General features: G+C 31.3%; 48 protein-coding genes and 1 tRNA gene (2 of these 49 only partly in view). 31 read left to right on the top strand and 18 right to left on the bottom strand.

The genetic code is table 11. The features are described 5' to 3' along the window. A protein-coding gene (locus OS191_RS10520; protein WP_267155643.1) for a M28 family peptidase crosses the window boundary here: on the bottom strand, positions 1-1,122 show its 5' portion. It extends 102 nt beyond the left edge of the window; 1,122 of the gene's 1,224 nt are visible here — the first part of the coding sequence; its start codon is at positions 1,120-1,122; its stop codon lies off the left edge, out of view. A gap of 61 nt (positions 1,123-1,183) precedes the next feature. Here OS191_RS10520 and OS191_RS10525 point away from each other — a divergent pair, with 61 nt between their 5' ends. Continuing rightward, positions 1,184-2,293 carry a hypothetical protein gene (locus OS191_RS10525; protein WP_267155644.1) on the top strand — a complete coding sequence of 370 codons (1,110 nt, stop codon included), beginning with the start codon at positions 1,184-1,186 and terminating at the stop codon, positions 2,291-2,293. 133 nt (positions 2,294-2,426) lie between these two features. Here OS191_RS10525 and OS191_RS10530 read toward each other — a convergent pair whose 3' ends face one another. Then, positions 2,427-4,850: a TonB-dependent receptor domain-containing protein gene (locus tag OS191_RS10530; RefSeq protein WP_267155645.1), complete on the bottom strand. Its 2,424-nt coding sequence runs from the start codon at positions 4,848-4,850 to the stop codon at positions 2,427-2,429. Positions 4,851-5,005: 155 nt separating this feature from the next. Here OS191_RS10530 and lepA point away from each other — a divergent pair, with 155 nt between their 5' ends. Next, positions 5,006-6,802 (top strand): translation elongation factor 4, encoded by a 1,797-nt coding sequence (lepA, locus tag OS191_RS10535; protein WP_267155646.1) that lies wholly within the window; start codon positions 5,006-5,008, stop codon positions 6,800-6,802. A gap of 101 nt (positions 6,803-6,903) precedes the next feature. Here lepA and OS191_RS10540 read toward each other — a convergent pair whose 3' ends face one another. Together OS191_RS10540 and OS191_RS10545 are read right to left on the bottom strand one after the other, a co-directional pair. After that, on the bottom strand, positions 6,904-8,784 hold the full coding sequence (locus tag OS191_RS10540) for a cation:proton antiporter (RefSeq protein WP_267155647.1): 1,881 nt from the start codon (positions 8,782-8,784) through the stop codon (positions 6,904-6,906). Between the two features lie 180 nt (positions 8,785-8,964). After that, complete coding sequence (locus OS191_RS10545) at positions 8,965-9,315, bottom strand: DUF202 domain-containing protein (RefSeq protein WP_323370110.1); 351 nt, start codon at positions 9,313-9,315, stop codon at positions 8,965-8,967. Between the two features lie 145 nt (positions 9,316-9,460). Between OS191_RS10545 and OS191_RS10550 the strand changes: the two genes are divergently transcribed. From OS191_RS10550 to OS191_RS10560, 3 genes are read left to right on the top strand one after another with little or no spacing between them, the layout of a single operon-like run. Beyond that, positions 9,461-10,321: an MBL fold metallo-hydrolase gene (locus tag OS191_RS10550; RefSeq protein WP_267155648.1), complete on the top strand. Its 861-nt coding sequence runs from the start codon at positions 9,461-9,463 to the stop codon at positions 10,319-10,321. 15 nt (positions 10,322-10,336) lie between these two features. Next, positions 10,337-11,947: a S8 family peptidase gene (locus OS191_RS10555; protein WP_267155649.1), complete on the top strand. Its 1,611-nt coding sequence runs from the start codon at positions 10,337-10,339 to the stop codon at positions 11,945-11,947. 58 nt (positions 11,948-12,005) lie between these two features. Continuing rightward, positions 12,006-13,832 (top strand): M1 family metallopeptidase, encoded by a 1,827-nt coding sequence (locus tag OS191_RS10560; protein WP_267155650.1) that lies wholly within the window; start codon positions 12,006-12,008, stop codon positions 13,830-13,832. A 62-nt stretch (positions 13,833-13,894) separates the two neighbouring features. Here OS191_RS10560 and OS191_RS10565 read toward each other — a convergent pair whose 3' ends face one another. Both OS191_RS10565 and OS191_RS10570 read right to left on the bottom strand, forming a co-directional pair. Then, a complete protein-coding gene (locus OS191_RS10565) occupies positions 13,895-15,094 on the bottom strand; it encodes a succinylglutamate desuccinylase/aspartoacylase domain-containing protein (RefSeq protein ID WP_267155651.1) in 1,200 nt (399 codons plus the stop codon). After that, positions 15,091-16,947, bottom strand: a complete 1,857-nt coding sequence (locus OS191_RS10570) for a CBS domain-containing protein (protein WP_267155652.1) — start codon at positions 16,945-16,947, stop codon at positions 15,091-15,093. Before OS191_RS10570 ends, OS191_RS10565 begins: the two co-directional genes overlap by 4 nt. A 131-nt stretch (positions 16,948-17,078) precedes the next feature. Between OS191_RS10570 and rnpA the strand changes: the two genes are divergently transcribed. From rnpA to OS191_RS10585, 3 genes are all read left to right on the top strand, one after another. Next, positions 17,079-17,456: a ribonuclease P protein component gene (rnpA, locus tag OS191_RS10575; RefSeq protein WP_267155653.1), complete on the top strand. Its 378-nt coding sequence runs from the start codon at positions 17,079-17,081 to the stop codon at positions 17,454-17,456. A 7-nt stretch (positions 17,457-17,463) separates the two neighbouring features. Beyond that, the gene (locus tag OS191_RS10580) at positions 17,464-19,101 is read left to right on the top strand and encodes a S41 family peptidase (RefSeq protein ID WP_267155654.1); all 1,638 of its coding nucleotides are present in this window, start codon (positions 17,464-17,466) and stop codon (positions 19,099-19,101) included. A 64-nt stretch (positions 19,102-19,165) separates the two neighbouring features. Then, entirely contained in the window at positions 19,166-20,014 is an 849-nt protein-coding gene (locus tag OS191_RS10585; protein ID WP_267155655.1) for an OmpA family protein, read from the top strand. On the opposite strand, the gene OS191_RS10590 is transcribed toward OS191_RS10585, so the two are convergent. From OS191_RS10590 to rpiB, 4 genes are read right to left on the bottom strand one after another with little or no spacing between them, the layout of a single operon-like run. Continuing rightward, the gene (locus tag OS191_RS10590) at positions 20,011-20,454 is read right to left on the bottom strand and encodes a GNAT family N-acetyltransferase (protein WP_267155656.1); all 444 of its coding nucleotides are present in this window, start codon (positions 20,452-20,454) and stop codon (positions 20,011-20,013) included. The two genes, OS191_RS10585 and OS191_RS10590, sit on opposite strands and share 4 nt — an antisense overlap. A gap of 1 nt (position 20,455) precedes the next feature. Then, positions 20,456-20,848: a hypothetical protein gene (locus OS191_RS10595; protein ID WP_267155657.1), complete on the bottom strand. Its 393-nt coding sequence runs from the start codon at positions 20,846-20,848 to the stop codon at positions 20,456-20,458. Positions 20,849-20,857: 9 nt separating this feature from the next. After that, a complete protein-coding gene (locus OS191_RS10600; protein WP_267155658.1) occupies positions 20,858-21,772 on the bottom strand; it encodes a cation diffusion facilitator family transporter in 915 nt (304 codons plus the stop codon). Continuing rightward, on the bottom strand, positions 21,773-22,207 hold the full coding sequence (gene rpiB / locus OS191_RS10605; RefSeq protein ID WP_267155659.1) for a ribose 5-phosphate isomerase B: 435 nt from the start codon (positions 22,205-22,207) through the stop codon (positions 21,773-21,775). Positions 22,208-22,978: 771 nt separating this feature from the next. On the opposite strand from rpiB, the gene OS191_RS10610 reads away from it, so the two are divergent. From OS191_RS10610 to OS191_RS10630, 5 genes are all read left to right on the top strand, one after another. After that, positions 22,979-24,454, top strand: a complete 1,476-nt coding sequence (locus tag OS191_RS10610; protein WP_267155660.1) for a T9SS type A sorting domain-containing protein — start codon at positions 22,979-22,981, stop codon at positions 24,452-24,454. A 203-nt stretch (positions 24,455-24,657) separates the two neighbouring features. Next, entirely contained in the window at positions 24,658-26,892 is a 2,235-nt protein-coding gene (gene rnr / locus OS191_RS10615) for a ribonuclease R (protein WP_267155661.1), read from the top strand. A gap of 59 nt (positions 26,893-26,951) precedes the next feature. Further along, complete coding sequence (locus OS191_RS10620; protein WP_267155662.1) at positions 26,952-27,623, top strand: head GIN domain-containing protein; 672 nt, start codon at positions 26,952-26,954, stop codon at positions 27,621-27,623. 106 nt (positions 27,624-27,729) lie between these two features. After that, positions 27,730-28,416: a LysE family translocator gene (locus OS191_RS10625; RefSeq protein ID WP_267155663.1), complete on the top strand. Its 687-nt coding sequence runs from the start codon at positions 27,730-27,732 to the stop codon at positions 28,414-28,416. A gap of 69 nt (positions 28,417-28,485) precedes the next feature. Next, positions 28,486-28,836, top strand: a complete 351-nt coding sequence (locus OS191_RS10630) for a GIY-YIG nuclease family protein (RefSeq protein WP_267155664.1) — start codon at positions 28,486-28,488, stop codon at positions 28,834-28,836. Between the two features lie 195 nt (positions 28,837-29,031). Here OS191_RS10630 and OS191_RS10635 read toward each other — a convergent pair. The 3 genes from OS191_RS10635 to OS191_RS10645 form a co-directional block, all read right to left on the bottom strand. Next, positions 29,032-29,102, bottom strand: a tRNA-Cys gene (locus tag OS191_RS10635). Between the two features lie 105 nt (positions 29,103-29,207). After that, positions 29,208-29,570, bottom strand: coding sequence for a dihydroneopterin aldolase (gene folB / locus OS191_RS10640; protein ID WP_267155665.1), 363 nt, complete (start codon positions 29,568-29,570; stop codon positions 29,208-29,210). Positions 29,571-29,635: 65 nt separating this feature from the next. Then, positions 29,636-29,845, bottom strand: coding sequence for a zinc ribbon domain-containing protein (locus OS191_RS10645; protein ID WP_267155666.1), 210 nt, complete (start codon positions 29,843-29,845; stop codon positions 29,636-29,638). 99 nt (positions 29,846-29,944) lie between these two features. On the opposite strand from OS191_RS10645, the gene OS191_RS10650 reads away from it, so the two are divergent. From OS191_RS10650 to OS191_RS10665, 4 genes are all read left to right on the top strand, one after another. Then, positions 29,945-31,948 (top strand): glutamine--tRNA ligase/YqeY domain fusion protein, encoded by a 2,004-nt coding sequence (locus OS191_RS10650; RefSeq protein WP_267155793.1) that lies wholly within the window; start codon positions 29,945-29,947, stop codon positions 31,946-31,948. 112 nt (positions 31,949-32,060) lie between these two features. Beyond that, on the top strand, positions 32,061-32,543 hold the full coding sequence (locus OS191_RS10655; protein ID WP_267155667.1) for a DUF1761 domain-containing protein: 483 nt from the start codon (positions 32,061-32,063) through the stop codon (positions 32,541-32,543). 66 nt (positions 32,544-32,609) lie between these two features. After that, on the top strand, positions 32,610-33,767 hold the full coding sequence (locus OS191_RS10660; RefSeq protein ID WP_267155668.1) for a GNAT family N-acetyltransferase: 1,158 nt from the start codon (positions 32,610-32,612) through the stop codon (positions 33,765-33,767). A gap of 82 nt (positions 33,768-33,849) precedes the next feature. Continuing rightward, positions 33,850-34,047 (top strand): hypothetical protein, encoded by a 198-nt coding sequence (locus OS191_RS10665; protein WP_267155669.1) that lies wholly within the window; start codon positions 33,850-33,852, stop codon positions 34,045-34,047. A gap of 67 nt (positions 34,048-34,114) precedes the next feature. Here OS191_RS10665 and OS191_RS10670 read toward each other — a convergent pair whose 3' ends face one another. Further along, entirely contained in the window at positions 34,115-35,038 is a 924-nt protein-coding gene (locus tag OS191_RS10670; RefSeq protein ID WP_267155670.1) for an SPFH domain-containing protein, read from the bottom strand. Positions 35,039-35,116: 78 nt separating this feature from the next. Between OS191_RS10670 and OS191_RS10675 the strand changes: the two genes are divergently transcribed. Continuing rightward, entirely contained in the window at positions 35,117-35,800 is a 684-nt protein-coding gene (locus tag OS191_RS10675) for a hypothetical protein (protein WP_267155671.1), read from the top strand. A 294-nt stretch (positions 35,801-36,094) separates the two neighbouring features. Here the strand turns inward: OS191_RS10675 and gltX are convergent, their stop codons facing one another. Continuing rightward, on the bottom strand, positions 36,095-37,612 hold the full coding sequence (gene gltX / locus OS191_RS10680) for a glutamate--tRNA ligase (RefSeq protein ID WP_267155672.1): 1,518 nt from the start codon (positions 37,610-37,612) through the stop codon (positions 36,095-36,097). A 214-nt stretch (positions 37,613-37,826) separates the two neighbouring features. On the opposite strand from gltX, the gene OS191_RS10685 reads away from it, so the two are divergent. The 5 genes from OS191_RS10685 to OS191_RS10705 all read left to right on the top strand — a co-directional run bounded on the left by OS191_RS10685 (position 37,827) and on the right by OS191_RS10705 (position 45,331). Beyond that, a complete protein-coding gene (locus OS191_RS10685) occupies positions 37,827-41,252 on the top strand; it encodes a DUF4175 family protein (RefSeq protein WP_267155673.1) in 3,426 nt (1,141 codons plus the stop codon). Further along, complete coding sequence (gene ybeY, locus OS191_RS10690; protein WP_267155674.1) at positions 41,245-41,664, top strand: rRNA maturation RNase YbeY; 420 nt, start codon at positions 41,245-41,247, stop codon at positions 41,662-41,664. Before OS191_RS10685 ends, ybeY begins: the two co-directional genes overlap by 8 nt. 123 nt (positions 41,665-41,787) lie before the next feature. Further along, complete coding sequence (mnmG, locus tag OS191_RS10695) at positions 41,788-43,659, top strand: tRNA uridine-5-carboxymethylaminomethyl(34) synthesis enzyme MnmG (RefSeq protein ID WP_267155675.1); 1,872 nt, start codon at positions 41,788-41,790, stop codon at positions 43,657-43,659. A gap of 77 nt (positions 43,660-43,736) precedes the next feature. After that, positions 43,737-44,588, top strand: a complete 852-nt coding sequence (locus OS191_RS10700; protein ID WP_267155676.1) for a class I SAM-dependent methyltransferase — start codon at positions 43,737-43,739, stop codon at positions 44,586-44,588. A gap of 227 nt (positions 44,589-44,815) precedes the next feature. After that, on the top strand, positions 44,816-45,331 hold the full coding sequence (locus OS191_RS10705) for an OmpH/Skp family outer membrane protein (RefSeq protein ID WP_267155677.1): 516 nt from the start codon (positions 44,816-44,818) through the stop codon (positions 45,329-45,331). Between the two features lie 49 nt (positions 45,332-45,380). On the opposite strand, the gene OS191_RS10710 is transcribed toward OS191_RS10705, so the two are convergent. Together OS191_RS10710 and OS191_RS10715 are read right to left on the bottom strand one after the other, a co-directional pair. After that, complete coding sequence (locus OS191_RS10710) at positions 45,381-46,301, bottom strand: diacylglycerol/lipid kinase family protein (protein WP_267155678.1); 921 nt, start codon at positions 46,299-46,301, stop codon at positions 45,381-45,383. Then, positions 46,302-47,456, bottom strand: a complete 1,155-nt coding sequence (locus tag OS191_RS10715) for a DNA polymerase III subunit (protein WP_267155679.1) — start codon at positions 47,454-47,456, stop codon at positions 46,302-46,304. It lies immediately after the preceding gene. Positions 47,457-47,530: 74 nt separating this feature from the next. Here OS191_RS10715 and OS191_RS10720 point away from each other — a divergent pair, with 74 nt between their 5' ends. From OS191_RS10720 to OS191_RS10730, 3 genes are all read left to right on the top strand, one after another. Further along, entirely contained in the window at positions 47,531-48,718 is a 1,188-nt protein-coding gene (locus tag OS191_RS10720) for a phosphoglycerate kinase (protein WP_267155680.1), read from the top strand. Positions 48,719-48,805: 87 nt separating this feature from the next. Then, a complete protein-coding gene (locus OS191_RS10725; protein WP_267155681.1) occupies positions 48,806-50,398 on the top strand; it encodes a lytic transglycosylase domain-containing protein in 1,593 nt (530 codons plus the stop codon). A gap of 88 nt (positions 50,399-50,486) precedes the next feature. Beyond that, a complete protein-coding gene (locus tag OS191_RS10730) occupies positions 50,487-51,464 on the top strand; it encodes a DUF4837 family protein (protein ID WP_267155682.1) in 978 nt (325 codons plus the stop codon). Positions 51,465-51,543: 79 nt separating this feature from the next. On the opposite strand, the gene OS191_RS10735 is transcribed toward OS191_RS10730, so the two are convergent. After that, positions 51,544-51,726, bottom strand: coding sequence for a Sec-independent protein translocase subunit TatA/TatB (locus OS191_RS10735; RefSeq protein ID WP_267155683.1), 183 nt, complete (start codon positions 51,724-51,726; stop codon positions 51,544-51,546). Between the two features lie 118 nt (positions 51,727-51,844). Here OS191_RS10735 and OS191_RS10740 point away from each other — a divergent pair, with 118 nt between their 5' ends. The 5 genes in view from OS191_RS10740 to rfbB are tightly spaced (at most 28 nt apart) and all read left to right on the top strand, a layout consistent with a single transcriptional unit that may run on beyond the window. Then, positions 51,845-52,714 (top strand): M23 family metallopeptidase, encoded by an 870-nt coding sequence (locus OS191_RS10740; RefSeq protein ID WP_267155684.1) that lies wholly within the window; start codon positions 51,845-51,847, stop codon positions 52,712-52,714. Then, positions 52,714-54,216: a GH3 auxin-responsive promoter family protein gene (locus OS191_RS10745; RefSeq protein ID WP_267155685.1), complete on the top strand. Its 1,503-nt coding sequence runs from the start codon at positions 52,714-52,716 to the stop codon at positions 54,214-54,216. The genes OS191_RS10740 and OS191_RS10745 overlap by 1 nt, the downstream gene beginning before the upstream one ends. A gap of 28 nt (positions 54,217-54,244) precedes the next feature. Then, on the top strand, positions 54,245-55,933 hold the full coding sequence (locus OS191_RS10750; RefSeq protein WP_267155686.1) for a DUF6909 family protein: 1,689 nt from the start codon (positions 54,245-54,247) through the stop codon (positions 55,931-55,933). A 9-nt stretch (positions 55,934-55,942) separates the two neighbouring features. Then, positions 55,943-57,010 carry a hypothetical protein gene (locus OS191_RS10755; RefSeq protein ID WP_267155687.1) on the top strand — a complete coding sequence of 356 codons (1,068 nt, stop codon included), beginning with the start codon at positions 55,943-55,945 and terminating at the stop codon, positions 57,008-57,010. Beyond that, positions 57,000-57,671, top strand: partial view of a dTDP-glucose 4,6-dehydratase gene (gene rfbB / locus OS191_RS10760; protein ID WP_267155688.1) — the 5' portion only. Its footprint extends 384 nt past the window's final position; the window shows 672 of its 1,056 coding nt (coding positions 1-672); the start codon lies at positions 57,000-57,002; the stop codon falls past the right edge of the window. Before OS191_RS10755 ends, rfbB begins: the two co-directional genes overlap by 11 nt.

Genomic DNA, 57,671 nt, shown 5'->3' on the forward strand with positions numbered 1-57,671 from the left:
CATATCGACAATAGTACTATCGCCAAGTTTTACAACAACATCACCCTTTTGTAAACCTGCTTTTTGTGCTGGTTTATCTTCACTTATACCATCTACTCGCATACCTTCACCATCATATAAATAATCTGGAACTACACCTAAACCAACTTTAAAACGAGGCGTTTCTTCACTTTCATTTTTTGTTTTTCTAAAGGCTAGTTTTCCACTTTTATCCAATTCAGTAATGATATCAAAAATATAGTTTGAGATGGCATCCATCCCTTCATAATTTAGCTTTTCAGCATCGTCTCCAGGTTTGTGGTAATCGTCATGCTGCCCAGTAAAAAAATGTAACACAGGAATATCTTGTAAATAAAAAGAGGTATGGTCACTTGGTCCTACCCCAGATTCATTTTCAATAAGTTTAAATCCAGGATTGGTTGCAGATAAAGTTTGTTTCCAACGAGGAGAGGTGCCTACCCCATAAACTGCCAAGGTGCTATCTTGTTTTAAGCGACCAACCATATCCATGTTTATCATGTAATTGGCTTTGCTTAAATCTAACGTGGAATTTTTAGTAAAATAGTTGGAGCCTAGTAAGCCCATTTCTTCACCAGAAAAAGCCATAAACAAGTAGTTATTTGAGGTGTTTGCTTGTTTTAACTTTGCTGCTAAATCTATCATAACTGCAACACCACTAGCATTATCGTCTGCGCCATTATGGATTTCTCTTTCTCCTCTATGAAGGGAACCATCACTGCCATAGCCTAAATGATCGTAATGCGCGCCAATAATGATTGTGTTTTCTGCTTGATTGTCTATATACCCTAAAACATTTGTACCTGTGACTGTAGAATCTTCAGGATTTACCGTATAACTTACTTCGCTATGTGGATCTGTTTTTGGCTTAAAAGTAAAGGCTTGGTAAAACCCATCTGTTCCTTTGCCTTCAAGGCCTAATTGATTAAATCTTTCAACAATATAAGCAGCTGCTTCTTGCTCTCCCTTAGTACCAGTTTCTCTACCTTCTAGCTTATCGTCTGATAGAAATATAACATCTTCTTTTATTTTATTTTCATATTTGTATTCTTGTTTACAACCTAAAAGCGTTATAAAAAAAACGAGTAACGATATTTTCTTCATATTATAAATCTTATTTTTGACAAAATTATGGAATAATTGCCATTTATTTAAACTTTAATCAATGTCTATGTATTTAAGATTTTTTTATTGTATTTTATTTTTAGCCTTAATAACTTCATGTAAAAATGATAAATCTCAATCTGCTGATGCCAAATCTGGTGCCACAAAATGGGTTGACACTCTAATTTATGCAGATGAAGTTCATTTTAAGTCTCTAAAACAAATTACTTTTGGCGGTGATAATGCTGAAGCTTATTGGAGTTTCGACGATAAACAATTAGTGTTTCAGTCCAACCACAAAGGGTGGAATGTAAACTGCGATCAAATGTTTTTGATGAATGTGGACGAAACGTTTGAAGATAACATACCCCCTATGGTTAGTACAGGAAGAGGAAGGACTACATGTGCTTATTTCTTACCAGATAACAAACATATTATTTATGCATCCACACATTTAGGAGGGGAAGATTGTCCAGAAGCTCCTTTACGTAAAAATGGTAAATACATTTGGCCAATATATGATACCTATGATATTTTTGTGGCTGATTTAAATGGCAACATTATTAAGCAACTTACTAACGAACCTGGTTATGATGCTGAACCAACAGTGTCTCCAAAAGGGGATAAAATTGTATTTACTTCGGATAGAAGTGGCGATTTAGAGCTATATACAATGAATATTGATGGAACCGACGTGAAGCAAATTACCTTCGAATTAGGTTATGATGGTGGTGCTTTCTTTTCACCAGATGGAACACAACTAATATTCCGTTCTTCAAGACCTAAAACTGAAGAAGACATTAAAGAATATAAAGATTTATTAGCTGAAGGCTTGGTACAACCAACCGAAATGGAGTTATACATCTGTAATGCAGATGGAAGCGAATTACGCCAATTAACCAACCTAGGAAATGCCAATTGGAGTCCGTTTTTCCATCCTTCTGGAGAAAAGATTTTATTCTCTTCGAATTTTGAATCTGAACGTGGATTTCCTTTTAATCTATATATGATAGACTTAGATGGTAAAAATCTAGAACGTATTACACATAGCGATACGTTTGATGCCTTTCCAGTGTTTTCAAACGATGGGAAAAAACTAATTTTCTCTTCCAATAGAAATAATGGAGGTGGACATGATACCAATTTGTTTATTGCAGAATGGCAAGACTAATACTCTTTATCTTTTAAGATTTTACACCAAAAGTTTAGCCACGAATACACGAATTATTTCTAAAATATTTGTGTATTCGTGGCTTGTTTTTAAGCAAGAATTTTGCTTTTTATAAACCGTTTAAAAAGCTTGATTAATCACGTTCCTTAATACGTTCTCTTTCCTTAACTTCTTTCTGGCGTTCGTTAGTTTGTAATTTAGTATTTCCAAACTTGTACCTAAATCCAAGTTTTACATATCTATTATCCATATTGGTATTATAATAGTTACGCTGATTTAAATACTGTGTTGTTGTATCATAATCTCCTGAATTAAATAAATCTGCAGCACTTAAGGAAATAACAGCTCTTTTCTTTAAAATCGTTTTAGAGATGGATAGCTCGGAATCTAAAACGCCTGCAACCTCCATAAAACCATGTAAATTGGGGGATAAATATATTAACGTAAAATTCACAGATAAACTATGGTCTTCCAAAAACGTAAAATCATTACTTAACACACTATAATTAGTCCATTTATCAGCTTTTATAAAACCATTAGGCGTGTTGGTTTCTTCTTTGGAATTATAAAAAGATGTAACCGCATAAACAAACCAACGATCTGTAATATTAAAATAAGAAATAAAATCGAAGCCAAACTCTACAGATTTATCAACATTAAATGGAGAATAAACGATTTGTTCATTTATATTATCCTGAAATGGTAGCTCTAAGATATTGTCTTTTTTATAAATATAATAAGCCTCTAAAGTTAAAAATGACGTGACGGTAGACCCTATAACATAATGATCCTTATAGGTTGGATTTAAATTGGGGTTACCAACCACTAAAGTATTATCGCTTAAGAAAAAGGTAAACGGATTTAAATCTGTATAACTAGGTCTTTCAATACTTCGTTTAAAGTTAGTATAAAAGCTTAGAACGTCTCCTGCTTGATATTTAATACTTGCTGTTGGAAACCAATCCAAATAGTTTCGTTTATCTGTCTGATTATTGGTTATAGATACACCTTTAACATTTGTTTGCTCCATTCTTAAACCTGCATTTATACTCCATTTATCCCATACCTTATCATAGTTTGCATAGGCAGCAAAAACATTTTCTTTATAATGGAATGCACTAGAATTTGCTGTATTTAATATTTGCTGGTTGGTATTAAAATCATAATCATAACGAGTGATATCACTTTCAGTGGTAATATTTGAATATTTTGAACCAACATCAAAGTTTGACGTTTCATTAATTGAATGCTTATAATCCAATTGAGCTGTAAAAATCTGTGTTTCTTGATTAGAATCAGTATTAAAAGCTGTTGGTTCAACAAAGTTATTGTTTTGGTCGTAATAATTACTAGAAGATTCTTGAAATCTATTGTAATCATAAATGGTAAAATGACTATTAAAAGCTAAACTACTGTTGGAAAATTTATGGACATAATCTAAGTCGAATCCTAAATTATACTTATCATCGTTAGACAAATTATCAGCTTCAAATCTGGATTGGAACACATTATTAGCATCAAAAACACTGGTATTATTATCTATTTTATATTTAAAATATGGTGTCCATAACATGTTTGAAGATACACTTAAGGTATTTTTTTCATCTAATAGGAAATCTAAATTAAAGTTAAGATTATGAGATTTAGTCCAAGTGTTTCTGTTTACAGAAGATCTCCAAATATTTTCAATTTGATTATTAGAATCTAAGTAAAATACGCCATCATCATTATCTCTATTAATTTTCTCATCAGTATAACTATAATTAGCAAATAAATTAATCTTATCGGTTTTAAAATAATTAGTCATCCCAAAGTTATACCTTGGAAAAACACCTTGAGTATAATTGGCAAACACACTACCTCTATAACCTATTACCAAGTTTTTACTCATAATAATATTTAAAACAACTCCACTTTCAGCATCGTAACTTGCTGATGGGTTAGTAATAACCTCAACAGATTTTATGGCATTTGCAGGAGACCCCTCTAGAAGTTGGAATAATTCATCGGATGATAATTGTACTTTTCTGTTATTAATATAAACTGTTGGAGAAGAACCTTTAACCATTATTTGTCCATCCATGACCAAAACTCCAGGTGTGCTTTTAACTACTTGAAGCAGACTTCCTTCAGATAAAGCTGTATTTTCAACACCAAAAACCAATCTATCAGCCTCTTTTTTAATAGTTGGTTTGTTTACCACAATATTAACTTCGTCTAAAGCTTCGTTATTTTCATGCAATGTAATCTCACCAAGATTGATATCTTTAGAAGACACTTGAATAGATTTATCAAAATCTTTAAAACCAATAAAACTTATTTTAATAAAATAATTACCTTCCTTAATATTTTTTAATTCAAAAAAACCTTGTTCGTTGGTAGAAGTTCCTTTAATTGCTGAAGAATCTTTAGCAGAAAATAAAACCATATTTGCGAAATAAACTGGGTTTTTATCTATATCTTTAACAGTCCCCATTATAGATATATCCTGACTTAATACTGAAAAAGGCAGTAAAAAGACAAGAAAAATACAACAGAAATTTCGTTTAAAATTCATAAACAAGTTTGGGGCTACAATATAAAGATTGTTTTGAATATATTTTTACGGAAATCCTTAAATAAATTATTTTCATTTAGTTAGTCTTTAATATTTAAAGCTATTTTAAAACAATTATATTTGCAAATTAGTTTTTTAGCTAGGATTTAGATTTTATGAAGCACATTAGAAACTTTTGTATTATAGCACATATTGACCATGGTAAAAGCACCTTGGCAGATAGATTATTGGATTATACTGGTACTGTTACAGAACGTGAGAAAAAAGAACAGCTATTGGACAGTATGGATTTAGAGCGTGAACGTGGTATAACTATTAAATCTCATGCTATACAAATGGAATATACTTATAAAGGTGAAGAGTATATTTTAAATTTAATTGATACGCCTGGCCACGTAGATTTTAGCTACGAAGTATCTCGCTCTATTGCTGCATGTGAAGGGGCTTTATTAATTGTTGATGCTGCGCAAAGTATTCAAGCACAAACTATTTCTAACCTATATCTTGCTTTAGAAAACGATTTAGAGATTATTCCAATACTTAATAAAGTAGATTTACCAAGTGCTAACCCAGAAGAAGTTACTGATGATATTGTCGATTTGTTGGGTTGTGAACCAGAAGAAGTTATTCATGCAAGTGGGAAAACAGGATTTGGTGTAGATAATATTTTAGCAGCCATTATAGAGCGTGTACCAGCTCCAATAGGTGATCCAAACGAGCCTTTACAAGCTTTAATTTTCGATTCGGTTTACAACCCGTTTCGTGGAGTAGAAACCTATTTTAGAGTTCTAAATGGTACTATAAAAAAAGGGCAAAATATTAAGTTTATAGCTACTGGTAAAAGTTATTTCGCTGATGAAATAGGAACTTTAAAGCTCAAGCAATACCCTAGAAAAGAAATAAAAGCAGGAGATGTAGGATATGTGATTACTGGAATAAAAGAAGCAAAAGAAGTAAAAGTTGGAGATACATTAACAGATGCTAAAAATCCAACAACCAATATTATTGAAGGTTTTGAAGATGTAAAACCAATGGTTTTTGCAGGTATTTATCCTGTAGATACAGAAGATTACGAAGAGTTAAGAAACTCCATGGAAAAACTACAACTTAATGATGCTTCCTTAGTGTTTGCTCCAGAGAGTTCTGCCGCTTTAGGTTTTGGGTTTAGATGTGGTTTCCTTGGAATGCTTCATATGGAAATTATACAAGAACGTTTAGAGCGTGAATTTGATATGACTGTTATTACAACAGTTCCTAACGTTAGCTACCATGCGTATACTAGAAAACATCCAGATGTTCCTGTTATTGTTAATAATCCAACCGATTTACCAGATCCTTCAGGTTTAGATCGTGTTGAAGAACCATATATTAAGGCTACCATTATTACTAAGTCAGATTTTGTTGGAAACGTCATGTCTTTATGTATTGAAAAAAGAGGTATGGTTCTCAATCAAACCTATTTAACTACAGAACGAGTTGAAATGACTTTTGATATGCCTTTAGCTGAAATTGTTTTCGATTTCTACGATAGATTAAAAACAGTTTCAAAAGGATATGCGTCTTTTGACTACCATCCAATTGGTATGAAAACATCCAAACTAGTTCGTGTAGATATATTATTAAATGCACAACCTGTTGATGCTCTTTCCGCATTAATTCATGCAGATAACGCGCATAATATTGGGAAGAAAATGTGTGAAAAGTTAAAAGAATTAATTCCAAGACAGCAGTTTGATATTCCAATTCAAGCAGCCATTGGAGCAAAAATTATTGCTAGAGAAACTATAAAAGCTTTACGTAAAGATGTAACGGCTAAATGTTATGGTGGTGATATATCTAGAAAACGTAAACTTCTTGAAAAACAGAAAAAAGGTAAAAAACGTATGAGACAGGTAGGAAATGTTGAAATACCTCAGCAAGCATTTATGGCTGTTTTAAAACTGAACGATTAGGTACTAGCTTGTACTTAAAACATAAACTAAGAAGCTTAAAAATCATAAAACAACTAGGTTTGTTTTATGATTTTTTGCTTCTTTTTATTTAATTATAATAACTAATTACTTTCGCGATTTTTCACGCCATTGGTTTCTTTCTTTACATCTTCTACATCAAAAGGCTTACCAATATAAACCAGTTTCCAACCAGGCTCTAAATTCTCAAGAGTTTCTTCTTTATCTGCTTTTACCACAAACAAATCGTTTTCATGATCTTTTATAAACAGAGGAATTATGTCTTCGTCTTTACTTGTAATTTCAATTAAATCATAATAATGTTCTTTATCTTTCAATTCAATCTCTTGAATGGAAGGATATTTATTTATAACATTAGTTAGAGAATTAAAATCGTCTGTATAAGAGAAAATACCTTCTGAAGGAATATTATCTTTTGATTCTAACATTTCTGTAGATGTTAACAACCTATAAGAACCATTTTCACCAAATTTATCTCCAAACTGTTTAATAGCATACTTATTAATATCTGTATTTCCTGTTAAGGCCATTAAAAAGCCCATATCGTTAAGTTCAATATTATCTAATAATTTATCTGAATAAATATTGGTGTTCATGGCCTCTAAACCAAGCTCATCAGCTTTGGCGATATTGTTCTGATTGCTATCAATCAAGACTACATGCCTGCCATTTTTCTCCAAATAATGTGCTAATAACCTTGGGAGTTTAGAAGCACCTACAATTAAAATTCCTCTAGATTCTGTTAAAAATACGCCAACTATCTTAGCAAACATTCTAGCCGTTGTAGCATTGAGGATAACGGTTCCTAATACTATCATAAATACTAAAGGGGTAATATATTCGGCTCCAGGAACACCTTCTTCAGCCAGCTTTAATCCAAATAAAGAAGCAATACCAGCCGCAACAATCCCTCGAGGACCTACCCAGCTAATAAATAATTTTTCTTTTAGTTTTAAACTAGAACCTTGAGTACTTAAAAATACACCTATTGGTCTTAAAACAAATACAACTACGGCAAATAAGATGACTGTGTTCCAATTGTAGATTAACATTAAATCTTCAAAATTAATATCTGCTGCCAGAAGAATAAACAGAATGGATATTAACAAAACACTTAAAGATTCCTTGAAATACAATAATTCTTTTAAGTAAGGCGACTTGGAGTTTCCTAAAACCATTCCCATAACCACTACGGCAAGTAAACCAGATTCGTGGGCAAACTCATCGGCAAGAATAAAAACTCCTAATACAGCTGCTAAAGAAAACACATTCATTAAATAATGTGGTACCCATTTCTTGTTGAGAATTAAATTTAACCCATGAGCGAAAGTAAATCCAAACGTGGTACCAAATAACACAATTTTTCCAAACTCTATAAAGGCTGTTTTGGTAAATTCTCCTCCAGCATCCACACTAATAAATTCGAATACTAATACAGCAACTAAGGCTCCTATAGGATCTATAAGAATACCTTCCCATTTTAAAACGGCCGAGACATCTTTTTTAAGAGGAATATTCCTTAAAATAGGCGTAATTACCGTAGGTCCGGTTACAATAATCAAAGCTGAAAATAAAAAAGAAATCTCCCAACTTAAGTAAAAGATGTAATGTGCTGCAATGGCAGCCCCAAAAAAGGTTACAATAGATCCCACTGTAATTAACTTGGTAATAACTGGACCTACATTTTTTATTTCACCTTTTTTAAGAGTTAAACCGCCTTCAAATAAAATAATACTAATTGCTAAAGACACAAAGTAAAACAAGCTTCCACCTGGGAAAAGTCCTTCTTCCCCATTCCATCTAGGTTCAATCCACTTGGTGCCATCTTCACTTAAAAACTCTGCCGCAATAGGTCCAACAAACAAACCTATAAGGATTAAAGGTAAAATAGCTGGTATTTTAAGTTTCCATGCTACCCATTGTGCTAATATGCCAAGTATAATAATGCCTGCTAATTCAATCATATATAAGTTCTAAGGTGACACCTTTTTTATAAAGTTCTTAAAAGAGATGTTCATTTTAAATAAAAAAACCATGGCAAAATAATGTTTTTTTATTTTAAAGCTATAAATTTCATACTATTAATACGTAAAAAAGCTTCAATAAATAAGTTTAAAAAGGATGTAAGGAAAAATATGAAAATTTTAATCCTCATTTTTGGATTCAGACATATAATACAAGCGTTTTAAGCTCTTTTTAAGTAAAACAAACCTGTATAAGCCAATAATAAAAAAGAGAGCTGAAAATACTAAGGACAATAGTCCTAAAAACTTGAAATTAGGAAAATCTTTAAGCTGAAAAAATGCAATACCTCCAAGCAATAAATATAAAGACGACCTAATATAAGACAGCAAAGTACGTTCGTTAGCTAGTCTAGTACGCTCAATGGCTAAGTAGTCTCTTAAAATCACTTCTTCATCTGGTTTAAAATCTCTCCCAAACCGAAGTAATTTCATTTTCTTAATTTTTAAAGGTCCTGGGGTTAGTGTTTTCATAAATGATTTTTTATAAAATTAGGACTAATATTTAATAGCAACAAATTAATTATTCTTTAGAGAACCTAATTCAAATGTTAAAAAACAACTAATATCCATGTATAATTTTCACTTATATAAGGTGTTTTAGTAATTTGCAGACATTATGAAATTATATCCAATTGAATCCGGAAATTTTAAATTAGATGGTGGCGCCATGTTTGGAGTTGTTCCTAAATCTTTATGGCAAAGAACCAATCCTGCCGACAGCAATAATATGATTGATATTGCTGCACGTTGCTTGTTAATTGAGAATGGTAATAAACTTATTTTAGTTGACACAGGGATGGGTAACAAACAAAGCGATAAGTTTTTTGGCTACTATTATCTTTGGGGGAATAACAACATTGATAATTCCTTAAAACAATTTGGCTTTCATAGAGACGATATTACAGATGTTTTTATGACACATCTTCATTTTGATCATTGTGGTGGCTCTGTTCAATGGAATAAAAATAAGACAGGTTACGAACCAGCTTTTAAAAATGCTCATTTTTGGAGCAATAAAGACCATTGGAAATGGGCAACTCAACCTAATAATAGGGAAAAAGCCTCTTTTCTGAAAGAAAACATTCTACCTATGGAAGAAAGTGGTCAATTAAAATTTACCTCGCTACCAGATACAGATATCCTAAAAAACTCAGAACTAGGTTTCGATCTATTTTTCGCAAACGGACATACAGACAAACAAATGATCCCAATGATTAACTACAAAGGAAAAACCATTTGTTTTATGGCAGATTTATTACCTACTGCTGGACATATACCTTTGCCTTTTGTAATGGGCTATGATACAAGGCCTTTGTTAACTCTAGACGAAAAAGAAAAATTCCTGAATTTAGCGGCAAATAATAATTATTACTTATTTTTGGAGCACGATGCACATAACGAGATTATTACAGTAAAACATACAGATAAAGGCGTGCGACTTAATAATGTTTATACTTGTGATGAAATATTTAACTAATACACATAAATTAAAATGAAATTAATGAAACCTTTTATGCTTTCAGTACTTGTTGCTGCCACATTATCTAGTTGTGGTGGAGGTGCTGATATTGTATCAACACCTGTTGAAAACATAGATTCTGTTGCTTTAAAAGTATCAGAATTAACTGAAAACGAAAAACAAACTTGGGGGCATTTAGATCTTGTAAAAGATACTATTCCAGGTATGAGCGTTGAAAAAACTTATGCTGAAATTATAAAGAATAAAAAAGGTCAATCAGTTATTGTTGCAGTTATAGATTCTGGTATTGATATTGAACATGAAGACCTAAATGGTGTTTTGTGGACTAACAAAAAAGAAATACCTGGAAACGGTATTGACGATGATAAAAATGGTTATGTAGACGATATTTATGGATGGAACTTTTTAGGAGATGCCTACGATGAACAATTAGAATATGTACGTATTCTTGCAAAAGGTGACACTACAGATCCTCAATATGCTGAAGCTCAAGCTGAATACGACAAGGAATACCAAGAAACTGTTGGAAGAAAAGCACAGTACGATCAAATTTATGAACAAGTAAAAAGTGCTGATGATGTGATTGCAAAATTCATAGGTAAAGAAGATTACACTAAAGAAGATGTTCAAGCTATTGAAACAGAAGACGAGAGTGTAACCAAGGCTATGGGAGTATTAAACTTTATGTACGGAAATGGTTTTGATGACACGAAAGTAGCGTTAAAATCAATTAAAGAAGGTGTAGATTATTTTACAGACAAATTAAACTACAACCTAAATAAAGACTTTAATGGAAGAACAACTGGAGATAATCCAGACGATTTATCTGATGTTGGATACGGTAACAATAACGTGATGCCTTCTGAAAAAGGAGAAAGTCATGGAACTCATGTTGCTGGTATTATTGCTGCAGAACGTGGGAATGGAAAAGGTGCAGATGGTGTTGCAAATAATGTGCAAATTATGAGCTTAAGAGCTGTTCCAAATGGCGATGAGTACGATAAAGATATTGCTTTAGCCATTAGATATGCTGTAGATAATGGAGCTAGTATTATCAATGGAAGTTTTGGTAAATATTATTCTACCCATAGCGACTGGGTAAGAGATGCCATTAAATACGCTAGTGATAATGATGTTATATTTGTAAATGCTGCAGGAAACGAGGGGATTGATTTAGACCAAAAAGAATGCTATCCTAACGATCAAGTAAACAATGGTCCAGAAGTATCAACCACCTTTATTACAGTTGGTGCCTTAGAACCTAAGTATGGAGCTAATATGGTTGCAGGTTTTTCTAATTACGGAAAAATTAATGTAGATGTTTTAGCTCCAGGAGCTAAAATATACTCAACAACTCCAGAAAATGAATACGACACTAAAGGAGGAACTTCTATGGCTGCCCCTGCTGTTGCTGGGGTAGCTGCTTTAATTCGTTCTTACTATCCAAAATTATCTGGAGCTCAAGTAAAACAAATTATTATGGATTCTGGATTAGCTTTATCTACTAAAGTAGTGGTTGGAGGAGATACAGAAGATGTTAGACCTATTGGAGAATTATCTAAATCTAGCAAAATAGTAAATGCATATAACGCATTAATTATGGCAGATCAATTATCTAAATAATATTATATTAAACCAAAACCTCACCTTTTAAAAGGTGAGGTTTTTTAATTCATTTAAAATGAAAAATTCCTTTTTATTACTTTTTAGTTTAGGCTTTCTTATTTCAACTGCAAATACCAAAGAAATAGAGCCAAATAAAAAAGCAAACAATACTGGATATTGGCAACAGCATGTAGATTACAAAATGGATATTACCATGGATGTAACCAATTACAGATACACTGGAACCCAACAGTTGGTTTATACCAATAACTCTCCTGATGTATTAACTAAAGTATATTATCATTTATATTTTAATGCTTTCCAACCAGGAAGTGAAATGGATATAAGATCTCAAACTATCGCAGATCCAGATGGACGTGTTGGTGATAGAATTGGAAAATTAACACCAGACGAAATTGGTTATATAAATGTAACCTCATTAAAGCAAGATGGGATTATTTTAAATTACGATGTTGTTGGAACTGTTTTACAGGTACAATTACACAAACCTATCCAACCAGGCGAAATAATAACTTTCGATATGATTTTTGATGGTCAAGTACCAGTTCAAGTTCGTCGTTCTGGAAGAAATAGTTCTGAAGGTGTAGCTCTATCAATGACACAATGGTATCCAAAATTAGCAGAATACGATTTTGAAGGTTGGCATGCTGATCCATACATTGGAAGAGAGTTTCATGGGGTATGGGGAGACTTTGATGTCACCATAAACATCGATAAAAACTATGTCGTTGGAGGTACTGGTTACCTACAAAACCCTAACGAGATTGGTCATGGTTACGAAACTGGAGAAGTAAAACAACCTGAAGGAGATATGCTGTCTTGGCATTTTAAAGCTCCTAAAGTACATGATTTTACTTGGGCTGCAGATCCAGAATATATTCATGAAACCATGCAAGTTCCTGATGGTCCAATGCTACATTTCTTTTATAAAAAAACATTAGAAGCTGAGTATTTAGAAAACTGGAAGAAATTACAGCCTAAAACAGTTGAGTTAATGGAATATTTTAGTGAACATATTGGTGAATATCCTTACGAACAATACTCTGTTATTCAAGGTGGAGATGGAGGTATGGAATACGCTATGAGTACTTTAATTACTGGAAAACGTAAATTAGGTAGTTTAGTTGGCGTTACAGCTCATGAATTAGCTCATAAATGGTTTCAGTTTTTACTAGCTACTAACGAGCTTAAATACTATTGGATGGACGAAGGTTTTACAAGCTATATTAGCGATTATGCTATGGATGTCGTAATGGGAACCAAAGACACAAATCCTGTTGCAAGTGCTTATAGAAATTATTTATACTTAGCAACTTCTGGGAAAGAACAACCTTTAACTACGCATGCAGATAGATTTGAATACAACCAATCCTATGGGATTTCAGCTTATAGTAAAGGAGCCGTATTTTTACAGCAATTAGCTTATGTTATTGGAGAGGAAAATTTAAAAACTACGATTAAAAAGTATTATGAAGATTTTAAATTTACTCACCCAACCTCTAATGATTTTATACGTACGGCTGAAAAAGTTTCAAATTTAGAATTACAATGGTACTTAACAGATTTTACCAAAACTACTAACACTATTGATTATGGTGTAAAAGCTGTTAGTGGCAATGCCATTACTTTAGAGCGTATTGGAATCATGCCAATGCCAATAGATTTAACCATTACTTATATTGATGGAACAACCGAAGATTATTATATTCCTTTACGCATGATGAGAGGTAAAAAACCAACCACAGCTACTCCTTTATCAGACTGGGCTTGGGCATATCCTACCTATACGTTTGAAGCATCTAAAACTATTAAATCAGTTCAAATAGATCCAAAAGAATGGATGGCAGATGTTAATAAAGTGAATAACAAATTTGAGTTTTAAATATTATAAAGCTTAGAATAAACATAAAAAAACCTGCTAGTTAAAAAAATTAGCAGGTTTTTTTATTGCTTAAACCAAGTTTCATTTTTATACAATTCAAGCTTAGAAACCCGTTCTCTATTATAGAGTAACATACGAGTTTTATCTATTTGCTGGTTTCTAAATCCAAAGATGTGAAAAATTTGTTTGGCTAAAAATTTGGTTACTTTTAAATTTACTGATAAAATACCTTGAGTTCTATCATACCAAGAAATTCCTGGAAGAAAAATCAATAGATTATCCAGTTTATATTTACGTAAAAACTCAGAAATTTTAAGAAAAATAGGAGAAATACTTCTAATAATAAAAAAGCCTTCTGCTCCTTGATTTTGGTATAATGGCATAAAAATTCTGGCATTATATTTAGAGTAAATAGCTTGCTTATTACTTTCGGCTAAATGGATGCCTTTGGAAATGGTTTGAAAACTTTTAAAACCTTCACGCATTTTAAAAATTTCTTTAGACTTAATTTTATAGAGATAGGTTATTTCAAAAATATCAGCCATGTTATTAGATTGATGTTTCAATCTGTTCCAATGAAATTCAAAATCTGTAAGTACATTTTTATCCATGGCATGAGTAAAAAACAAGCTTAAATTAATAAAAGATTCGCAATTTAAAACGGCATCTATGTCATCATGTTGACCAGATTCAAATCCTAAAGACACATAACCTAATTGATTGATGTAACTTAGTAAAGGACCATTTAAATACTCTTCAATGCCCAAAACAACAGGAACAGGATATAGTTGCGAAAATTTTCTGTTGATTAAAGCATCGTTTATGGTAATAAATGGTAAAGTTTTACTAGAAGTTGTATGAAAATCTATAAAATAAATAGGTCCGGAATGTTTTTCTTTTATATCATTTAGTAACTTATATATTTCATGTTGTTCCTTTTCTTCCAAAGTTAATTTTTCCTTATAAGTTAAGACATCTAAATTTTCCTGAGTCCACAATCTGTTTAAATCCTGTTCAAGATATCTTTTGTTTTCAGAAAGGGCTTTTAAATTTCCGGAAATAGCATATACTGTACCTTTTAAATTAGTACTTGAAATGTTTTTAATAACATTGTTTAAGGCAAATACTCCAGCTGTTTCATTGCCATGAATACCTGCAAAAAAAACAAGTGTAGGTCCATCTTTATCACCAGAAACTTTAGCCAATAGTCTCTCTATCTGGATTTCTTTTTCTAAAGCGTTGCTTCTAACTTGTGTTATCAATTAATAAAATCTTTTGAAGTAATTAAACCTACTAATTTCCCCTTTTCCAAAACAGGTAAACAATTAATTTGATGACTTTTCATTAATATTTTTGCAGTTTCTAAAGCGTCATATTGAGAAATGGTAATCAGGTCTTTCGTCATGACTTCTTCAACTGAAATACCTTTATCTATAATTAGTTTTGAAAGTTCTTTAACATCGGTGTCAGTTATTAGTCCCACCAATTTTTTAGTCTCATCAATAACTGGCATATGCCTAATTTTCTTCCAAGTCATCATATTCTTAACCAATTGTAAACTATCGTCTTTATGAACAGAAAAAATATCTGTACTCATGGTGTGTTTTACAAAAAAAGTACTTCTGTCCAGTTCAATTTCATTTTCTTTAATCATATTCCAAGATCCAATTGGATAGTTGTGCTCTTGTTTTTCATATAATTCTGAAGTTATTATTTGAGCCGTTTCAAACTTACTTTTTGTTTTAGATAACTGTCTGTGATTTTTAATAAGCCATTGCGATCCATTATAAGATTTTACACGATTTTCAATAATAGTTAGATACTTTTCAACATCAGCAGGATCTACCCCTACGCTATATAAGCCTTTATAGGCCATTGGTAATAAGTGGTCTAAAATTAATTGCTGACTGGACATATAATTACCATCCCAAAAAAATTGGGTTCCCATGCCATAACGAGCTGCGCTAAAAAAGTTAGATTTAACATCTTTAAAATCCCATTTCTCATGGATATTTTCAAAATTTGCAGGTTTTCCATGCATAAGTCCAACCCAAAACATCATGTTTGCAATTTCGTCTGTAGTTGTTGGTCCTGAAGGAATGTATCTATTTTCAATTCTTAAATGAGGTTTGCCTTCTCCAACACCATAACAGACTCTATTCCACCTATAAACGGTACCATTATGTAAACCCAAAGCTTTAAGTTTTGGTATTTCGCCACGTTCTATCATGTCGACACTATCTGTAATATACTCTGAAGTAACCAAACTTCTAAATCTAGAAATATTATCTCTAAAAATATCTGTAACGGTTCCTGTTTCCCAATTGTTTCCAAAGCTAACTCGCGACTGATTTTCATTCAGTAAAAAAGAATTTGCTCGGGTATCTACACTTTGTGTAAATAAAGCTATTCGGGTTTCTGCCCACAATTCTTTTCCAAAAAGCATAGGAGAATTGGTACAAATACTCAATACAGGTCCTGCAATGGCTTGTGCCCAATTATAGCTATCTATAAACGTATCTGGATGAATTTGTAAATGCATTTGAAAACTGGTATTGCAACCTTCTAACATAACTGAATCATGTATTAAACTAAGTTCGTCAACACCTTTTATATGAATATGAAAATCTTGGTTCCTAGATTCCTTTACAGCATCGTTTAATACAAAATATCGCTGAATAGGAGTCATATTATCTACAGTAATATGTTTTAAAGATAGTGTAGGAAGTATTCCAGTTAATAAAATTTTAGAATCGTGCTTTTTTGCTACTTGTTTTGCTTTTTCTAAAAGTGTGGTTAGTTGATGTTCTAACTTGGAAAAACAATCACTTTTAAGTTCTACTGGATCTAAATTAATTTCTAAATTAAAGTTTCCTATTTCAGTAGTAAAATGGGCATCGTTGATATCTTCTAAAATATCAAGAGCATTATTGTTTGGAAAAAAAGCCTTATCCACAATAAAAAACTCTTGCTCTGCTCCTATTCTTAAGGGTTCTTTTTCAATTAAATTGCCTTCAAGCATTAAATCTAAAGCTTCTAGATCGTTCATTAAATGATGAATATAATTTGCGTGTTCTTTTTTATTTTGAAGTTTTGTAACATGTAAATTTCCCATCTTTAAAGTATATTGATTTTAAAGATTTAAGTTACAGGAAATCTGTAAAATAAAATATGACTTATATCATATTAAAAAAGGAGGCTTAAAGCTTATTTGTATTTATTACATTTGTTTTATTGTTAAAATTTATGAACGCATCCTATCCAAAAAAAGAAAAGCTTAAAAGCGAAACCCTTATTTCGAAATTATTTCTAGAAGGAAAATCGGTTTCAGCTTATCCTTTAAGGATGATTTATCTTAAAACTAATTTTGATGAGACTGTCTTAGTAAAAGCTGGAGTCTCCGTTTCTAAACGAAATTTTAAAAAAGCTGTCGACAGAATTCGTATAAAACGTCTATTACGTGAAGCATATAGATTAAATAAAGCGTCTTACTTTAACAACTTAACAACACAATATGCGTTTATGATTTTGTACATTGGGAAAGAAAAACCAACTTTCGTTGAAGTTGAAGCTAAAATGAAACTATTACTTCAAAAATTTGTAGACAAAAGCACTAAAGAATAAATTTCTTATGAAGAACAGATTTAAGAGACTCATTGTCATTCCGGTATTTACTATTACTATCTTTTTTACAGGCTCTGCCTTTCAAAATGATTTCTTTGAAATTGCTAAGCAAATAGAGATTTTTACCACCTTATTCAAAGAAATTAATATGAATTATGTGGATGAAACCAATCCTGCCGATTTAATGGATACGGCCATAAAAAGCATGCTAAAAGATTTAGATCCGTACACAAATTTCTATAACGAACAGGATGTTGAAGCAGAACGCATAAGGCGAACAGGAGATTATACGGGAATTGGAGCTAAAGTTAGAACTCTACAAGACAGGTTGGTTATTGTAGAACCCTATAAAGAATATCCTGCAGATAAAGCTGGCTTAAAAGCTGGTGACGAAATTATTAAAGTGGGAGACCTGGTTATTTCTAACTATAAAGACGATGCAGGCGATTTACTTAAAGGCACACAAAACTCTTCTGTAGAAGTTACCTATTTACGTCAAGGAAAAGAATATGAAGCAACTATAAAACGCTCTGAAATAGAAATTGATGCTGTGCCTCATTTTTCTATGATAGACGAAAAAACAGGCTATATTGTGTTAAGTACTTTTAATAATAAAGCCTCTTCGCAAACGGGTTATGCTCTAAAAGATTTAAAAGCTCAAGGTGCAGAACGTATTATTTTAGACTTACGTAGTAATCCAGGTGGTTTGCTTCACGAAGCTGTAAATGTGGTCAATTTATTTGTGCCTAAAGGACAATTGGTAGTTACTACAAAATCGAAAGTAAAAAAGTATAATAGAACCTATTACACACAAAAAGATCCGTTAGACATAGAAATTCCGCTAGTGGTTTTAATTAACGGAAGTAGTGCCTCTGCCAGCGAAATTGTTTCGGGTTCATTACAAGATTTAGATAGAGCTGTTATTCTCGGTTCTAGAAGTTTTGGTAAAGGGCTGGTGCAGCGACCTAAACCATTAACCTATGGCACACAAATTAAAATTACCATTTCAAGATATTACACACCTTCTGGACGTTGCATTCAAGCTTTAGATTATCTAAATAGAGATGACGAAGGAAACGCTGTAAGAATTGATAGTAAAGAATATCATGAATTTAAAACTAAAAATGGTCGCCCTGTATTTGATGGAGGAGGTGTCCTTCCAGATGAAACCTTTGAAATATCTAATAATTCAGCTATTACTGATGCCATTATAAACGATTATTTGATTTTCGATTACGCAACAGATTACTATTATAAGCATTCAGATTTAGATGAAATAGACGATTTTAAATTAAAAGATTCAGATTTTAAAGACTTTAAAAACTATTTAAGCACCAATAACTTCTCGTTTATAACAGAAACCGAAAAATCTTTAAAAACTGTTTACGACAATGCTATAAAAGAAGAATTAGACGATAATATAAAAGCAGATTATAACAACTTATTATCCAATTTACAAAACTCGAAAGAGTTGGCTATCAACGAAAATAAAGAACAGATTTTATCCTTATTAACAGACGAAATTGTAAAACGTTATGCGTATAGAGAAGGCTTGTATGATTATTATAAAACTCATAATTTAGAAATTCAAAAAGCCACAAATATCCTCTCAAACCCTATAAAATATAAAGACTATTTAAGGTAATCTTAGTTCCATTGAAATATTCAATGTAAATACTTATATTTACTTGAAACTTCATGTGCCTCTTATGAAAAAAATATTAGTATTAACATTATTATTTATTGGTTTTAGTGTCACTGCTCAAACAGAGCTAACACATGAGGTCTATTTTGAAACTGATGAATATGAAGTCCCTCCAACAGAGCATAATAGATTACTTATGTTTCTATCTGAAATTGAAGGACTTGACATAGAAAAAATATCTATTTACGGGTTTACAGACGATAGAGGAAGTGATTCTTACAATCTAGTGCTTTCTCAAGAGCGGGCCAATGCTATTAAAACCATTTTCTCCAATAACGAATTCGATGAAACCATTATTACGAATGTAGATGGAAAAGGTAAAATTCTAGTTAAACTTATAAAAGAAGAAGATCTTAATAAAATAAGAGGCTTAAATAGAAAAGTTGAAATTATAGTCCAACCATACAATCCTCCAAGAGAACTTGTACAACCAAAAAAGAAGGATGTTGCCGAATCTTTACAAGACGAAAATTTAAAAGCTGGTGATAAAATTCTATTAAATAATATTTTATTTAAAACCGGTTATAGTGTCTTGCTACCTGAATCTAAAAAAACTTTGGAAGACATAGCAGATGTTTTGGTTGAAAGAAAAGATATCTACTTTACCATTCAAGGACATGTTTGCTGTACACAATACAGTAGAGATGCTATTGATAGAAAGACCAAACAACGAAATCTATCTGTGGCTAGAGCTAAATATATTTACGATTACCTAGCCAAAAAAGGTGTGGATAAAAGACGTATGAAATATGTTGGAATGCGTAGAAAATTTCCTCTTGGTGGCGAACCTAAATTCGATAGACGTGTAGAAATTTTAATCACATATGTAGGAGAAACAAGACAAAGAAATTAGTTTTTTATCATAGCCATATGTGGAATACCATCTTCTAAGTATTCTTGGCCAGTTTCTATAAAACCTAAATTATTATAAAACCTTTTTAAGTAACATTGCGCTGATATTTTAATGGTTGTTTCATTAAAATACGCTTTAATTGCATCAACAGATGCTTGCATAATATCATAACCATATTTATGTTGTCTTTCGTTTTCTGACACAACAACTCTTCCAATACTAGCTTCCTTAAAATAAAAGCCAGGTTTAAAAATACGTGTATATGCCACTAATTTATTGTCTTTAAAACCAAGAACATGAAGCGCTTTATTATCTTTTCCATCCACATCCTGATAAGCACATTCTTGTTCAACTACAAAAACTTCTGCTCGTAATTGAAGCAGCTGATAGAGTTCTTGTTTGCTTAATTCCTCAAAAGATTTGGTTATAATATGAAGCATCTTAAAAAGTTTTTCTGGTTATTGAAATCGTTTGGTTGGAATTCATATTAATTTCAAAATAATACAAACCATTAGTTACTTTAGTATCTTCATTAAAATGAGAAGGTGAAAAAGAAAAATAAGCATCTGCTGTTTGAATTCTAATCTCAGCTTCAGAATAAATTTGATACATTTCTAAAAACTCAGAAAACTCGCCAGGTTCTAAAATTTGATAGACAAAGGTACTATTATCAGCAATAATTTCAGATCTAATAAATCTGAAATCTGTATTATTTTTAATACCAACTTCCAAATTTTTTGGAACAGGAACATTGTTTTCTATAATGTTATCTGTAACTTCTGAACAGGAAAAAACCAGTATTAAAGCAAGAAATAAGAATGTTTTAAATTTCATAACGAGGTATTAATCTTGAACAATAACTTCTTTTGGGTCTTCCTTTTTATATTCAGGTTGAATGGTTACATGATTGATATTAAACTCGTCGTGTAAGACTTGTTCAATCTCCAATAACAACTCATTAAACTCTTTAGTGCTAATATTTTCTTCTAAATCTAAATGTGCTTCTAGATGCAGCTCGTCATCACTTAAGTTCCAAATATGTACATGATGTATTTTTTTTACTTTTGGTAACTTATTAACAAGCCTAACCACCTCTTTAATATTTATATGATCTGGTGTAAACAACATGAGCATTTTTGTAGAAGTTTTCAATAAATCCAGTCCTACATAAATCAGGTATAAAGCTATTAAAAAAGTTAAGAAACTATCTACCCAGAACATCTGGTAGTATTTCATGAGTAAACCTCCAATAAGCACAGCCACACTTGCTAACATATCTGTTAATAAATGGAGATAAGCAGAACGAATATTAATATTATTTTTTGACTCTTTTTTTAGTAATAATACGCTAAAACCATTAGCAAAAATAGCAATTAAGGCTAACCAAATAACAAGATTAGATTCAATCTCTTGAGGATTTTTAAATCGTTTTACAGCCTCAATAATCAATAACACAGCTACAATTACCAAAGTAGCAGCATTTACAAAAGCGGCTAAAATTTCAGCACGTTTATAACCAAAAGTTCTATTTATAGAGGCTTTTTGTTTAGATAATTTAGAAGCAATATAACTAACTATTAAAGTAATAACATCGCTAAAATTATGTAAGGCATCACTTAATAAAGCTAAACTTCCAGAGACTAATCCACCAATAATTTGTGCAGCCGTAATTAAAATGTTAAGAAAAATAGCTAGTAATAGCTTTCTATCTTTTATATCTTTATAAGATTGTACATGATGGTGATGTGTCTGACTCATTTAACAGGACACAGGAATTTTATTCACCCTATTTTCATGTCGCCCTCCTTCAAATTCAGTTTCTAAAAAGGTATCGACCATTTCTAGTGCTTGCGGTAATGCAGTAAAACGTGCAGGAATACTCAATACATTGGCATTATTATGTTGTCTTGCAAGTGCTACAATTTCTTTGGTCCAGCATAAAGCAGAACGAACTCCCTGGTGCTTGTTAGCCGTCATATTTGCGCCATTTCCACTCCCACAAATAATAATACCTAAATCGGCTTTTTTAGTTTCAATATCTTTTGCAACTGGATGTACATAATCTGGATAATCCACACTCTCATTAGAATCTGTTCCATAATTTGTAACTGTAAAACCTTTAGCTTCTAAATGTTTAATTACAGTAAATTTGTATTCTGTTCCAGCATGATCGTTACCAATAGAAATTTTCATAAACTTATTTTTTAATTTATTTCCGACAGCTCGGAAAAATCATTTCTTTTAAGACTATAAAGTTACTAAATTTTAAAATGACATTTATTTCTTTAGTATATCTATAAACAGATTCTTTTTAATTTATTTATTCAATTTGAAGAGCTATTTTTATATAAAATTTTATAATTAAGATACATTCAAAATTAATTCTTAGAATAAATAGTCTTTATAAATAACTATAATAAGCTAAGTAATTTATAATCATATCTATTAGATGTATTTCTATGAAGCCTTGTTAATAAAGGGATAGATTGTTAATAGCTTTATGAAATAAAACTCACAACCTGTTAATAACTGTTTATAATTTTTTAAAAATAAAATATGGTTTATCCAGAAATTTTTCCAATCAAAAACTGACTTCTAATAACCTAAATATAACTCAGCTATTTTTGGACAACTTTTCAGCTATAAATTTAGTTTTATAAACACAGATTTTAGGAATACTTATAACAAGTTAACATATAAAAACAGTTATCAACAGTTGTTAATAGCTTTCAAAATTAACCTATAAATGAAGCTTTTAAATGTAAATCTATTGTTAACTACATATTAATAGAACGTCAATAAGCACATTTCAAAATAAAACTTAATAAAGTTATACCTGCTATTAACAAGCTATAATCATCATTAATATTTTTTTAAATTTTAAAAGAAAAAGATGATTATCTATATATATGTGGATAACTATTTTTTAAAAATTAAAATTTTAGTTTTGTAAAAAATAATACTATGAAAAAATTTATATTGGTTTTATTATTCATTCCATGTTTATTATTTAGCCAAGTTCAAATAGGAGATGATATAGATGGAGAAGGAGCTGGTGATGAAAGTGGTTATAGTGTTTCTATATCCAGTGATGGAACTATAATAGCTATTGGAGGTCGTTATAATAGAATTAGTGGTGGTATATTTCAAGCACCTGGTCATGTTAGAATTTATGAAAATATTGGTGGAATTTGGACTCAAATTGGACAAGATTTAGATGGTGAATCTTCTAGTGATCTTAGTGGTAGTAGTGTCTCTACATCTAGCGATGGTACAATAGTTGCTATTGGTGCACCTAATAATGAAGGAGTAAATGGGTTTGCTTCTGGACATGTAAGAATCTATGAATATAATGGAACATCTTGGACTCAATTAGGCAACGATATAGATGGTGAACGTAGTGGTGATCGAAGTGGAAGAAGAGTCTCCTTATCCAGTGATGGTACTATAGTTGCTATTAGTGCTCTTGGTAATAATGAAAATGGATCTAATTCTGGCCATGTAAGAGTTTATGAATATAATGGTACATCTTGGACTCAAATAGGAGAGGATATCGATGGCGAATCTACTTATTATCAAACAGGTAATAGTATCTCTTTATCTAACGATGGCACTAGAATAGCTATTGAAACTATTGGAAATAACGATAATTCTGGACAAATAAGTGTTTATGAAAACCAAGTAGGATCTTGGACTCAAATAGGTGCTGATATTGTTCGTGAAGATACTGATGAAGATAGTGATGGTAGTGTCTCCTTATCTGGTGATGGTAGTATACTAGCTATTGGTGTTAAATATAATGATGGAAATGGTATTAATTCTGGCCATGTAAGAGTGTATGAATATAATGGAACAGCTTGGACTCAAATAGGTGAAGATATTGATGGCGAAGCTGTAGGTGATCTTAGTGGCAATAGTGTTTCTTTATCTAATGATGGTACTTTAGTATCTATTGGTGCTTATTTTAATGATGGTGTAAATGGTACTAATTCTGGACATGTTAGAATATATAAAAATCAAGGAGGATCATGGATTCAAATAGGTGATGATATCGATGGTGAAGCTTCTAGTGATCTTAGTGGTTTTAGTGTCTCCTTATCCAATGATGGTAGTATAGTAGCTATTGGAGCTATCCATAATGCTGGAAATGGTTCTGATTCTGGACACGTTAGAGTTTTTGATTTAACTGAAGCTTTATCAATTAAAGAAAATAATTCAATAGATTTTAATTTATACCCAAATCCAGCACAAAACCAAGTAACTATTAAATTACAAGAAGCCATAATTTTAGAAAAAGTAAACATTTATAATATTTTAGGTCAGTTAATTAGTACATCAAAAGAAAAGATAATTAATACCACACATTTATCTCCAGGTATGTATTTAATAGAAATAGAAACTAATCAAGGTAAAGCTACTAAGCAACTTGTTATTGAGTAAGTAACTAAATATTATTCATAAAAATTAAAGGTTTACATTAATTTGTAAGCCTTTTTACGTTAACTTAATATTAAAGAAATAAGTATTTAATATTAAAAACGTAGTTTTGTAAAAATAATTAGCGAAACTTCTCCACTTAAATCGCTATATAATAACCGAATTTCGATTAACTTTATGAAATTCAATATGATTACATTTAATACATGACAAAAAAGAAAAAAAGGAAACCTTCACACAACAAGATTTCCAACCTTACAAATACCATTCTAAGTATTTTAAAAAAAGATAGAAACAATTCCTTCAACTATAAACAAATTGCTGCTAAAATTGGTGTCAACGATGCAAGTAGTAGAAATCAAATTATAAAAAAACTTCAAGAACTTAAAGTTAAAAAAGAAATTGAAGAAGTAGAACGTGGTAAATATAAAGCCATTGTAAATACGGAATATCACACTGGTATAGTAGATATGGCTTCCAGAGGTTCTGGATATATTATTAGCGATGATTTTGAAGATGATATTTATATTGCTTCAAATAATATAAACAAAGCGCTTCATGGAGATGAAGTTGAATTTTACGCCTACAAACGTCTTAAACGTGGTAAACGTGAAGGAGAAATTACCAATATTATTAAACGTGCTAAAAGCGAATATGTTGGTGTAATCCAAATTCATAAAAACTATGCTTTTGTAGTTGTAGATGGTAACAAAATGTATACAGATATTTTTGTTCCTATTAATAAAATTAATAAGGCAGAAGATGGTGATAAAGTACTTGTTACTCTAGAAGATTGGCCAGAAAAAGCCGATTCTCCTTCAGGAAAAATTATTAAAGTTCTTGGAAAACCTGGAGAACATAATACCGAAATACATGCTATTTTAGCCGAATATGGTTTGCCATACGATTTCCCTCATGAAGTAGAAGATTATGCTAATAAATTAGATACCTCAATTAACAAAGAAGAAATAGCTAAACGTCGCGATATGCGTGATGTTTTAACTTATACCATAGATCCAAAAGACGCTAAGGATTTTGACGATGCTTTATCTTTTAGAGTTTTAGATAACGGGTTGTTTGAAATAGGAATTCATATTGCAGATGTTTCTCATTATGTGCAACCAGATACTATTTTGGACGATGAAGCTTACGAACGTGCTACTTCAGTTTATTTAGTAGATCGTGTGGTACCAATGTTACCAGAAGTTTTATCAAATAATGCCTGTTCTTTAAGACCAAACGAAGAGAAATATACCTTTTCGGCAGTCTTTCAAATGAACCAAAAAGGCGAAGTAAAAAACGAATGGTTTGGTAGAACAGTCACTTATAGCGATGCTCGATTTGCTTATGAAGAAGCTCAGGCTATTATTGAAAATAATCCAACATTAACATCACCCAATGCTTCTCAATTAGATAAAATAGATATTAATATTCCAGCTGAAGTTGCTATTAGCGGAAAAGCATATAAAACAACCCCAGAAATAGCTTTTGCTACTTTAAAGCTAAACGAACTTTCAAAAATTATGCGTTCTCAACGTATGCGTTCTGGAGCAATTTCATTTGATAAAGTAGAAGTAAAATTTAATTTAGATGAACAAGCTAATCCCGTTGGTGTGTTCTTTAAAACCAGTAAAGATGCTAACAAACTAATTGAAGAATTCATGTTGTTAGCCAATAGAAAAGTAGCTGAATTTATTGGAAAACAAGCTCCCAAAAAGACATTTATTTATAGAGTTCATGACGAACCAGACGAAAGTAAATTGGCGGCACTTCAAAATGTAGTAGGACGTTTTGGTTACAAACTAGATTTTAAGGATAGTAAGAGTATTTCTTCATCTTTAAACAATTTATTAAAAAATGTTCAAGGAAAAAAAGAACAGAATTTAGTAGATACATTAACCATTAGAACCATGAGTAAAGCCGAATATTCCACACATAATATAGGACATTACGGTTTAGCTTTCAATTATTACAGTCATTTTACATCACCAATTAGAAGGTATCCAGATATTATGGCGCACAGATTATTACAACATTATTTAGATGGAGGAAAATCTGTAAACGAAGAGGTTTACGAAGATAAATGCAACCATTTAAGTAATATGGAAAACCTTTCAACAAAAGCAGAAAGAGATTCTATAAAATACATGCAAATTAGGTTTATGGAAGACCATAAAGACGAAGAATTTGTAGGTGTTATTTCTGGTGTTACAGATTGGGGACTTTATGTAGAAATTATTGAAAATAAATGTGAAGGGATGGTTAGTGTTCGAAACATGAAAGACGACCATTATGTATTTGATGAAGATTATTATGCCTTAATAGGAAAGAGTAATAAAATTATGTATCAACTTGGTGATGAAGTTATTGTGAAGGTAAAAGATACCGATTTAGTTAAAAAACATTTAGATTTTTCTTTAATAGGAAAACATGAGGAATAGTTTTTGATACCTTAATTTTAGAACATTTAATTTAAATGTTATAAAAATTAATTATGCAAATGAAACATATAATTTTTGCAAGTCTATTATTTGCAATCACTAGTATAAATGCACAAGTAGAGAAAAATTTAGGAGATTTTAAAGAGCTTAAAGTATACGATAGAATTGAGGTTGAGCTTATAAAATCAGATACCAATAAAGTGATTATTACGGGAAAAAATACAAGCGATGTTGTTCTTGTTAATAAAAATGGAACTTTAAAAATAAAAATGTCTCTTGCAAAAACCTTTAATGGAGATGAAACTACAGTTCAATTATATTATACAAAGTTAGATGTTATTGATGCTAATGAAGGTACTTTTATTAGTTCTAACGATGTTATGAAACAGTTTGAGATAGATGTAAGAGCTCAAGAAGGAGGAAGCATCAAACTTATGATTGAAGATGTCACTTTTGTAGAAGCTAAAGCCATTACGGGAGGTGTAATTCGTATTTCAGGACAAGCTAAAAGTCAAAATATAGATTTAACAACTGGTGGTTCTTTTTTAGGGAAAGAACTAGAAACTGAAACAGCAAAAATAAATATTAGAGCTGCAGGTGAAGCTCATGTAAAAGCTACTAAAGAAGTAGATGTTAAAGTAAAAGCGGGTGGAACAGCTTATATTTATGGTACCCCAGAAACAGTTAAAGAAAATATTTTATTTGGTGGTAAACTAATCCGTAAAGATTAATCCTTAGTATTATTTCTTTGTTTTATTATTGTGAATTAACCTACAAGTAACTTTATCTTTAAATCGCTAAAAAAATTATGTAATTTTGTAGAAACACCTCTTTTGTATGCAAGATGCTATTCTTACAGCAATTCCTTTCGGTATTATTTTGTCCTTTACTATTGGACCTGTTTTTTTTGTGCTTTTAGAAACCAGCGCAACAAAAGGGTTTAAAAGTGCTTTAATATTTGATTTAGGGGTTATTCTTGCAGACATATTCTTCATTATTGTTGCCTTTTATAGTACCACCAAGCTTTTACATAAAATAAAGGATGATCCAAGTTTCTTGATTTTTGGAGGAGTGCTTCTAGCTGTTTATGGCTTTATTTCTTTTATAAAAACCTCCAAATCTTTTCGCGAAATTGTTAGAGAATATCATACCGTTGAAATTAAAAAGAAATTTGGAATGCTCTTTATTAAAGGCTTTTTATTAAACTTTATTAATGTTGGCGTGCTTTTGGGTTGGTTAGGTTTTATAGTTATTGGAAGCTCTTTAACAAAAACCAATCAAGAACTTTTTGTTTTTTTAGGAACTATTTTAGCAGTTTATTTTGTAGTAGATTTATTAAAAATGATAGCAGCTAAAACTCTTAAAAATAAACTAACTCCTAGACGTATTTTTAAAACAAAAAAAATAGTCTCATTAGTTATTTTAGGATTCGGAATTCTATTATTGATTCAGGGCTTTTTTCCGAAAGAAAAAGAACGAATTAAAGATAAGCTAGAGCAAATAAATATTATTAAAAAGGACTAATTTTTATATCTACACCTGTCTAATTGTTTAATAATTGGCTTGTAATAGTTCAACTTTTTAATTATAAAAATGGCAAAGATTCAATATCGTATTTATGTTGTAGAATTATCCAAGCGGGTTTTTACTGAAAACAGAAAATTTCGGGAAGTCAACCCACAATTCAATGGTGTTTTAGAATGTTTATATGTTGGAATGACAAGTAAAACCCCTAAAGAACGTTTTGAACAACACAAAACAGGATATAGAAATAAAAAAGGCCATAAACTTTCCTCGAATATTGTAGAAAAATACGGTTCCTATTTAAGGCCAAGTCTATTCAATCATATCGGTCCTATAAGCTCCAGAACAGAGGCTCTTAAAATGGAAGAACAATTGGCCTTGGAATTAAGAAGACAGCGTTATGCTGTTTGGTTTAATTAACATAGCTAATTATAAAAGAGTCAATCAGATTAGAGTCTAAAATTTTATTTTGAGATTGTCTCGTCACATATTCCTTGTAGTAAATTAAACTAAATTTAGGTTCAATATTTTCGAAATATTGTAAATATATTACTCTAAATTTTCTTAAAATTTAAAATAAAAAAAAGAGCTACTTAAATAAGTAACTCTTTCTAGAGGTGTCGAGCGGATTCGAACCGCTGTAGATGGTGTTGCAGACCACTGCCTAGCCACTCGGCCACGACACCTTATAATACCTATATTTTAGCGTCTTAATAGCAACACTTAAACAAAGGGCTTATTTTTGATGACTGCAAATGTAAAAAATTTTAGGGTCATTCGCTATTTACAAGCTATTTTTTACGCTTTTCAGTTATTTTTATTGTAACCATTTCAACATCACCACCAATAGGAGGGTTTAATTTACTAACACAAATAGTTACTTTTTTTACTAATTTGTCTTCAGCAAAAATTCTATTTAAAATGCGTTTAGCTACTGTTTCCAGTAGTTTAGATGGTTTTAACATCTCTTCTCTAACAATTCGGTTTAAAAAAACATAATCAACCGTATCCATTAAATCATCAGTTTTAGCAGATGTTTTTAAATTTGCTTTTACCTCTAAATCCACTCTATAATCGCAACCTATGGCTGTTTCTTCTTTTAAACAACCATGATGTGCAAAAACTCTTATATTTTCAACTTTAATTATTCCCATAATACAAAAGTACTATTCAAAATGTCAGTTTGAATAAATTTCTAAAATAAATTTGTTGCACATAATTAATTTGTGAAGAAATCAAAAACATTACTAATGGCACTTGTTTTCGATTTATAGAATTCTGTATATGTACATTTTTTGCAAGTTACAGATGTAAACTTTTTATTTTGAATATTAAAAAGTTTCGTAAATAATCCACCGGTTGCTTGCATTTGATCCATTTCGTAGCTGCGATTATGGCATTTTGGACATTCGTAATTTCTGTGTTGCATGATTTATGTTTAATTATAGGTATGAAAAACGCTTCAGATGTTACATTTAGTCTAAAATTACTTAATTTTGTGCTTCATATTTTGAATAAAGAATATCTTATGTCTGAAGAATCAAAATCACTCAATTTTATTGAGCATATCATAGAAGAAGATTTAGCTAATGGCTTAAAAAAAGAAGCCTTACGTTTTCGCTTTCCACCAGAACCAAATGGCTATTTACATATTGGGCATACCAAAGCTATTGGAATAAGTTTTGGTTTGGGTGAAAAATATAACGCTCCTGTAAACCTCCGTTTTGACGATACCAATCCAGCAAAAGAAGAGCAAGAATATGTAGATGCTATTAAAGAAGACATATCATGGTTAGGCTATACTTGGGCTAACGAACTTTATTCATCAGATTATTTTCAGCAGTTATACGATTGGGCTGTAGCTCTTATCAAAGAAGGTAAAGCTTATGTCGATTCGCAATCCAGCGAAGTCATGGCCGAACAAAAAGGAACACCAACGCAACCAGGAGTCGATGGACCTTATAGAAACAGAAGTATTGAAGAGAATTTAGATTTGTTTCAAGGTATGAAGGATGGTAAATTTAATGAAGGTTCACATGTACTCCGTGCAAAAATAGACATGCAACATCCAAATATGTTGATGCGTGATCCGTTAATGTATCGTATTTTAAAGAAAGCGCATCACAGAACTGGAACAGATTGGTGTATTTATCCCATGTACGATTGGACGCATGGGGAAAGTGATTATATAGAACAGATTTCGCATTCCCTTTGTTCCCTTGAATTTAAACCTCATAGAGAGCTTTACGATTGGTTTAAGGAACAAGTGTACAAATATCAACCAGAAACTCTTCCAATGCTTCCAAAACAACGAGAGTTTGCACGTTTAAACTTAAGCTATACTATTATGAGTAAACGTAAGTTGCTTAAATTGGTAGAAGAGCAGATTGTATCAGGTTGGGATGATCCAAGAATGCCTACAATTTCTGGTCTTCGTCGTCGTGGTTATACACCAAATTCCATTAGAAAATTTGTGGAAACCGTTGGAGTTGCTAAACGGGATAATGTCATTGATGTGGCTTTATTAGAGTTTTGCATTCGCGAAGATTTAAATAAAACAGCACCAAGAGTTATGGCTGTTTTAGATCCGGTTAAAGTAGTTATCACTAATTATCCTGAAGGAAAAGTTGAATGGTTTGAAGCAGAAAATAACCAGGAAGATGATTCTGCAGGCTTTAGAAAAGTACCTTTTTCCCGTGAGATTTATTTAGAAAAAGAAGATTTTAAAGAACAAGCAAATAATAAATATTTTAGGCTGACTCTAGGAAAAGAAGTGCGTTTAAAAAATGCGTATATCATAAAGGGAGAAAGCGTTATAAAAGATTCTAACGGAAATATTACCGAAATTCATTGTACATATACAGAAGATTCAAGCATAAAAGTAAAAGGTACTCTGCATTGGGTCTCTATTCCACATGCTATAAAAGCAGAAGTTAGAGAATATGATAGATTGTTTTTAAACGAAGCTCCAGATGCACATCCAGATAAAGATTTTATGGAGTTTATAAATCCTGAATCCTTAAAAATTATTGAAGCTTATGTAGAGCCTAGCTTGCTTGAAGCAAAAGCAGGAGACAGGTTCCAATTTCAGCGTCTTGGTTATTTTAATGTGGATAACGATTCCTGTTCAGATAAACTAGTTTTTAATAAAACAGTTGGATTAAAAGATTCTTGGGCCAAACAACAACCCTCAAACAATAAGAATCAAAATCAACCAAAACAAAATCAGCCACAGAGAAAAGCTATTGATGTCATTCAGAAATTTGGAAAAAAATATACGAATCTTCCTGAGGACAAGCAACAAAAGGTGAAAGCTGAAATCTTAGAATTAGCTAAGAATGTTAATTATGATGAGCTTCAACCCTTGTTCAATACAGCTTTAAAAAAGGTTGGAACACGTATTGTAACGATGTTAACTTTAGGTGTTTTAATTAAAAACGGTCAAGATAAAAATGCAGATATCAACGAATTTATTGAGAAAGCATTAGAAGATAAAAATGAGCTTTTGGTAGCAGAAGCTAAAGCTCTTTAAATAATTACAAACTATTATGAAAGCCTCGAAATCAAGATGTTCGAGGTTTTTTTATATCTATTATTTCGGTTATTTTAAGTACCTTTCGCAAACAAACTAACAAACTATCTTTATGGATTATAATTTTTTAGCTATTGCGGTTGCTGCCTTAGTACCTTTAGTTATGGGTTTTATTTGGTATCATCCAAAAACATTTGGTAAAGCTTGGATGCAAGAATCTGGTTTAACGACTAACGATTTAAAAGGAGGAAATATGGCTCTTATTTTTGGGTTGACTTTTATATTCTCCTTCCTATTAGCATTTGCTTTACAATTTTTAACCAATCATCAAACAGGTGCTTTAGGCATGGTTGGAGGAGATGCTTCCAATGCATTACCATCTTACAAAGCTTTTATGGCAGATTATGGCATGGCTTTCAGAACTTTTAAACATGGTGCATTACATGGTTTTATAGCTGGCATTTTATTATTATTTCCTGTGATGGCAATTAATGCTATGTTTGAACGTAAAAGATGGAAATACATCTTCATTAATAGCTCTTATTGGTTAATATGTGTTACCATTATGGGTGGTATTGTCTGTGGCTGGATTTAATTATGTAATGAATTAATTTATTAAAAGACTGAAAGATGATATTTTCAGTCTTTTTTAATTTTCACTTTGATATATTTTAAAATTTTTAATTCTTATAAGCAATTACCACTTGAGTGGAATAGCTTTGCCACGCACGATATTTTTCTTCAAACAGATTATTTTCAAGCCTTAGAAACAGCGTCACCAAATAATATGTCTACGTTTTATGTAGGTGTTTTTAAAGGTGAAACTTTAGTTGGAATCGCTATTATTCAACGTGTAGCATTATATTTAAAAGATATGTTTAGAAATGAAACGGATACACATTTAATTGAAATTTATAAAAACACTGTTTCAAAACTATTAAAAGGAAACTTGCTTGTTGCTGGAAATTTAACACATACCGGACAACATGGTTTGTATTTTAATGCTGAAAGTATTTCTCAAAAGGAGTTTTTGCTTCAATTATATCAAGCCATTATTCAGCTTAAAAAAGATATAAAAATTAGCCATAAGAAACGTATTAGAATGATTATGCTGAAAGATTTCTTTTACGATGATGCTTTTCATCAAGAATCAAGTTTATTTAATAAGCATCTTATCCATAAAGTATCGGTTCAGCCTAACATGATTATGGAAATTAAAAGTCATTGGAACCATTTTGATGATTATATATCCGATTTAAATAAAAAGTATCGAGATAGATATAAATCAGCAAGAAAAAAGGCTATAAACATAGAAAAGCGTGAATTGCTGCTAGAAGACATAAAAGAACATTCTAAATTGCTTCATACGCTTTATAGAAACGTTTCAGACCATGCAAAAATAAACACGTTTATACTTCCGGAAAATCATTTTTACAGCTTTAAAAAGCATCTAAAAGCTAATTTCAAAGTGTATGGTTATTATTTAGATAATCAGTTGATTGGTTTTTATACTTTAGTTTTAAATAAAACACATTTAGAAACCTATTTCTTGGGTTATGATAGCGAACATCAATATCAAAATCAGTTGTATTTAAACATGCTTTATGATATGGTTTCTTTTGGAATAGAAAACAATTTTTCTTCCATAGTTTATGCCAGAACAGCTATGGCAATTAAAAGTTCAGTTGGTGCAAAACCCAAAAAAATGGTTATTTATATGAAACATACTAACTGGATTATGAACACTCTTTTAAAATATGTTTTTAAACTCATGAATCCCAAACAAGATTGGGAAGAAAGACATCCGTTTAAAAACTAAGTTGCTTAAAATTAGCTGTTTTAGCTTTGAAAACATAGGTATTATTACTATCTTTTAGTTTTATCTTAATAGGAATTTTATTATGAAAACTGTGAAAGAATTACTAACAGAAATATCAGAATTATTACTTTATATCAAGAAGAAGTACCCTGTCAGTTATAAGTATTTAGACGAAAACCCGATTACCATACCCAATATGGAACATCCTAACATTTCAATTGAAGAATTGGAAAAATACTTAGCCATTTTAAAAGATTTAATTGCAAAGAAAGAATCATAAAAATTAAAACCACCAATTTTTAAAAGTTGGTGGTTTTTTTATGGGTAAATGTATTAAATACGTTTAATTACTCTTCCTTTTTCTTTTTAGAATTCTTCATGGCTTCGCCAATTTGGTTACTGGCTGTAAAACTAGCTACCATATCGTTTAACATATTACTTCCTGCTTGCGGCGAGTTTGGTAATAATATTAAGTTGGTATTAGTTTCTCCTCCTATAGCTTGTAAGGTATCGTAATGCTGTGTAACAACAATTAGGGCAGACGCTTCCTGACTATTAATACCTACACGATTTAAAACATCAACAGACTCCTCTAAACCTCTTGCAATTTCCCGACGTTGATCTGCAATACCTTGACCTTGTAAACGCTTACTTTCTGCTTCGGCTTTTGCTTTTTCAACAATTAAGATTCTTGCTGCATCCCCTTCAAACTGAGCTGCAATTTTTTCACGTTCGGAAGCATTAATACGGTTCATAGCTTGCTTTACTTGAGCATCTGGGTCTATATCTGTTACTAAGGTTTTAATAATATCAAACCCATAATCGGACATAGCATCGTTTAATTCTGCTTTTACAGCTAAAGCAATATCGTCTTTCTTAACAAAGACATCATCCAATTTCATTTTTGGTACTTCTGCACGAACCACATCAAAAACATAACTGGTTATTTGTTCATGAGGATAATCTAATTTATAAAAAGCATCATATACTTTTTCTTTTATTACCTTGTATTGAACAGAAACTTTTAACCTCACAAATACATCGTCTAAAGTTTTTGTTTCAATTATAACATCTAATTGCTGAATTTTTAAACTTAATCTTCCAGCAATTCTATCGACTAAAGGAATTTTTAATTGCAGACCAGAATGCCGAATACTTTGAAATTTACCAAAACGCTCAACAATAACAGCTGTTTGTTGTTTTACAATGAAAAACAAAGAGATAAAAATGAATAAACAAATTATTATAATAGGTATAGATAAAATGGACATAATAGGTTTTTTTTTAAGGTGTTAAAATATATGACTACTAATTTAAGTTATATTTGTTACAATTACACAAGAACAATCATGCAAAAAAAACAACTTATAGTATTAGTAGTATTCTGTATCTGTTTTGTTACAGTTTCCTTTGGACAGCATAAAAATTATAATATAAAAAACGGTTTTGGAATTTATGGAGGAATCACTCAATATGATATTTTAACAGATAATTTTACAACCAAAAAAGGTAATGGTTGGCAAGCAGGAGCTTCGGCAACGGTTGATATTCCTCACAAATGGTACAATGTAAGTTATACCATTCAATTGTCTGAAAATAATGTTGGTATTGCAGCCAGACCACTTTTATTGAGTCCTACTGAAGAATTCGTGGACTATAAAGTATTTACAGCTCAAATTGCTTTATTAATGCATGTTAAACTCATCGAAAGTTTTTTAACTATTGATGTTGGACCAATGATTCAATACAATGGCGACTTGGAAATAAAAGACAAAGCTTACGAGAATTATATTGTTGACTCCTATACAAATTTAACAGCAAAAGATTTAAGAGATATTACCAATTTTAATGTAGATGGCGCTATTGGAGCATCGGCAGGATTTGGATTTTTAAGGTTGAAAGCACAGTATATTTATGGTTTTACCAATATGCTTAATAAATTAAACGATAGTAATTTAGACTTGACAGGAAATGATAAAAAGATAAAAGGAAACCAATCTATGATGGCCTTTACAGCAATGATTACATTTTAAGTAATGTCATTCAGAGCAAAGCGAAGAATCTCAAAAAATGACTTAATAGATTCCTCCTTTCGTCGGAATGACAAAATGCTTTTAATCAACTTATGAATATTTATAAATTCTTACTTGGATTATTTTTAATTATTTCTTGTGGTTCATATTTATTCTATTTATTAAAAAAAGAAATTAAACGCGAGAAAAAATTCGATTATATGTTATATTCTTTCAATATTAATATTGTCATCGGACTTGTAATTTTCTTAGTTATAGGTATAATATTAGTTTATCGTGAGGTTATTTAATTACTTATGATAATGTGTTGATTAGATTTTCTATTCGTCTCACACTTTCATCTTTCCCAATTAAATACATAATATCAAAAACTTCAGGACCTTGTAAAGCTCCAACCAATGCCAAGCGTAATGGCATCATCACTTTGCCAAAACCAATTTCTTTTGAAGTAATCCAACCTTTAATTTCAGTTTGAATGTTTTCAACCGTATAATCTTCAACAGAAGAAATAATAGTTATTAATTCTTTCATAAGTTCTGGAGAATCTTCTTTCCAGGCCTTTTTTACAGCTTTTTCATCAAGATTTGATGGAGTTTCGAAGAAAAAATGCCCTAAATCCCAAAAATCTGTTACAAAAGTGGCTCTTTCTTTTATTAAGTTAATAACCATAGAAACGTAGTTCACATCGATATCTTTTAGCTCTTCTGGAAACAACAATTGAAATTGTTCTGCAAGTACATCGTTATTTTGTTCTTGCATATAATGATGGTTAAACCATTTTGTTTTATCTGGATCAAAACGTGCACCAGCTTTGTTTACACGACTTAAATCGAAAGCTTGAACCAATTCTTCTAAGCTAAAAATTTCTTGTTCTGTACCAGGGTTCCAGCCTAAAAAGGCTAAAAAGTTTACAACAGCTTCTGGAAAATAGCCATCTTCTCTATAGCCACGGGAAATTTCTTCTGTTTTATGATCTTTATATGCCAAAGGGAATACAGGAAACCCTAACTTATCGCCATCGCGTTTACTTAATTTTCCTTTTCCAGTTGGTTTTAAGATAAGTGGTAAGTGTGCAAATTCAGGTGCTTCCCACCCAAAAGCATCATATAATTGGTAGTGTAAAGCTAAAGAAGGTAACCATTCTTCTCCACGGATAACATGGGTAATTTCCATTAAATGGTCGTCCACAATATTTGCTAAATGGTAAGTAGGCATGCCATCGCTTTTAAATAAAACCTTATCGTCTAAAACATTGGTATCAATGGTAATATTTCCACGAATAATATCTTTAAGATGAAGGGTTTGATCTTGAGGCGATTTAAAACGAACGACATAGTCTACACCTGCATCTAATTTACTTTTAGTTTCTTCGGCAGAAAGCGATAAAGAGTTATCTAATTTTAATCGATTATGCCAATTATAGATAAAGGTTTTCCCTTCTGATTCGTGATCTTTTCTATGTAAATCTAAAGCTTCAGCTGTATCAAATGCATAGTAAGCATGACCGGATGCAATCAATTTATCAGCAAACTTTTTGTATAAATGCTTGCGTTCACTTTGTCTGTAAGGACCAAACTTTTCGTTTTTCCTTGGACCTTCATCAAATGAAATACCACACCAATTTAAGGATTCAATAATATAATTTTCTGCTCCTTCAACAAACCTGTTTTGGTCTGTATCTTCAATTCTAAGAATAAAGGTTCCATTGTGTTTTTTAGCAAAAAGATAGTTGAAAAGTGCTGTTCTTACACCTCCAATATGTAAAGGTCCTGTTGGACTTGGTGCAAAACGCACTCTAACTTGTTTTGACATGTTGTTTTGTTTGAAGATGCAAAGATAGAGCAGAGAAGCAGAAAGAGCAAAGAAAATAGAATAAAGACAATTTATTATTCATTATGAAAAATCATTAACCTGGCTTTTTTTTTAGCAATTATCCGAAAATTAACTAAGTTTTACCAAATCTATATATTTCAGAGTAAAATTATTATTGTAGTTTTATTGGTTAAGAAAAAGATACTTGAAATAAATGGCAAGATTTGAAGACATACAAGTAAAGTTAGAACAGTTTATTAAGCGATTTTATACCAACGAATTGCTAAAAGGGACTATCTTGTTTTTTGCTTTAGGATTTTTGTATTTCTTGTTTACTCTTTTTGTAGAATATGTGCTATGGTTAAACCCAACTGCTAGAACGGTTTTATTTTGGGCTTTTATTGGAGTAGAGTTGTCATTGTTTTTTAAGTTTATTGCTATTCCATTGGCAAAATTATTCAAGCTTAAAAAAGGCATTAATTATAAAGATGCTTCAAAAATAATAGGCAATCATTTCCCTGAAGTTAGCGATAAGCTTCTAAACGTTCTTCAATTAAAAGAAGATGCAACAGAGTCTGAATTACTACTAGCAAGTATCGATCAAAAATCGTCCGAATTACAACCCATCCCATTCAAATTAGCAGTTAATTTTAAGTCAAATCTAAAATATTTAAAATACGCTGCCATTCCAGTTGTAATTTTACTTCTAACATTTGTAACTGGACATATTAATTGGTTTAGCGATAGTTATAATCGTGTAGTAAATTATAAAACAGCTTATGAGCCACCAGCCCCTTTTCAGTTTTTTATCCTTAATGAATCTTTAAATACCAACGAGAATAAGAATTTTAAACTATTAGTTTCAACAGCAGGAGATGTAGTCCCAAACAATGTAAATATTACGTTTAATAATGAGACTTATGTGTTACAACAAATAAGTGCAGGAAATTTTGAATATGTTTTTTCCAAGCCTAAAACTAACGTTGAATTTCAATTATCAGCTAACAATGTTAACTCTAAACCGTATGTTTTAAATGTGGTGGAAGTGCCAAGTTTGCTTAATTTTGAAATGCACTTAGATTATCCTTCTTACACGAAAAGATCAGATGAGGTTTTAAAAAGTACTGGAAATGCCATTGTTCCACAAGGAACAAAAATTACATGGAAATTAGCTACCAAGGCAACAGAACAAGTTCAATTACTCTCTAAAGATACTCTTCAATTAACTAAAACAGGTTCGGATAAATTTGAAGCTACAAAGCAAGTATCAAGGCCATTAGATTACAGCTTAACAACAAGTAATTCGAAACTCAAGAACTACGAAACGTTATCGTACAGCATTGATGTTATTTCAGACGAATATCCTGAATTAACCTTAAAAATGGCTGTGGATAGCTTAGACCAACAATCACTTTATTTTCATGGACAAGCTAGTGATGATTATGGTTTGAGAAAACTTCAATTAGTTTACTATCCTGTTGATAATAAGGAATATATAAGGTTCGAGCCTATTCCAATTTCAAATTCTAATGTGGCAGATTTTATCAGTGCTTTTCCAAATCAATTACAACTTCAAGAAGGTGTAAGTTATAATTTGTTTTTTCAAGTGTTTGATAATGATGCTTTAAATAATTTTAAAAGCACGAAAAGTACCGTTTATTCCTATAGAAAATTAACTCAAGAAGAGGAGGAAAAAAAGCAGTTGGAGCAACAAAGTGAAACCATTCAAAGTTTAGATAAATCACTTGAAAAATTTGAGGAACGTCAAAAAGAATTAGAAGCTCTCTCTAAAACCCAAAAAGAAAAAGCCGAACTAAATTTTAACGACAAACGTCAATTAGAAAACTTCTTAAAACGCCAAAAGCAGCAAGAGGAAATGATGCAGAATTTTAATAAGCATCTTAAAGAGAATTTAGAGAATTTTCAAAAGGAAAATAAAGAGCAAGACCAATTTAAAGAAGATTTAAAAGAGCGTTTAAAAGAGAATGAAGAGCAACTTAAAAAAGATGAGAAACTTCTTGAAGAATTAGAAAAGCTCCAAGAGAAAATAAATAAAGAAGAACTTTCTGAAAAGCTAGAGCAACTTGCTAAACAAAATAAAAATAAACAGCGAAGTTTAGAGCAATTGTTAGAATTAACAAAAAAATACTATGTGTCTAAAAAGCTTGAAAAGCTTCAAAAGGAGTTAGATGAATTAGCTAAAAAACAATTAGATCTTTCTAACGAAACAAAGGAGGAAAATACTAAAGAAAAACAGGAAGAGTTAAATAAGGAGTTTGAAGATTTTCAAAAAGAGATGGAAAAACTTCAAAAGGAAAATGAAAGTTTAATAGATCCATTGAAACTTCCCAATGATGAAAAGCATGAGGAAGCTATTAAAAAGGATCAAGAAGAAGCTACTGAGGAATTAGAAAAGAAAGAAGACAACGAAGCCCAGGAACAGGAGGAAGACGCTCAAGATAATCAGAAAAATGCTGCTAAAAAGCAAAAGCAAGCTGGAGAAAAAATGAAAAACCTTAGCAAGAAAATGCAAGCAGGAATGCAAATGATGGGAGGAGGAGAGCAAATGCAAGAAGACATTGCTATGCTTCGTCAAATTTTAGACAATCTCATTTTGTTTTCTTTGGATCAAGAAGTTTTAATGAATCAGTTTAAAACTATTGAAGTCAACCATAACAAATATGCTACCTATTTAAAAAAGCAATATACGTTAAAAGAGCACTTTTCGCATATAGATGATAGTTTGTTTGCGTTGTCTCTAAGACAACCTAAACTATCTGAATTTGTAAATAAGGAAATTTCAGAAGTGTTTTATAATATCGATAAATCTTTAGACCAATTTTCTGAAAATAATATATTCCAAGGTGTTTCCAATCAGCAATACACCATTACATCAGCTAATAATTTGGCAGATTTTTTAAGTAACGTCATGGATTCCATGCAAATGCAAGCTAGCGGACAGGGTACAGGCGGACAAGGCAAGCCTGAACAAGGTTTACCAGACATTATTATGAGTCAGGAAGAACTTAATAAGCAAATGCAGGAGGGCATGAAAAAGAGTCAAGACGGTAAACCTAAAGATGAAGGAGAACAAGGAAAAGAAGGTGATAAAGGTAAGGATGGAGAGAAAGGTGAGACGGGTGATAAGGAAGGTCAGGATGGTAAAGATGGTAAGTCTGGGAGCGAAGGCCAAAATCAAGGTCAAGGTGAAGGCTCTATGTCTGAAGAATTGAATGGAGAATTATTTCGAATTTATCAACAACAGCAAGAGTTAAGGCAAGCATTAGAAGATAAGTTAGCTAAGGAAGGAATAAATCCTGCAGGCAACAATTTAATAAAGCAAATGGAAGAAGTGGAAATGGATTTACTAAATAAGGGCTTTACACATAGAACCCTTGAAAAAATGATGAATCTGCAACACCAATTACTAAAAATGGAAAATGCAACGTTTCAACAAGGCCAGGATACCAAACGTAAATCAGAAACAAATTCTAATGAATTTGATAATAATACCAATAATCAAATTCCAAAAGCGAAAGAATATTTTAATACAAATGAAATTTTAAACAGACAAAGTTTACCTTTGCAGCCAGTTTATAATAAAAAAGTTAAAGACTATTTTAAACAGGAAAATGATTAGCTACAATTCAGAAAACGCATTTCAACTTGAAAACGAATCTAAAATATCTACTTGGTTAGAAGGCGTTATTTTAAATGAAAACTATAATTTAGGAGAGATCAATTACATTTTTTGTAACGATGATTATTTGCACAAATTAAATGTTGAATTTTTACAACACGATACGTTAACAGATATTATTAGTTTTGACTATACCATAGGAAAAATAATACAAGGAGATATTTATATTTCTACTGAAAGAGTGTCGGACAATGCTAAAGATTTTAATGTGTCCAATACTGATGAACTACATCGCGTAATGGTTCACGGTGTATTACATTATTGCGGATACAAAGATAAAACAGCGGAAGAGGTAAAACTCATGCGTGAAAAGGAAAATCATTACCTCAAAGAACTTGCTAATATTCAGTAAATCAGCGTATATTTGCAAAATATTTCATTTGAAATCAGAAATTTCACAAATAACACTTTAATTGTTCCACGTGGAACAATTGCTTTCTTCACCCGAAGGTTTTAAAAAAAATAGGAATAAATTATGTTTAATACAGTATATGATGTTATAGTAGTTGGTGGTGGTCATGCAGGAAGTGAAGCTGCAGCAGCAGCTGCAAATATGGGTAGCAAGACTTTACTTATTACCATGAACCTACAAAATATTGCCCAAATGTCTTGCAATCCAGCTATGGGAGGAATTGCCAAAGGACAGATTGTAAGAGAGATCGATGCGTTAGGGGGTTATAGTGGAATTGTAAGTGATACGTCTGCCATTCAATTCAAAATGTTGAATAAATCTAAAGGTCCTGCTATGTGGAGCCCTCGTGTGCAAAGTGATAGAATGCGTTTTGCAGAAGATTGGCGTTTGATGTTAGAGAATACTGCTAATTTAGATTTTTATCAAGAAATGGTTTCTGGTCTTGTTGTGGAGAATCATAAAGTTACAGGAGTTAAAACCTCTCTAGGACTTGTTATAAAAACCAAATCTGTTGTATTAACTAATGGAACTTTTTTAAATGGGTTAATACATATAGGGGATAAAAATTTTGGTGGTGGTAGAGCCGGTGAAAAATCAGCTATCGGAATTACTGAACAATTAGTGAGTTTGGGTTTTGAATCTGGAAGAATGAAAACAGGAACACCTCCAAGAGTAGATGGTAGGTCTTTGGATTTTTCAAAAATGATAGAACAGCCAGGAGATGAGAATCCAGAAAAATTTTCATATTTAGATGTCACAAAATCGCTCTCAAAACAACGCTCTTGTTTTATGAGCTATACTAGTCCGGAAGTACATGATTTGCTTCGTGAAGGTTTTGATAGATCACCAATGTTTAATGGGCGTATTAAAAGTTTAGGACCAAGATACTGTCCATCTATTGAGGATAAAATCAACCGATTTGCAGATAAAGATAGGCATCAATTATTTATTGAACCAGAAGGATGGAATACGGTTGAAATGTATATTAATGGGTTCTCTACTTCTTTACCGGAAGATGTTCAATTTAAAGCTCTAAGTTCTGTAGCAGGATTTAAAAATGTTAAGTTTTTCCGTCCTGGTTATGCTATTGAATACGATTATTTCCCACCAACACAATTGCAACACACTTTAGAAACCAAGTTGGTTGAAGGTTTATACTTTGCGGGGCAAATTAATGGAACCACTGGATATGAAGAGGCAGCTTCTCAAGGTTTAATGGCTGGAATTAATGCCTCCTTAAAAGTTCAAGAAAGAGAGCCTTTTACTCTAGGTAGAAGTGAAGCTTATATAGGTGTTTTAATAGACGATTTAATTACAAAAGGTACAGAAGAGCCTTATCGCATGTTTACTTCGCGTGCAGAATATAGAACGTTGTTGCGACAAGATAATGCAGATTTTAGATTGACTCCTAAATCTTTTGAGATTGGTTTAGCTTCAAATAAGCGTATGAAGCGAATGGAAGAAAAACAAAATAAAGCCGAGGCATTTGTTCAGTTTTTTGCAGAGACTAGTGTAAAACATGAAGAGATAAATCCTATTTTAGAGAATAAAGATTCTGCTTTAATGAAGCAATCAGATAAAATGTTTAAAATATTTTCTCGTCCCAATATTACCATAGAAGATATGAAACAAGTTGAGGTTGTGGAAGCTTATATTCAAGAGCACGATTTGGATAATGAAATTATCGAACAAGCCGAAATTCAAATTAAATATTCAGGTTATATAGAGAAGGAAAAAAATAATGCTGACAAATTAAGTAGACTAGAAAATATTAAAATCCCAAAAAACTTCGATTATTCAAAACTAAAATCCATGAGTATGGAAGCTAGGGAGAAACTGAATAAAATACAACCAGTTACCATCTCTCAAGCTTCTCGAATTAGTGGTGTTTCACCTAGTGATGTATCTGTACTTTTAGTATATATGGGAAGATAAAAAATGTTTAGTTTGAAACATGTTCCACGTGGAACATCATGTTAATTTTAATTTCTAAAGAGCAGGAGTTTGTTTTTATGAAGAACAAAAAAATATACTTAAAAGTAAAAGATTATTCAGTTTCAGGTGAAGAATTTCAGATAATTGAAAATGAAACTTATGGCTTTTTAGAAACATATCCTCAGCCAAACGAAGAGCGTCTTCCAGAATATTATAAAACGGAAGACTATATTTCTCATACAGATTCAAAAAGAAATCTATTTGAAAAAGTGTATCATTTAGTTCGTGATATTTCTCTAAAGCGAAAATTAAAATTGATCAATTCTTTCTCTTCAAACAAAAAACACCTTTTAGATATTGGTTGTGGTACGGGAGATTTTTTACAAGTAGCCCAACAAAATAATTGGACTGTTTATGGAATCGAACCAAATAGGCACGCAAGAGACATTGCTAATAAAAAAACCAATCATGCGGTTTTTGAAATTGAGCAACTTTCAAAATTTGAGCCAAATAGTTTTGACGTTATTACTCTATGGCATGTGTTAGAACATTTGCCAAATCTAGAAAATCAACTTTCTATTTTTAAACAATTATTAAAACCAAATGGCACTTTAATAATTGCTGTTCCAAATTATAAAAGTTACGATGCATTATATTATAAAAGTTTTTGGGCAGCTTTTGATGTACCTAGACACCTTTGGCATTTTTCTCAAGAATCTCTTTCGAGGATAATTTCATCAAAAAAGATGAAAGTAAAAAAAACACTGCCTATGATATTTGATGCTTATTATGTAAGCATGCTATCAGAAAAATATAAAAAAAGCTCACTAGGTATTATTAATGCATTTCGAGTTGGATGGCTTTCAAATCTCAAGGCAAAACGCTCTGGAGAGTATTCTTCTTTAATTTATGTGATTAAAAACAGCTAATTCTTTATTTAAGCAGTTTATTTAAAGAATTTCACACATAAATGTGGTGTAAGGTGCGAAAATCTTGAAAGCAGCTTAAAACGCATCTGTTAAAGCTAATTTTAATTAGAATTATTTATAGTATAACAGATCTTCAATAGATTATCTTTATTTTTAAATTATCAGCTATTTTTTAAAACAATAGCTTTTACTTTTCTACATTTGCGACAAATTTTAAAAAACATAAAATGAAAAACATATTTTTAATTGCTTTGGCAATTGTAACATTGGTTTCTTGTAATGAATCATTAAAAACTGGATTTATTGACAATAGTGAAGTTGTTAATAATTATCAGGAGAAAATTGATATTGAAGCAAAGTTTAAAACAAAAGTGGAAGCTTTCCAAAAAAGAACGGATAGTATAGGAAGAGCTTTTCAAATGGAAGCACAAGCATTTCAGGCAAAAGCAGAGAAAATGTCAGATGCAGATGCTCAAAAAGAATATCAAGTATTAGGTCAGAAGCAACAAATGCTTCAACAAGGTATTCAGGCTGAAGAACAACAAATTCAACAACAAAGTCAAGCAGAAATTGATTCTTTGCTTAATAAGGTTAAAAAATATGTAAAAGAATATGGAGAGAAAAATGGATATACTTATATTTTTGGAAGTAACGATGCCGGAAGTGTTATGTATGGAGCAGAAGCAAACGATTTAACAAAAAACGTTTTAGAAGCTTTAAATGCAGATTACAAAAAAGACTAATTTTTAGATTCTTATAAATATAGCGCCAAACGAAAGTTTGGCGTTTTTTTTAACAATAAAATGAAAATGCTTTCGTATTTATTGAAATATGTAAGTTTCCAATGCCAACAACCTCTCCATCTGCTTCAATAATTGGATTAGTATTATCTAAAACCTCTATTGAAATGGCGTTACTTTTAAACGTTTCTACTTTTTTATGATTGGTAATTTCACCAGTAAATAGCTTTAGTATATTTTTAATAATATCCCCTTTACTAATATTTTTCGCTATACTAACATCGAATAACCCATCAAATGGATTAGAATTATTAGTTAGTTGCATACCACCTCCAGAATATTTACATAATCCAACAACAATCATTAAGGTTTTAGATTCAATTAGTTGGGTATCTATAATTACTTTAGAATGAAAATTCTTAAATGAAAACAAACCTAAAATCGCTCCTGTAACATAGGCTAATGCTCCAAAATGCTTGTATTTATTCACTTTGCTAACTATGTAACCATCAAAACCAATGCCAGCAAGGTTTATAAAATATATGGGATTTCTATTTAAACCTATAAGTTCTATTTCTCCAACATCTTGTTGTTTTAAGTCTCCATTTTTAATGGTTTGAATGGCTTTTTCTAAATGATTTGAAATATGATGAGTTTTAACCCAATCGTTTCCTGTTCCTATTGGAATAACACCAATATGAATATGGTTAGAAGGCACCTCTTTTTGAAGCATGATACCATTAACTATATTGTGTAAAGTTCCATCTCCACCAATACAAATAACACGTCTATACCCTTGTCTAATAGCTGTTTGTATTAGTTCTGTGCTATGATTGGCGTATTCTGTAAATACAAACTCAAACGTAAATTGGTAAGTAATAAGAAGTTTCTGTATCTCAGGCCACTTTTTCTTACTTGAGCCATTTCCAGAAGTGGGATTTATAATAACAAACCAGGTTTTAGAGTCTGTCATTTAATCGCCTTTTTTATGAAGTAATCTGGTTAACTTTATTGAGAGATCAGTAAGAATTATTTTAGAATTTCCATTACGTTCAATATGGTAAATGGCATCTTGTAAGGCTTGAGTAATTTCGAGAATATTGTTACCATGAACAAAAGGTGCGAATTTTTTTAAATCGAAATTTTCTGTTTTAGTTTCTAAATATACCAAGTCTTCTGCTTGATAGTTTTGCAAAAGCGCTTGTCTAAAAAATACCATACAAAATTGTAAAAACTGCTTTTGTGTTTCACGTCCTGTTTTAGAAATATCTTCACTCCAGGAAATTAAATCGTGAATAGCACTTTTATTTCCTTTCGCTTTAAAAGCAGATCTTATCCAAAAAATAAACCATGTTTCAAAAGGAGTATCTTCGCTATCATGATAGACTAAATCGCAGGCCTTATTATAGTTTCCATTGGCTTGATGTGCAATTTTTGTTGCAATTGCTACTTCTAAGTTATAGTTTTTAACAATGGCATCTTTAATAATATCTTCAGCTAAAGGAGGAAAATGTAAAACTTGACACCTGGACCTAATGGTGTTTATAATTTGCTCTTCGTCTTCAGCAATTAGAATAAATACGGTTTTATTTGGTGGCTCTTCAATAAGTTTTAAAAGCTTATTGGCTGCAGGTGTGTTCATTTTTTCAGCCATCCAAATCAGCATCACTTTATAACCACCTTCATAAGCTTTTAAGGACAAGGCTTTTACAATTTCGGTTGCTTCATCTACACCAATTTGACCTTGTTTATTATCTATTCCAAGCTTTTTGTACCAATCGAATAAGTTACCATAAGGTTGTTCAGATAATAATTCACGCCATTCCTCTAAAAACATATTAGAAACAGGATGTTTTTTAACCTTATCGTTTGTGGCAACTGGAAAAGCAAAATGTAAATCTGGATGAGATAAATGACTGAATTTTAAATTACAAGCTTCATTACCACCTGTATTTTCACCTTCAATATTTTTACATAACAGATATTGCGCATAAGCAATAGCCATTGGTAGGGTGCCCGAACCTTCAGGACCAACAAAAAGTTGTGCATGTGGCACACGGCCATGTTCAGCACTTTGTGTTAAGTGGGTTTTTATATGTTCTTGACCTAGAATTTCACTAAAAAGCATAAAGCAAAGATAACAGAATTCATCTCTTTTTTTTGAAATGAAAAAATTATATTTGTCACACAAAATCTAATCTTATGAAAACTCTCAACGACTTTAATTTTAAAAATAAAAAAGCGCTAATTCGCGTAGATTTTAATGTGCCTTTAAACGATGACTTTAAAGTAATGGACAACACGAGAATCCAGTCTGCTAAAGCAACTATTATTAAAATTTTAGAAGATGGAGGAAGTTGTATTTTAATGTCGCATTTAGGAAGACCAAAAGGGGAAGAAGATAAGTATTCATTAAAACATATTGTAGATGCTGTAGAAGATGTTTTAGGTGTTGAAGTTGCTTTTGCTTCTAACAGTATAGGTGAAGAAGCTACAAATGCTGCTAATAAATTACAACCAGGTCAGATTCTATTGTTAGAGAATTTGCGTTTTCACGAAGAGGAAGTAGCTGGAGATAAATTATTTGCAGAACAACTTGCTAGTTTAGGAGATGTTTATGTAAACGATGCGTTTGGAACAGCACATAGAGCACATGCTTCAACAACAGTGATTGCACAATTTTTTCCAGAAAAAAAATGTTTTGGTTATTTATTAGAACAAGAAATAAAAAGTATCGATAAGGTAATGAAAACAGGAGAAAAACCTGTTTGTGCTGTTCTTGGTGGAGCTAAGGTGTCTTCAAAAATCACCATTATAGACAATATTTTAGATAAAATAGATCACTTAATCATTGGTGGAGGCATGACTTTTACCTTTATAAAAGCTCAAGGAGGAGCTATTGGAAACTCATTAGTTGAAGATGATAAATTAAAGTTAGCTCTTGAAATTTTAGAAAAAGCTAAAACTAAAAATGTGCAAGTGCATTTACCAGTTGATGCTATAATTGCTGATGCTTTTAGTAATGATGCACATACTAACACTTGCGAGGTTAACAATATTCCAAACGGTTGGATGGGACTAGATATTGGTCCAAATACCGAAGCGCTTTTCTCTAAAGTTATATTAGAGTCTAAGACCATATTATGGAATGGACCTCTTGGAGTTTTCGAAATGCCAAACTTTGCTAAAGGTACTATTGCTTTAGGCTATGCTATTGCTGAAGCTACTAAAAATGGCGCTTTCTCTCTAGTTGGAGGAGGAGACTCTGTTGCTGCAGTAAAACAATTTGGTTTCGAAGATCAAGTAAGTTATGTAAGTACAGGTGGTGGTGCCATGCTTGAAAGTCTAGAAGGGAAAACACTTCCTGGGATTGCGGCTATTTTAGATTAACATTCAAAATAGTGTATCTTTATAATTGTTTTTAAAGCAAGAAATTAACAGCAACCACGTTTACTATAGTTAAACAAGTAAATAAACATGAATTTAAATAGAATCTGTAGCTTTTTTATCTTTTTAAGTATAAGTATGACTTATGCTCAAGATACCTTAGAAGTTAAAAAATTAAATGAAAAACTTTCTAAAGCAGACTTGATTGAAGGTGAGAACTTTGTGATTGATACTATTATTGATGGAAAAACTATTTATAAGAAAAAGATAGAGGCCATTCCAAAAATTTCAGAACTGGATTCACTACACGATTTAGAACTAGCTTCAGAATTTGATAAAAAATGGTTAGAAGAACTTTATAATAATACCCTTTATGACACCATTTATAAAACGGTTTCAGAGTTAGATTATAAAACTGTTGAATACCCAGAATTAACAACAGATACTTTAAAAGCTAGACTTGCCAGATTAAATGCCAAAACCCCTTTTAATGTGGAGTATAATCCTTCTTTAGAAAGTGTTATCAAAAACTTCTTAAAAAATAGAAGAAATTATTTTGAGCGTATCATGGGTTTAGGTGCTTATTATTTTCCAATGTTTGAGAGAGAATTGGATGCATACAACATTCCCTTGGAAATGAAATATTTGGCCATTGTAGAATCTGCTTTAAATCCAAGAGCTAAATCACGTGTTGGAGCAACTGGTTTATGGCAATTTATGTTTGCAACAGGAAAACAATACGGGCTAGAAGTAAGTAGTTATGTAGACGAACGAAGTGATCCAATAAAATCTACAACAACAGCTGCTGTATATTTATCTAAACTTTATGAAATTTTTGGAGATTGGGATTTGGCTTTAGCAGCCTATAATTCTGGTCCTGGAAATGTATCAAAAGCGATTAGACGTTCTGGAGGTTACGAAAACTATTGGAATATTCGTCATAACTTACCAAGAGAAACAGCTGGATATGTTCCTGCTTTTCTAGCAACTATGTATATTTTTGAATATGCTAACGAACATGGGTTTGTTTCTGAAAAACCTAAGTTTCATGGTTTTGAAACAGACACCATTCGAGTAAAGCAAATGATCACGCTCGATCAGGTTTCTGAAGCAACAGAAATTCCAATCGAAGAGCTTCAATTTTTAAATCCATCTTATAAACTAGATATTATTCCTTTTATAGAAAATAAAAACTATTACTTAAGACTACCAAGAACATCTATTGGAAAGTTTGTAACCCATGAATCTACTATTTATGCTTCAGCAAAAGCAGAAATAGAGGAACGAGAAAAACCTTTACCACAATTTTTTGAAGCGAAATCTAAAATGACCTATCGGGTAAAAAGTGGCGATAATTTAGGATTTATTGCAAGAAAATATCGGGTAAGAGTAAGTGATATTAAAAGATGGAATGGCTTGCGTAGTAATAATATTAGGATTGGGCAACGATTAACTATTTATCCAAAAAATCCAGTAACAACACAACAAACAAGTACATCAAAATCAGAAACAAAAACAACAACTTCTGGTGGCCAAAAAATTTATACTGTAAAGAGTGGAGACTCACTTTGGAGCATTTCTCAAAAATTCCCAGGAGTTTCTGTTCAAAATATTCGAGATTGGAACGATATTAGTGGTAGTAATTTAAAGCCTGGAATGAAACTTAAAGTTTCTAAAGGATAAACTTTAAATAACTTATACAAATGCGCTAATTTATGAAAACGAAGACTTGTTATTTTCTTTATTTTCAAAACATTAAAAAATGATACAGATGAAACAAACACTATTTTTATTTTCACTTTTGTTCGTGATTAGTTGTGGCAAAAAAAACTCTTCAAATCAAAAAATCCTTTCAAATTCCTCTGGAAATATTAATAATTTATCAGTTGTCATAGAAAATGATCTTTGGGAAGGTAATATTGGCGAAGCTATTAGGGATGTGCTTGCAGCTCCTGTAGACGGACTACCTCAAGATGAGCCTTTATTTAATATGAGTCAGATTCCTCCAGCAGTTTTTACTGGATTTGTTACTAAAAATAGAACCGTTTTTAAAGTTGAAAAAGGAGGCGAAGCTTCTATAAAAATAGCTTCAGATGTGTATGCAAAACCTCAAAAATTAGTACTTATAACTGGAAAAACAGATAGTGAAATCATTCAGCAGATAGAAGAAAATAAGCAAAAAATAGTTACAGCATTTAAAACCGAAGAGGTAAAAGAGAAACAAAGACGTATTAAATTATCGCTTCATAGTAACGAGAGCTTAAAAGAAAAACTAGGCATTACTTTAAATTTTCCAACGGCTTATAGAATAGCAAAAGAAGAAGATAAATTTTTCTGGATTCGTAAAGATATAACCACTGGAACAACTAATTTAATGATTTTCGAATTACCCTACAACGCCATAAAAAAAGATGATAGTTTAGTGGACCAGATTATAAAATTAAGAGATTCTATAGGGAAAGCACATATACCTGGGCCTACAGAAGGAACTTATATGATTACCGAAGAAGCTTATGCTCCAGCTGTTTTCGAAACCATTATAGATAACAAACAAGCTATTGAAACTAAAGGACTTTGGGATGTTAAAGATGCGTTTATGTCTGGCCCGTTTATTAATTATATTATTGATGATAAAATTAATAATAGATTATTGGTAATAGAAGGGTTTGCCTTTGCACCTTCGGTAGAAAAACGTGATTATATGTTTGAGCTAGAAGCTATTATAAGATCTCTAAAAATAGAAGATTAAGGAGCTTATAAAGATTAAACATCAAAAAAGCCCAACAAATCTAAAGATTTGTTGGGCTTTTTTATGCTATAATAAAAGACTATTCCTTTGTGTCTTTTGCTTTGTCTTCTTCTTTGCTAGCGTCTTTAAATTCTTTAATTCCACTACCTAAACCTCTCATTAATTCTGGAATCTTTTTTCCTCCAAATAATAATAACACAATAACAACAATAAGTGCTATTTGCCAAGGTCCAATTGCTAAGGGTAACATATATAAACTCATATAGATTTATTTTAAAGTGCAAAGTTAATAATTAAAGTTTAATATTACCGTTTTAACAACAACTTTAGCATAAAGCACATCGACTAGTGAGATAATTTTATTTAATTTTGTTAGCAGTATGTCAGAGAACAAAAAGAAATCTAAAAAGTTTAAAAAGAAATTACTTCATAAGTATCGCTTGGTGATACTTAACGAAGACACTTTCGAAGAACGATTATCGTTTAAGTTAACTCGCTTAAATGTGTTTGTGGTTATGTCTTTATCCTCAATTCTGTTAATTGCTGGAACCACTTTATTAATAGCATTTACGTCTTTAAGAGAATATATTCCTGGATACTCTTCTACTGCATTAAAAAAGCAAGCTGTACAATTAACGTATAGAACAGATTCTTTACAGCAGGCAATTGCTGTAAATGAAAGATACTACGCCTCCATAAAGAAGGTACTTCAAGGAGAGATAAGTTCGGTAGATTTTAATAGAGATTCTATTTTAGAAGAAGCCAGAATAAATGTATCTGAAATTAACTTAAGCCCATCTAGAGAGGACTCTCTTTTACGTGAAAAAATAGCTAAAGAAGATAAATATAATTTGTTTGAAACAGCAACTTCCAAAATTAATTTTGTGTTATTTCCTCCAGTAACTGGAACCATTTCGGAATCTTATAACTTTGAAGAAAAACATTATGCTGTAGATATTATTGTTGAAAGAAATACTCCAGTAAAAGCTACTGCAGATGGAACAATTATTTTTGCTGAATGGACAGTTGAAACAGGAAATGTTATAATAATAGAACACAACAATGGATTAATTTCTGTTTATAAGCACAATGCAACACTAACGAAATCTCAGGGCGAATTGGTAAAATCTGGTGAAGTTATTGCAACCTCAGGTAATACAGGAGAGTTGTCTTCTGGGCCACATTTACATTTTGAACTCTGGAAAGATGGGTACCCAATTAATCCAACTAATTTTATAGACTTTAATTAATGTTTTCAATAAAATCTGCTTTAGCCAAACCATTTGCAAAACGTATTTATAAAAATGTCCAAAAATGGGCAAATAACCCTATTGAAACTCAAGAAAACGTTTTTCAAGAATTAATAAGTTCTGCAGTAGCAACGCAATTTGGAAAAGATCATGATTTTATTAGTATCAATTCCCATGCAGATTTTGTAAAACGTATTCCTATAAGAGATTACGAAGACTTAAAGCCCTATGTAGAACGTGTAGTTGCTGGAGAAAAAGATGTGTTGTGGAAAGGGAAACCAATTTATTTTGCCAAAACCTCAGGAACTACTTCTGGAGCTAAGTATATTCCTATTACTAAAGAAAGTATGCCAACTCATATTGAAGCTGCCAGAAATGCTATTTTAATGTATATAGCAGAAACAGGAAATAGCAAATTTGTAGATGGAAAAATGATTTTCCTTCAAGGCAGTCCAATTTTAGAAAAGAACAATGGCATTAAATTAGGAAGGCTATCAGGAATTGTTGCTCATTACGTACCAAAATATCTTCAAAAAAACAGAATGCCATCTTGGGAAACCAACTGTATTGAAGATTGGGAAACTAAAGTAAGTGCAATAGTTAAAGAAACATTACCAGAAAACATGACAGTTATTTCGGGAATCCCATCTTGGGTTCAAATGTATTTTGAAAAGATTCAGGAGGTATCAGGTAAGAAGGTTGGTGACGTTTTTAAGAACTTCAATCTTTTTATTTTTGGAGGCGTTAATTACGAACCCTACAGATCTAAATTTGAGAATTTAATTGGTAGGAAAGTAGACAGTATCGAGCTATTTCCAGCTAGTGAAGGGTTTTTTGCATTTCAAGATAAGCAAAACGAAAGAGGCATGTTGCTTCAGTTAAAATCAGGTATTTTTTATGAATTTATTAAAGCTGATGAATTTTTTAATGAAAACCCCAAACGTCTTACCATAAAAGATGTTCAATTAGGTGTAAATTATGTGCTAATAGTTTCAACAAATGCTGGACTTTGGGCCTATAATGTTGGAGATACGGTAGAGTTTACATCATTAAAGCCTTATCGTGTTATTGTTTCCGGAAGAATTAAACATTTTATTTCTGCTTTTGGAGAACATGTTATTGGAAAGGAAGTAGAACAAGCATTGCAAGAAGCTATTAAAGGAAGTCAAATTCAAGTAACCGAATTTACAGTTGCCCCACAAATAAACCCTGAAGATGGTTTGCCTTATCACGAATGGTTTATAGAATTTGATAATGAACCATTAAATTTTGAGGAATTTTCAAATAAAATAGATAGCTCTTTACAAAATCAAAACAGCTACTATTTCGATTTAATAAACGGCAAAGTGTTACAGCCATTAAAAATAACTCAAATAAAGAAAAACGGTTTTCAGGAGTACATGAAATCTATTGGAAAATTAGGAGGACAGAATAAAATTGCAAGACTTTCAAACGATAGAAACATAGCGAATGTATTTGAAGTCCAAAATCTGATTAAATAATACTATATTTGTTAGCTAAATTAAGTTTATGAGTAAAATAAAACATCATGAGAGAACGAGAGCTCAAGAAAGCTCAAATGCCATAGAAAGAATGTATATTACCATGAGGCACTTGTTTAACAGAGGTTTTTACAAGCCTATGGGAGTTTCTGGAGAAACACTTCGCGAAGCATTATTGCTTTTAAGACCAGAAATCTATGGTTCTATTGGAGAAGAAAAAGCTGAATTAGAAGGCTTACTCTATGTTATTGATAGATTACCTCAAGGGATTGAGGAATGTACATTTATAAACTTAACAAGTGATGAAGGTTATGCAAATTCGCATTTTAAACCAATAATCCCACCAAAAAGAAGAAGAAATTGTTATCGTATAGATAATGAGCAAATGAATATTGAAATTACTAGAGGTCGCTCGGAAATTTATGATATTCTTACCCACCTTACATTCATATTTATTGAGTCTCATAAAATAAGTAAACGAGTTTTAATAGACGAAGCAGGAAATACAACAAGAGATTGGAAAAAATTAGAAAAGGCTGTTCTATCTAAAAAGAAACTTACCCAAGAAGAAAGAGAAGTAGCCATATCTCATACAGCAAATATTTTAGGAAGAACGTTTAATGAAATAGTTACGGTTTACGGTCAGTTTGCAATAGAGGCTCAACCTGAAAGATTACTTCATATTGTTTATTGGTTAGGAAAGCTAGCCATTGAAGAAGTAATAAATAATAATAAACGAACAGTAACGTTTAGTCCTGTTTTAAGAGAGCGTTTAGGACATCATATTCACGGAGAGATTTGGTCAAATAATATTAAAGAAATCTTAAATAAAAACGACCTTTTAGAAAGGCCAATTCATATTATTAGTGCAAATATGCATAGTGTTATGAATTCTCTTTTTGCATCTTCAGCTTTAAAAACAATTGTAAAAAAGAAAAGTATCTTTGAAGTTTATGAAGCTATTAGTCATAAGGATAACAAAGATTTACGAAATAAAGTAACCAAAGAAGCCTTGCAAAATGGCATGATATATATTCCGGATAGTTCTGGAACTAATATTGACGTCCAAATTTTTGATACAGCAAAAATAGATTTTTCGAAAATTGATATTGCCGTTAGTGAAACGTTTAAAAATTCCGAAAAACCAGTTATATTCGTCATGGATTACGCGTTTGGAGAGCAGGCTTATGAAACTATTGATGAACTTTTAAAACCTATTCGATTCAACGGAAATAAAATACATTTAAATGTGGAGTCTATTTCCATTATGGGAAAAGCGGGCATTTTAGAAGGAGGAAAAGGAGATATTATGATTCCTTCAGCACATATTTTTGAAGGAACAGCAGATAACTATCCTTTTAAAAACGAATTGAGTAAAAAAGATTTAGATGGACATGGAGTAGCTGTTTATGAGGGATCTATGATATCGGTTTTAGGAACGTCTTTGCAGAATAAAGAAATTTTAAAGTTCTTTTTTAACTCCACATGGAATGTTATTGGCTTAGAAATGGAAGGAGCACATTACCAAAAAGCCATCCAGGCAGCATCCAAAGTAAGACACAGTATTAATCCAAATGTAAAAGTAAGATATGCTTACTATGCAAGTGATAACCCTTTAGAAACAGGAAGTACATTAGCTTCAGGAGGTTTAGGAACTTCTGGAGTAAAACCAACATATTTAATTACACGAAAAATATTAGAACAAATTTTTAATTAACCACGTAACATGAACGAAAACTATAAAGAAAACAAAAGCTCTAACAATTCGGAAGAAATTGATTTAGTTGTTATTTTTAGCCTAATTGGGAAAGGGATTAATAATATAATTAGTTTTATTAAATCTATTTTTAAATCTATTTTAACAGTTATTGTTTATACCCTTAGAGCCTTTATTGTCAACTTTAAAATAATTATTTTAACCATGATTTTAGCTGGAGTTTTAGGTTACGTTTTAGATAAATTAAAACCTGAATCTTACGCTTCTACAATGCTTGTTAAACCGTATTTTGAATCAAAATACCAGTTAATAACCAACATTAATTATTTTAATGCTTTAATTGAAAATGAGAACTATAATACCCTTTCCTCCCTTTTTGTGTTGTCAGAGGATGAAGTTAAAGATATTAAGGAATTTGATATTAAACCTGGACCTGAAACAGAAAATGAGCGTATTCTTCAATTTGAAAACTTTATTAAAAATGTAGATAGTATTAGGGCAAAAGACATAAATTATGATGATTTTGTAGAGAATAGAAGTATTTACTCTAGTGATTTTTTTGAGATTAGTGTAACAGCGTTAAAAAAAGATATTTTTCCTAAACTTGAAGAAGGACTAAATAACTCTTTTACAAACATTTATTCTTTAAAGAAAATGAAAAAAAGAGATTCTTTAATTGCCATTCAAAAAGCAAATATTATAGATCAAATAGCTCAAGTAGATTCTCTTCAAAAAATATATATAACTGTTTTAAAGGACGAATCTCAGCAAAAGCCAACAGAATTTAGTCTAGGAGGAGAAGGCTTTTCCTTAAGTTCAGATAAAACAAAAACTAGAGAATACGATCTACTAAATACCGAAATGAAATTAAGAAATGACTTAAAACAATTAGAAGAGAAAAAAATTGAGGAAGATGTGTTTTTCGATGTTATTTCTAGTTTTCAAGAAGTTGGTAATAAATCATCAGAATGGTATGAAAAATACACGTTAATATTTCCAATTTTAGCTTTTATGTTATTATGTGTGGTGTATTTTTCTAGAATAACAATTGTATACGTAAAAAATTATGAAGCATAAAAAGACTATTTTAATTACTGGAGGAGCAGGTTTTATTGGATCTCATGTGGTGAGACTATTTGTTGAAAATTATCCAAATTATCATATATATAATTTAGATAGTTTGACTTATGCAGGTAATTTGGAGAACTTAGAAGATGTTGAAAACAAGCCAAATTACTCTTTTTTAAAAGTAGATATAACTGATGAAAGAGCTATAAATAAACTTTTCGACAAATATCAGTTTACTAGTGTTATTCATTTAGCTGCCGAGTCGCATGTAGACAGATCAATTGAAGACCCGTTGGCATTTGTAAAAACAAATGTTATTGGCACTATGATTTTATTAAATGCTTTTAAAGAGTTATGGAAAGATGATTATAAAAATAAGCTATTTTATCATATAAGTACAGATGAAGTTTATGGAACCTTAGGCGAAACAGGTCTTTTTACAGAAACAACTTCTTATGATCCGAATTCCCCTTACTCTGCTTCTAAAGCCAGTTCAGATCATTTTGTAAGAGCTTATGGAGAAACTTATGGATTACCATATGTTATATCTAACTGCTCCAATAACTATGGGCAAAATCAATTTCCAGAGAAATTAATTCCTTTATTTATTAATAATATTATTCATAATAAACCACTTCCTGTTTATGGAGATGGAAATTATACACGAGAT

This window comes from Xanthomarina sp. F2636L, from assembly GCF_026410195.1.
Classification (GTDB): Bacteria; Bacteroidota; Bacteroidia; order Flavobacteriales; family Flavobacteriaceae; genus Xanthomarina.

Coding starts and splice junctions, on each gene's coding strand:
- OS191_RS10525 (WP_267155644.1), top strand. CDS start 1,184: ATGTCTATGTATTTAAGATTTTTTTATTGTATTTTATTTTTAGCCTTA.
- OS191_RS10530 (WP_267155645.1), bottom strand. CDS start 4,850: ATGAATTTTAAACGAAATTTCTGTTGTATTTTTCTTGTCTTTTTACTG.
- lepA (WP_267155646.1), top strand. CDS start 5,006: ATGAAGCACATTAGAAACTTTTGTATTATAGCACATATTGACCATGGT.
- OS191_RS10540 (WP_267155647.1), bottom strand. CDS start 8,784: ATGATTGAATTAGCAGGCATTATTATACTTGGCATATTAGCACAATGG.
- OS191_RS10545 (WP_323370110.1), bottom strand. CDS start 9,315: ATGAAAACACTAACCCCAGGACCTTTAAAAATTAAGAAAATGAAATTA.
- OS191_RS10550 (WP_267155648.1), top strand. CDS start 9,461: ATGAAATTATATCCAATTGAATCCGGAAATTTTAAATTAGATGGTGGC.
- OS191_RS10555 (WP_267155649.1), top strand. CDS start 10,337: ATGAAATTAATGAAACCTTTTATGCTTTCAGTACTTGTTGCTGCCACA.
- OS191_RS10560 (WP_267155650.1), top strand. CDS start 12,006: ATGAAAAATTCCTTTTTATTACTTTTTAGTTTAGGCTTTCTTATTTCA.
- OS191_RS10570 (WP_267155652.1), bottom strand. CDS start 16,947: ATGGGAAATTTACATGTTACAAAACTTCAAAATAAAAAAGAACACGCA.
- rnpA (WP_267155653.1), top strand. CDS start 17,079: ATGAACGCATCCTATCCAAAAAAAGAAAAGCTTAAAAGCGAAACCCTT.
- OS191_RS10580 (WP_267155654.1), top strand. CDS start 17,464: ATGAAGAACAGATTTAAGAGACTCATTGTCATTCCGGTATTTACTATT.
- OS191_RS10585 (WP_267155655.1), top strand. CDS start 19,166: ATGAAAAAAATATTAGTATTAACATTATTATTTATTGGTTTTAGTGTC.
- OS191_RS10590 (WP_267155656.1), bottom strand. CDS start 20,454: ATGCTTCATATTATAACCAAATCTTTTGAGGAATTAAGCAAACAAGAA.
- OS191_RS10595 (WP_267155657.1), bottom strand. CDS start 20,848: ATGAAATTTAAAACATTCTTATTTCTTGCTTTAATACTGGTTTTTTCC.
- OS191_RS10600 (WP_267155658.1), bottom strand. CDS start 21,772: ATGAGTCAGACACATCACCATCATGTACAATCTTATAAAGATATAAAA.
- rpiB (WP_267155659.1), bottom strand. CDS start 22,207: ATGAAAATTTCTATTGGTAACGATCATGCTGGAACAGAATACAAATTT.
- OS191_RS10610 (WP_267155660.1), top strand. CDS start 22,979: ATGAAAAAATTTATATTGGTTTTATTATTCATTCCATGTTTATTATTT.
- rnr (WP_267155661.1), top strand. CDS start 24,658: ATGACAAAAAAGAAAAAAAGGAAACCTTCACACAACAAGATTTCCAAC.
- OS191_RS10620 (WP_267155662.1), top strand. CDS start 26,952: ATGAAACATATAATTTTTGCAAGTCTATTATTTGCAATCACTAGTATA.
- OS191_RS10625 (WP_267155663.1), top strand. CDS start 27,730: ATGCAAGATGCTATTCTTACAGCAATTCCTTTCGGTATTATTTTGTCC.
- OS191_RS10630 (WP_267155664.1), top strand. CDS start 28,486: ATGGCAAAGATTCAATATCGTATTTATGTTGTAGAATTATCCAAGCGG.
- folB (WP_267155665.1), bottom strand. CDS start 29,570: ATGGGAATAATTAAAGTTGAAAATATAAGAGTTTTTGCACATCATGGT.
- OS191_RS10645 (WP_267155666.1), bottom strand. CDS start 29,845: ATGCAACACAGAAATTACGAATGTCCAAAATGCCATAATCGCAGCTAC.
- OS191_RS10650 (WP_267155793.1), top strand. CDS start 29,945: ATGTCTGAAGAATCAAAATCACTCAATTTTATTGAGCATATCATAGAA.
- OS191_RS10655 (WP_267155667.1), top strand. CDS start 32,061: ATGGATTATAATTTTTTAGCTATTGCGGTTGCTGCCTTAGTACCTTTA.
- OS191_RS10665 (WP_267155669.1), top strand. CDS start 33,850: ATGAAAACTGTGAAAGAATTACTAACAGAAATATCAGAATTATTACTT.
- OS191_RS10670 (WP_267155670.1), bottom strand. CDS start 35,038: ATGTCCATTTTATCTATACCTATTATAATAATTTGTTTATTCATTTTT.
- OS191_RS10675 (WP_267155671.1), top strand. CDS start 35,117: ATGCAAAAAAAACAACTTATAGTATTAGTAGTATTCTGTATCTGTTTT.
- gltX (WP_267155672.1), bottom strand. CDS start 37,612: ATGTCAAAACAAGTTAGAGTGCGTTTTGCACCAAGTCCAACAGGACCT.
- OS191_RS10685 (WP_267155673.1), top strand. CDS start 37,827: ATGGCAAGATTTGAAGACATACAAGTAAAGTTAGAACAGTTTATTAAG.
- ybeY (WP_267155674.1), top strand. CDS start 41,245: ATGATTAGCTACAATTCAGAAAACGCATTTCAACTTGAAAACGAATCT.
- mnmG (WP_267155675.1), top strand. CDS start 41,788: ATGTTTAATACAGTATATGATGTTATAGTAGTTGGTGGTGGTCATGCA.
- OS191_RS10700 (WP_267155676.1), top strand. CDS start 43,737: ATGAAGAACAAAAAAATATACTTAAAAGTAAAAGATTATTCAGTTTCA.
- OS191_RS10705 (WP_267155677.1), top strand. CDS start 44,816: ATGAAAAACATATTTTTAATTGCTTTGGCAATTGTAACATTGGTTTCT.
- OS191_RS10710 (WP_267155678.1), bottom strand. CDS start 46,301: ATGACAGACTCTAAAACCTGGTTTGTTATTATAAATCCCACTTCTGGA.
- OS191_RS10715 (WP_267155679.1), bottom strand. CDS start 47,456: ATGCTTTTTAGTGAAATTCTAGGTCAAGAACATATAAAAACCCACTTA.
- OS191_RS10720 (WP_267155680.1), top strand. CDS start 47,531: ATGAAAACTCTCAACGACTTTAATTTTAAAAATAAAAAAGCGCTAATT.
- OS191_RS10725 (WP_267155681.1), top strand. CDS start 48,806: ATGAATTTAAATAGAATCTGTAGCTTTTTTATCTTTTTAAGTATAAGT.
- OS191_RS10730 (WP_267155682.1), top strand. CDS start 50,487: ATGAAACAAACACTATTTTTATTTTCACTTTTGTTCGTGATTAGTTGT.
- OS191_RS10735 (WP_267155683.1), bottom strand. CDS start 51,726: ATGAGTTTATATATGTTACCCTTAGCAATTGGACCTTGGCAAATAGCA.
- OS191_RS10740 (WP_267155684.1), top strand. CDS start 51,845: ATGTCAGAGAACAAAAAGAAATCTAAAAAGTTTAAAAAGAAATTACTT.
- OS191_RS10745 (WP_267155685.1), top strand. CDS start 52,714: ATGTTTTCAATAAAATCTGCTTTAGCCAAACCATTTGCAAAACGTATT.
- OS191_RS10750 (WP_267155686.1), top strand. CDS start 54,245: ATGAGTAAAATAAAACATCATGAGAGAACGAGAGCTCAAGAAAGCTCA.
- OS191_RS10755 (WP_267155687.1), top strand. CDS start 55,943: ATGAACGAAAACTATAAAGAAAACAAAAGCTCTAACAATTCGGAAGAA.